At 71.6% G+C, this 55,351-nt stretch carries 51 protein-coding genes and 1 pseudogene (1 of these 52 cut by a window edge); 23 read left to right on the forward strand and 29 right to left on the reverse strand.

The window, feature by feature from the left end; translation table 11 throughout:
- Nucleotides 1-526: 526 nt before the first annotated feature.
- Nucleotides 527-988, reverse strand: a complete 462-nt coding sequence (locus ACFVZW_RS20150) for a nuclear transport factor 2 family protein (RefSeq protein ID WP_384523070.1) — start codon at nt 986-988, stop codon at nt 527-529.
- A 311-nt stretch (nt 989-1,299) separates the two neighbouring features.
- Here ACFVZW_RS20150 and ACFVZW_RS20155 point away from each other — a divergent pair, with 311 nt between their 5' ends.
- Both ACFVZW_RS20155 and ACFVZW_RS20160 read left to right on the forward strand, forming a co-directional pair.
- The gene (locus ACFVZW_RS20155) at nt 1,300-1,815 is read left to right on the forward strand and encodes a GNAT family N-acetyltransferase (protein ID WP_384523072.1); all 516 of its coding nucleotides are present in this window, start codon (nt 1,300-1,302) and stop codon (nt 1,813-1,815) included.
- A 12-nt stretch (nt 1,816-1,827) separates the two neighbouring features.
- Nucleotides 1,828-1,947, forward strand: a pseudogene (locus tag ACFVZW_RS20160) (BBE domain-containing protein); the annotation flags it as partial.
- Nucleotides 1,948-1,990: 43 nt separating this feature from the next.
- Here ACFVZW_RS20160 and ACFVZW_RS20165 read toward each other — a convergent pair.
- Genes ACFVZW_RS20165 through ACFVZW_RS20175 form a run of 3 tightly spaced genes read right to left on the reverse strand, consistent with a single transcriptional unit; the run spans nt 1,991 to nt 5,644 of the window.
- The gene (locus ACFVZW_RS20165; RefSeq protein WP_384523074.1) at nt 1,991-3,037 is read right to left on the reverse strand and encodes an ABC transporter ATP-binding protein; all 1,047 of its coding nucleotides are present in this window, start codon (nt 3,035-3,037) and stop codon (nt 1,991-1,993) included.
- The gene (locus ACFVZW_RS20170; protein ID WP_384523077.1) at nt 3,034-4,641 is read right to left on the reverse strand and encodes an ABC transporter permease; all 1,608 of its coding nucleotides are present in this window, start codon (nt 4,639-4,641) and stop codon (nt 3,034-3,036) included. Before ACFVZW_RS20170 ends, ACFVZW_RS20165 begins: the two co-directional genes overlap by 4 nt.
- Nucleotides 4,625-5,644, reverse strand: coding sequence for an iron ABC transporter substrate-binding protein (locus ACFVZW_RS20175; RefSeq protein ID WP_384523079.1), 1,020 nt, complete (start codon nt 5,642-5,644; stop codon nt 4,625-4,627). The genes ACFVZW_RS20170 and ACFVZW_RS20175 overlap by 17 nt, the downstream gene beginning before the upstream one ends.
- Nucleotides 5,645-5,869: 225 nt before the next feature.
- Between ACFVZW_RS20175 and ACFVZW_RS20180 the strand changes: the two genes are divergently transcribed.
- A complete protein-coding gene (locus tag ACFVZW_RS20180; protein WP_384523081.1) occupies nt 5,870-8,464 on the forward strand; it encodes an AMP-binding protein in 2,595 nt (864 codons plus the stop codon).
- 1,156 nt (nt 8,465-9,620) lie between these two features.
- Here the strand turns inward: ACFVZW_RS20180 and ACFVZW_RS20185 are convergent.
- On the reverse strand, nt 9,621-10,586 hold the full coding sequence (locus ACFVZW_RS20185; protein ID WP_384523083.1) for a pirin family protein: 966 nt from the start codon (nt 10,584-10,586) through the stop codon (nt 9,621-9,623).
- Nucleotides 10,587-10,739: 153 nt separating this feature from the next.
- On the opposite strand from ACFVZW_RS20185, the gene ACFVZW_RS20190 reads away from it, so the two are divergent.
- The 3 genes from ACFVZW_RS20190 (at nt 10,740) to ACFVZW_RS20200 (ending at nt 12,362) form a co-directional block, all read left to right on the forward strand.
- Nucleotides 10,740-11,084 (forward strand): tetratricopeptide repeat protein, encoded by a 345-nt coding sequence (locus ACFVZW_RS20190; protein WP_384523085.1) that lies wholly within the window; start codon nt 10,740-10,742, stop codon nt 11,082-11,084.
- A gap of 96 nt (nt 11,085-11,180) precedes the next feature.
- Nucleotides 11,181-11,591 carry a DUF6153 family protein gene (locus ACFVZW_RS20195; RefSeq protein WP_384523087.1) on the forward strand — a complete coding sequence of 137 codons (411 nt, stop codon included), beginning with the start codon at nt 11,181-11,183 and terminating at the stop codon, nt 11,589-11,591.
- Nucleotides 11,592-11,705: 114 nt separating this feature from the next.
- Nucleotides 11,706-12,362 (forward strand): DUF305 domain-containing protein, encoded by a 657-nt coding sequence (locus tag ACFVZW_RS20200; RefSeq protein WP_384523089.1) that lies wholly within the window; start codon nt 11,706-11,708, stop codon nt 12,360-12,362.
- 45 nt (nt 12,363-12,407) lie between these two features.
- Here ACFVZW_RS20200 and ACFVZW_RS20205 read toward each other — a convergent pair whose 3' ends face one another.
- Entirely contained in the window at nt 12,408-14,072 is a 1,665-nt protein-coding gene (locus ACFVZW_RS20205; RefSeq protein WP_384523091.1) for an amidohydrolase, read from the reverse strand.
- Nucleotides 14,073-14,102: 30 nt separating this feature from the next.
- Nucleotides 14,103-15,497, reverse strand: coding sequence for a purine-cytosine permease family protein (locus ACFVZW_RS20210; protein WP_384523093.1), 1,395 nt, complete (start codon nt 15,495-15,497; stop codon nt 14,103-14,105).
- Between the two features lie 140 nt (nt 15,498-15,637).
- Here ACFVZW_RS20210 and ACFVZW_RS20215 point away from each other — a divergent pair, with 140 nt between their 5' ends.
- Nucleotides 15,638-16,252: a TetR/AcrR family transcriptional regulator gene (locus tag ACFVZW_RS20215; RefSeq protein ID WP_384523095.1), complete on the forward strand. Its 615-nt coding sequence runs from the start codon at nt 15,638-15,640 to the stop codon at nt 16,250-16,252.
- A 121-nt stretch (nt 16,253-16,373) separates the two neighbouring features.
- On the opposite strand, the gene ACFVZW_RS20220 is transcribed toward ACFVZW_RS20215, so the two are convergent.
- On the reverse strand, nt 16,374-17,237 hold the full coding sequence (locus tag ACFVZW_RS20220; RefSeq protein WP_384523097.1) for a 3'-5' exonuclease: 864 nt from the start codon (nt 17,235-17,237) through the stop codon (nt 16,374-16,376).
- A complete protein-coding gene (locus ACFVZW_RS20225; protein ID WP_384523099.1) occupies nt 17,234-18,685 on the reverse strand; it encodes a dihydrolipoyl dehydrogenase family protein in 1,452 nt (483 codons plus the stop codon). The genes ACFVZW_RS20220 and ACFVZW_RS20225 overlap by 4 nt, the downstream gene beginning before the upstream one ends.
- 196 nt (nt 18,686-18,881) lie before the next feature.
- Here ACFVZW_RS20225 and trxA point away from each other — a divergent pair, with 196 nt between their 5' ends.
- Nucleotides 18,882-19,247 carry a thioredoxin gene (gene trxA, locus ACFVZW_RS20230; protein WP_384523101.1) on the forward strand — a complete coding sequence of 122 codons (366 nt, stop codon included), beginning with the start codon at nt 18,882-18,884 and terminating at the stop codon, nt 19,245-19,247.
- Between the two features lie 104 nt (nt 19,248-19,351).
- Here trxA and ACFVZW_RS20235 read toward each other — a convergent pair whose 3' ends face one another.
- The 3 genes from ACFVZW_RS20235 to ACFVZW_RS20245 form a co-directional block, all read right to left on the reverse strand.
- A complete protein-coding gene (locus tag ACFVZW_RS20235) occupies nt 19,352-20,539 on the reverse strand; it encodes a thiolase family protein (RefSeq protein WP_384523103.1) in 1,188 nt (395 codons plus the stop codon).
- A 164-nt stretch (nt 20,540-20,703) separates the two neighbouring features.
- Nucleotides 20,704-20,970 carry a hypothetical protein gene (locus ACFVZW_RS20240; protein ID WP_384523105.1) on the reverse strand — a complete coding sequence of 89 codons (267 nt, stop codon included), beginning with the start codon at nt 20,968-20,970 and terminating at the stop codon, nt 20,704-20,706.
- Nucleotides 20,971-21,081: 111 nt separating this feature from the next.
- Nucleotides 21,082-22,104, reverse strand: coding sequence for a LacI family DNA-binding transcriptional regulator (locus ACFVZW_RS20245; RefSeq protein ID WP_384523108.1), 1,023 nt, complete (start codon nt 22,102-22,104; stop codon nt 21,082-21,084).
- A gap of 280 nt (nt 22,105-22,384) precedes the next feature.
- Between ACFVZW_RS20245 and ACFVZW_RS20250 the strand changes: the two genes are divergently transcribed.
- From ACFVZW_RS20250 to ACFVZW_RS20260, 3 genes are all read left to right on the forward strand, one after another.
- Nucleotides 22,385-23,092 (forward strand): alpha/beta fold hydrolase, encoded by a 708-nt coding sequence (locus ACFVZW_RS20250; RefSeq protein WP_384523110.1) that lies wholly within the window; start codon nt 22,385-22,387, stop codon nt 23,090-23,092.
- A 14-nt stretch (nt 23,093-23,106) separates the two neighbouring features.
- Nucleotides 23,107-23,325 (forward strand): hypothetical protein, encoded by a 219-nt coding sequence (locus ACFVZW_RS20255; RefSeq protein WP_384523112.1) that lies wholly within the window; start codon nt 23,107-23,109, stop codon nt 23,323-23,325.
- Between the two features lie 82 nt (nt 23,326-23,407).
- Nucleotides 23,408-24,826, forward strand: a complete 1,419-nt coding sequence (locus tag ACFVZW_RS20260; RefSeq protein ID WP_384523114.1) for a flotillin family protein — start codon at nt 23,408-23,410, stop codon at nt 24,824-24,826.
- Between the two features lie 131 nt (nt 24,827-24,957).
- On the opposite strand, the gene ACFVZW_RS20265 is transcribed toward ACFVZW_RS20260, so the two are convergent.
- The gene (locus tag ACFVZW_RS20265) at nt 24,958-25,122 is read right to left on the reverse strand and encodes a hypothetical protein (protein WP_384523116.1); all 165 of its coding nucleotides are present in this window, start codon (nt 25,120-25,122) and stop codon (nt 24,958-24,960) included.
- Nucleotides 25,123-25,237: 115 nt separating this feature from the next.
- Here ACFVZW_RS20265 and ACFVZW_RS20270 point away from each other — a divergent pair, with 115 nt between their 5' ends.
- On the forward strand, nt 25,238-25,654 hold the full coding sequence (locus ACFVZW_RS20270) for a type II toxin-antitoxin system PemK/MazF family toxin (RefSeq protein WP_329113164.1): 417 nt from the start codon (nt 25,238-25,240) through the stop codon (nt 25,652-25,654).
- Between the two features lie 4 nt (nt 25,655-25,658).
- Here the strand turns inward: ACFVZW_RS20270 and ACFVZW_RS20275 are convergent, their stop codons facing one another.
- Entirely contained in the window at nt 25,659-26,489 is an 831-nt protein-coding gene (locus ACFVZW_RS20275; protein ID WP_384523119.1) for a TIGR02452 family protein, read from the reverse strand.
- A gap of 132 nt (nt 26,490-26,621) precedes the next feature.
- Between ACFVZW_RS20275 and egtA the strand changes: the two genes are divergently transcribed.
- From egtA to egtD, 4 genes are read left to right on the forward strand one after another with little or no spacing between them, the layout of a single operon-like run.
- Entirely contained in the window at nt 26,622-27,881 is a 1,260-nt protein-coding gene (gene egtA / locus ACFVZW_RS20280) for an ergothioneine biosynthesis glutamate--cysteine ligase EgtA (RefSeq protein ID WP_384523121.1), read from the forward strand.
- Nucleotides 27,878-29,194 (forward strand): ergothioneine biosynthesis protein EgtB, encoded by a 1,317-nt coding sequence (gene egtB, locus ACFVZW_RS20285; RefSeq protein ID WP_384523123.1) that lies wholly within the window; start codon nt 27,878-27,880, stop codon nt 29,192-29,194. The genes egtA and egtB overlap by 4 nt, the downstream gene beginning before the upstream one ends.
- On the forward strand, nt 29,194-29,946 hold the full coding sequence (gene egtC, locus ACFVZW_RS20290) for an ergothioneine biosynthesis protein EgtC (protein WP_384523125.1): 753 nt from the start codon (nt 29,194-29,196) through the stop codon (nt 29,944-29,946). The genes egtB and egtC overlap by 1 nt, the downstream gene beginning before the upstream one ends.
- Nucleotides 29,943-30,908 carry an L-histidine N(alpha)-methyltransferase gene (egtD, locus tag ACFVZW_RS20295; protein WP_384523127.1) on the forward strand — a complete coding sequence of 322 codons (966 nt, stop codon included), beginning with the start codon at nt 29,943-29,945 and terminating at the stop codon, nt 30,906-30,908. The genes egtC and egtD overlap by 4 nt, the downstream gene beginning before the upstream one ends.
- On the opposite strand, the gene ACFVZW_RS20300 is transcribed toward egtD, so the two are convergent.
- The 8 genes from ACFVZW_RS20300 to ACFVZW_RS20335 all read right to left on the reverse strand — a co-directional run bounded on the left by ACFVZW_RS20300 (nt 30,803) and on the right by ACFVZW_RS20335 (nt 40,113).
- Nucleotides 30,803-31,687 carry a lysophospholipid acyltransferase family protein gene (locus ACFVZW_RS20300; RefSeq protein ID WP_384523129.1) on the reverse strand — a complete coding sequence of 295 codons (885 nt, stop codon included), beginning with the start codon at nt 31,685-31,687 and terminating at the stop codon, nt 30,803-30,805. The genes egtD and ACFVZW_RS20300 overlap by 106 nt on opposite strands.
- On the reverse strand, nt 31,684-32,580 hold the full coding sequence (locus ACFVZW_RS20305; RefSeq protein WP_384523131.1) for a GNAT family N-acetyltransferase: 897 nt from the start codon (nt 32,578-32,580) through the stop codon (nt 31,684-31,686). Before ACFVZW_RS20305 ends, ACFVZW_RS20300 begins: the two co-directional genes overlap by 4 nt.
- A 139-nt stretch (nt 32,581-32,719) precedes the next feature.
- Complete coding sequence (locus tag ACFVZW_RS20310; RefSeq protein WP_384523133.1) at nt 32,720-33,970, reverse strand: extracellular solute-binding protein; 1,251 nt, start codon at nt 33,968-33,970, stop codon at nt 32,720-32,722.
- A gap of 203 nt (nt 33,971-34,173) precedes the next feature.
- A complete protein-coding gene (locus tag ACFVZW_RS20315) occupies nt 34,174-35,616 on the reverse strand; it encodes a cellulose binding domain-containing protein (RefSeq protein ID WP_384523135.1) in 1,443 nt (480 codons plus the stop codon).
- Nucleotides 35,613-37,115 (reverse strand): beta-N-acetylhexosaminidase, encoded by a 1,503-nt coding sequence (locus tag ACFVZW_RS20320; protein ID WP_384523137.1) that lies wholly within the window; start codon nt 37,113-37,115, stop codon nt 35,613-35,615. Before ACFVZW_RS20320 ends, ACFVZW_RS20315 begins: the two co-directional genes overlap by 4 nt.
- Before the next feature lie 9 nt (nt 37,116-37,124).
- Nucleotides 37,125-37,958 (reverse strand): carbohydrate ABC transporter permease, encoded by an 834-nt coding sequence (locus ACFVZW_RS20325; RefSeq protein ID WP_384523139.1) that lies wholly within the window; start codon nt 37,956-37,958, stop codon nt 37,125-37,127.
- A complete protein-coding gene (locus tag ACFVZW_RS20330; RefSeq protein ID WP_384523141.1) occupies nt 37,955-38,857 on the reverse strand; it encodes a carbohydrate ABC transporter permease in 903 nt (300 codons plus the stop codon). Before ACFVZW_RS20330 ends, ACFVZW_RS20325 begins: the two co-directional genes overlap by 4 nt.
- Nucleotides 38,854-40,113, reverse strand: a complete 1,260-nt coding sequence (locus ACFVZW_RS20335; RefSeq protein ID WP_384523143.1) for an extracellular solute-binding protein — start codon at nt 40,111-40,113, stop codon at nt 38,854-38,856. Before ACFVZW_RS20335 ends, ACFVZW_RS20330 begins: the two co-directional genes overlap by 4 nt.
- Before the next feature lie 173 nt (nt 40,114-40,286).
- Between ACFVZW_RS20335 and ACFVZW_RS20340 the strand changes: the two genes are divergently transcribed.
- Genes ACFVZW_RS20340 through ACFVZW_RS20350 form a run of 3 tightly spaced genes read left to right on the forward strand, consistent with a single transcriptional unit; the run spans nt 40,287 to nt 42,099 of the window.
- Nucleotides 40,287-41,054: a GntR family transcriptional regulator gene (locus ACFVZW_RS20340; protein ID WP_384523145.1), complete on the forward strand. Its 768-nt coding sequence runs from the start codon at nt 40,287-40,289 to the stop codon at nt 41,052-41,054.
- Nucleotides 41,055-41,085: 31 nt separating this feature from the next.
- Nucleotides 41,086-41,850, forward strand: a complete 765-nt coding sequence (locus ACFVZW_RS20345) for a GntR family transcriptional regulator (RefSeq protein WP_384523147.1) — start codon at nt 41,086-41,088, stop codon at nt 41,848-41,850.
- Nucleotides 41,851-41,883: 33 nt separating this feature from the next.
- The gene (locus ACFVZW_RS20350; protein WP_376435547.1) at nt 41,884-42,099 is read left to right on the forward strand and encodes a dodecin; all 216 of its coding nucleotides are present in this window, start codon (nt 41,884-41,886) and stop codon (nt 42,097-42,099) included.
- A 9-nt stretch (nt 42,100-42,108) separates the two neighbouring features.
- Here the strand turns inward: ACFVZW_RS20350 and ACFVZW_RS20355 are convergent, their stop codons facing one another.
- Nucleotides 42,109-42,597 (reverse strand): hypothetical protein, encoded by a 489-nt coding sequence (locus ACFVZW_RS20355; RefSeq protein WP_384523149.1) that lies wholly within the window; start codon nt 42,595-42,597, stop codon nt 42,109-42,111.
- 181 nt (nt 42,598-42,778) lie between these two features.
- Here ACFVZW_RS20355 and ACFVZW_RS20360 point away from each other — a divergent pair, with 181 nt between their 5' ends.
- Both ACFVZW_RS20360 and ACFVZW_RS20365 read left to right on the forward strand, forming a co-directional pair.
- The gene (locus ACFVZW_RS20360; protein ID WP_384523151.1) at nt 42,779-43,810 is read left to right on the forward strand and encodes an LLM class flavin-dependent oxidoreductase; all 1,032 of its coding nucleotides are present in this window, start codon (nt 42,779-42,781) and stop codon (nt 43,808-43,810) included.
- A 9-nt stretch (nt 43,811-43,819) separates the two neighbouring features.
- Complete coding sequence (locus ACFVZW_RS20365) at nt 43,820-46,174, forward strand: ATP-binding cassette domain-containing protein (RefSeq protein WP_384523153.1); 2,355 nt, start codon at nt 43,820-43,822, stop codon at nt 46,172-46,174.
- Between the two features lie 12 nt (nt 46,175-46,186).
- Here ACFVZW_RS20365 and ACFVZW_RS20370 read toward each other — a convergent pair whose 3' ends face one another.
- Complete coding sequence (locus ACFVZW_RS20370; RefSeq protein ID WP_384523155.1) at nt 46,187-46,735, reverse strand: YceI family protein; 549 nt, start codon at nt 46,733-46,735, stop codon at nt 46,187-46,189.
- 101 nt (nt 46,736-46,836) lie between these two features.
- Here ACFVZW_RS20370 and ACFVZW_RS20375 point away from each other — a divergent pair, with 101 nt between their 5' ends.
- Entirely contained in the window at nt 46,837-47,691 is an 855-nt protein-coding gene (locus ACFVZW_RS20375) for a helix-turn-helix domain-containing protein (protein WP_384523157.1), read from the forward strand.
- A 40-nt stretch (nt 47,692-47,731) separates the two neighbouring features.
- On the opposite strand, the gene ACFVZW_RS20380 is transcribed toward ACFVZW_RS20375, so the two are convergent.
- The 4 genes from ACFVZW_RS20380 to ACFVZW_RS20395 all read right to left on the reverse strand — a co-directional run bounded on the left by ACFVZW_RS20380 (nt 47,732) and on the right by ACFVZW_RS20395 (nt 52,917).
- Entirely contained in the window at nt 47,732-49,432 is a 1,701-nt protein-coding gene (locus ACFVZW_RS20380) for a serine/threonine-protein kinase (protein ID WP_384523159.1), read from the reverse strand.
- Nucleotides 49,433-49,503: 71 nt separating this feature from the next.
- Nucleotides 49,504-50,253, reverse strand: coding sequence for a succinate dehydrogenase/fumarate reductase iron-sulfur subunit (locus tag ACFVZW_RS20385; RefSeq protein ID WP_384523161.1), 750 nt, complete (start codon nt 50,251-50,253; stop codon nt 49,504-49,506).
- Nucleotides 50,250-52,193, reverse strand: coding sequence for a fumarate reductase/succinate dehydrogenase flavoprotein subunit (locus ACFVZW_RS20390; protein WP_384523163.1), 1,944 nt, complete (start codon nt 52,191-52,193; stop codon nt 50,250-50,252). Before ACFVZW_RS20390 ends, ACFVZW_RS20385 begins: the two co-directional genes overlap by 4 nt.
- Nucleotide 52,194: 1 nt before the next feature.
- Nucleotides 52,195-52,917: a succinate dehydrogenase gene (locus ACFVZW_RS20395; protein ID WP_384523165.1), complete on the reverse strand. Its 723-nt coding sequence runs from the start codon at nt 52,915-52,917 to the stop codon at nt 52,195-52,197.
- A gap of 72 nt (nt 52,918-52,989) precedes the next feature.
- Here ACFVZW_RS20395 and ACFVZW_RS20400 point away from each other — a divergent pair, with 72 nt between their 5' ends.
- Nucleotides 52,990-53,868, forward strand: coding sequence for a LysR family transcriptional regulator (locus ACFVZW_RS20400; protein ID WP_384523167.1), 879 nt, complete (start codon nt 52,990-52,992; stop codon nt 53,866-53,868).
- A gap of 272 nt (nt 53,869-54,140) precedes the next feature.
- Here the strand turns inward: ACFVZW_RS20400 and ACFVZW_RS20405 are convergent, their stop codons facing one another.
- Nucleotides 54,141-55,351, reverse strand: partial view of a putative bifunctional diguanylate cyclase/phosphodiesterase gene (locus tag ACFVZW_RS20405; protein ID WP_384523169.1) — the 3' portion only. 952 nt of this gene lie beyond the right edge of the window; 1,211 of the gene's 2,163 nt are visible here — the last part of the coding sequence; the start codon falls outside the window, past its right edge; its stop codon occupies nt 54,141-54,143.

Here is a 55,351-nt window from a genome sequence, read left to right on the forward strand (position 1 = left end):
CCCTTTGGCCCCCCGGAGTAAAATACTCCCCCCACCCATCCCAACCCGATGGGCCCCGGGGCGGCCCCCCGCGCGTCCCCCCCCGCCCCGCCCCCCGGCCGCCCCCGCCCCCGGGGGGCCGCCGGTTTGGTGCCCGTCCCCGGACAGGGACGGGCACCAGGGCCTGCCGGGTTCAGCACATCTTGTAGTCGTGCCTGGTGGAGTTGTAGGAGCAGGTGCCGGGCTTGGTGCCTTGGCCTTCTGCAGGGTGGCGGTGTCCTTAGCTCGTATGGGGCTCGGGCTCCACTGGCACTGGAGTCCTATGCACGATTGCTCGCCCGGCGCGGCCGGAGCGACGAGGCGTTCACTCTGCTGCAGCCGCACATCGACGACTGGTCCCTCGCTGCGGCCCTGGTCGATGTCGCGGAGGGCGCCGGCCGCGACGAGGAAGCCGCCGCACTGCTCGCCGCCCGGATCCCAACCGAGCGCCCACGCGACACTCCTTGTCGCGTGGGAATCAGACACCGAGTGGCTGTAACGAGTGTGGTCACGGACGGCTTCGGGCGGCCTGTGCCGGTCCCATGCAAGCGGCGGCGATCGCCTCGGTGTCCCAGTAGAAGGGGCGGACTTCAGAGATCCGCCCGTCGTTGACCGTGATCGTCTGCAAGATCGGGAACGTGAGCTCGCGGCCGGTGGCGCGGGCACGAGCACGGACCTGGGTGAGCACCACCGCAATACCGCCGGTGGCGAGGTACTCCTGCTCCGCCATGTCGAACGACTCCCACACCTGGCTCATCGCGAGGAAGAACCCTTCCATGCCCTCGTGCCCATGCCAGGTTCCGCCATAGGGCAGAGCATCGGCTTGATACAGCACGACATCAGGAGCGAAGAAGGGAGCAAGCAGGTCGAACGAAGCCTCGCCCGGGCCTCCGGCCGCCAGGTACTCCGCCTCGGCCGCATACATGCCGGTCAGGACCGTTACCGAGTCAGTCTCGGATCGAATCGTCATACCGCAAGCGTGATCAAACGAGACGGACCACGCTGGCGGTAGTCGGACATCGACCTGAGGCCGACGTCAGTACCAGTGCGCCGACAGCGGTAGGGGCGCGCCTCTCCGCGCCCGCATCCGGCACTGGGCCTCCGCCAACTTGAAGTCGCAGTTCGAAGGTCTGGTGTGCCCCGTGTTCAGGGGACTCACCCTGATCGTGGGCGGCAGCCCGCGGAGAAGATCGTCAGTCAGGAGCCGCTCTCATAAGAGGAGGCACCGACGGCGGGGTAAAGCAGTTCGTCCTGAGGTGCCTGTGCCATTACGGTGGCGCGATGGCGTACGTGCGGGAGATGGATGCGGCCGACATCGAGGCCGTTTCGACGATCCGAGTCCGAGGATGGCAGGCGGCGTACGCCGGCGTCGTTCCCCAGACGTACTTGGATGCCATGACGGTGGAAGGTGATGCCAGGCAACGGCGGCAGTGGTTCTCTCAACCCGGACGAGAGTCACGAGATCTTGTGGCACTCGGTGACCGTGGCCCGGTGGGGTGGATCTGCTTCGGGCCGTGTCGAAGTGAGGCGCCCGATCTGGGACGGGTCGGTGAGGTCTACGCCCTGTACGTCTCGCCGGATCTGATCGGCCAGGGCATCGGCCGGATCCTCCTGGACGAGGCTCATGCTCAGATGAAGGGCCAGGGCTTCGAGGCGTCAGCTCTGTGGGTTCTGCGTGACAACCAACGAGCCCGGCGCTTCTACGAACGGGCTGGCTATCAGGCTGACGGTGCGGCTCAGGACGACGTCTACGACGGGATCACACTCACGGAGCTCCGTTACCAGCACGTGCTTTGAGCCGAGCGACGCTTGACGCATCTTTGCCAGGTCGAGGACCGCCATCTCTCGCTCCAGGATCACCCGGAGAAGTACGCCCGTCTCGTCGCCCTGAAGGACCGCTACGACCCCGGGAACGTCTTCGCCCTCAACCGGAACATCCCGCCGCCGGTAGGGGGCGCCTGGTCGGACTCGTCTAGGCCGTGCCGGGGTGCAAGGTGGCCTCGCCGGCGAGGCGGACGCCGACCCTCCGGCCCGGTTCCACCCGCAGCGGAGTGGGGGTGCGGATGTCGACCTGCTCGTCCAGGCCGACGACGGCGACCGTGACCAGGGCGTCGTGGCCGAAGAAGCGGACATCGGTCACGACGCCTTCGGCGTCGGCGCCGTCCGGCTCCGCGAGCCGGAGCTGCTCGGGCCTCAGGAGGACCAGCCCCTCGCGACGGCCCGCCGGAACGGCGGCCAGCGGGATGCGCCCCAGCGCGGTCGTGGCCACGTCCTTGTCGGCGGTGCCGGGCACGAGGACGGCGTCTCCGACGAAGGAGGCCAGCCACGGGTCCAGCGGCCGGTGGTAGAGCTCCTCCGGGGTGGCGCACTGGGCCACGCGCCCCTCGCGCAGGACGGCGACGACATCGGCGGTGGAGAGCGCTTCCTGCCGATCGTGCGTCACGAGCAGTCCGGTCGCGCCGCTCTCCCTGAGCACGGCACGGACCTCAGCCCGTATGGCACCGCGCAGTCCACTGTCGAGTGCGCTGAACGGTTCGTCGAGGAGCACGAGATGAGGCCGAGGGGCGAGCGCGCGGGCGAGAGCCACGCGCTGCTGCTGACCGCCCGAGAGCTCGTGCGGCATGCGGTCGCCGTAGCCGGGCAAACCCACCAGGTCGAGCATCTCCCCCACGCGCACCCGCCCCGCCGAACGGTCGAGGTCGCTCAGTCCGAAGGCGACGTTCCGGGCCACGCTCAGGTGCGGGAAGAGCGCGCCCTCCTGGGGGACGATCCCGATGCGTCGCCGCTCGGGCGGCAGGTGGACGCCGGGGCCTCCGAGGAGCCGGCTGGCGACGGTCACGGTGCCGGCGTCGGCCTTCAGGAAGCCCGCGATCACCCGCAGCAGAGTGGTCTTGCCGCAGCCGGACGGGCCGAGCACGGCGGCAAGGGCGCCCCCGGGGACGGCGAGGTCCAGGCCGTCGAGGACCGGTGCCCCCGGCCCGTACGCCTTGACGACCTGGCGGACCTCGAGCTCGTTCATGTGCGGTGCCTTCCGAGGAGGTACGAGGGAACGGCTGCCAGCAGGATCAGCGCAGCGGCGTAGGGGGCGGCCGCCGCGAAGGACCCGGTGCCGGTCTCGGTCCACAGCCGGGTCGCCAGGGTGTCCATGCCGGTGGGGCGCAGCAGCAGTGTGGCGGGGAGTTCCTTCATGCAGACGACGAAGGTGAGGGCGGCGCCGGCCGCGACGCCGGGTGCGGCGAGCGGCAGCGTGACCTCCCGGAGCACGCCGAACGGGGTACGTCCCAGGGAGCGGGCCACGTCGTCGAGGACGGGCGGCGCCTGGAGGACGGCGGCGCGGGTGGCGGCCACCGCGACGGGCAGGAAGAGCACAGCGTAGGCGCAGATCAGGAGGGGTGTCTCCTGGTAGAGCGGGCGCGCGTAGCGCACGGCGAAGAAGACGAGGGCGAGGGCCACGGTGATGCCGGGCACGGCGTGGCCCGCGTACGCGGCCTGTTCGAGGAGGTGGGCGAGGCGGCCTCGGTGGCGGGCGGCGATGACGCCGACCGGCAGCGCGAGCAGAGCGGTGAGGGCGGCGCCCGCGGCGGCCACACCGAGGGTGGTGAGCGCGGTGGCGGTCAGCGTGGCCGAGTTCCACGTGGCGGAGGTGCCGACGGCGAGCCAGTACCCGAGCGTGGCGAGCGGGAAGCCGACGGCCAGGGCGACAATCGCCCCGCACCAGGCGAGCGCGAGGGGCTTGAGGCGTCCTAGGGCTACCGGGACGGCCCGCCGGGCGGTTCCGGTGCCGGTACGGGAGTAGACGGCGCGGCCCCGGGTGCGGGTCTCGGCGGCGACGAGCAGCACCGTCATGACGACCAGGACGGCGCTGAGCGCTGCTGCCGGGGTGCGGTCGAAGCTGGCGCGATAGGAGGTGTAGATGCCCCGGGTGAAGGTGTCGTACCGCATGAGGGAGACGGCGCCGAAGTCGGAGAGCACGTACAGCGCGACGAGGAGCCCGCCGCCGGCGGCAGCGGGGCGCAGCTGGGGCAGGGTGACGCGCAGGAAGGTGCGCAGCGGGCCGTGGCCGAGGGAGCGCGCCACCTCCTCGTGGCCGGGATCGGTGCCGCGCAGAGTGGCGGCGACCGGCAGGTACACGTAGGGAAAGCTCGCCAGGGTCAGTGCGATCGCCGAGCCGGTGAAGCCGGCGAGGGACGGCGCGGCGGACAGCCACGCGAACGCGGTGACGTAGCTGGGCACCGCCAGTGGCAGCGTGACCAGTACGGACCAGGCGCGGGCGCCGGGCAGCGCGGTACGGACCGTGAGCCAGGCGAGCGAGATGCCGATGAGCAGACAGGCGGCGACGACCACGGTGGTCAGTCCGAGGCTGCGCAGAAGGAGTTCGCCAGTGCGGGAGTCGGCGATGACGTCCCAGGCGAAGGCGGGGCCGTGTTCGAGGGCGCGCACGGCGAGGTAGCCGAGCGGCAGCACGGCGAGGGCGGCCGCGAGCACGGCGGGCACGATCAGGATCAGGGACGGCCGGCCGACGGCACGCCCCCGCCCGGCAGGTGCCTGGGCACCCGCCGGGCGGGGGTCGCGAAGGGCCGGGGCGGAGCGCTCCGGTGCGGTCACGTCAGACCAGTCCGACATCCTGGAGCATGGCCAGCGTCTCCTTGAGGGAGGCAAGCCGGCCGAGGTCGATCTTCGGCGGCTGCAGGGTCTCCAGCGGCGGCACGCCCTCGGCGGTCTTTACTCCGGCGGCCAGCGGGTACTCCTTCGTCTCCTGGGCGAAGTACTCCTGGGCCTCGGCGGAGAGGAGGTAGTCGACGGCCTTCTGCGCGAACCCGGCCTGCTTCTTGTCGGCGCCCTTGAGGATGCCGACGCCGGCGACGTTGACCAGGCCGCCCGGGTCGCCCTTGGGCAGGTAGTGGACCTTGGCCTTGAGCTTGTCGGCGCCCTTCTCGGCGGCCTGCTCGTACCAGTAGTAGTGGTTGATCAGGCCGAGCGAGACCTCGCTCTTGTCGACGGCCTCAAGGACCTTGAGGTTGTTCTCGTACGCCTTGGGCTCATTGGCCTTCAGGCCTTCGAGCCAGGTGCGGGCGGCGTCGTCGCCCTCCAGGACGCGCATGCCGGTGACGAAGGCTTGGAAGGAGGCGTTGGTCGGAACGAAGCCGATCTTGCCCTTCCACTCCGGCTTCACCAGGTCGTGCACGCTCTCCGGGGGCGTGGGCACCTTGTCGGGGTTGTACGCGATGACGCGGACGCGGCCGCTGACACCGGTCCAGTCACCGGCCGAACCACGGTATTCCTGGGCGACCTTGTCCAGCGTGGCCTTGGGAAGCGGGGCCAGGCGGTTCTCCTTGGAGAGCGCTCCGAGGGCTCCGGCGTCCTGGGAGAGGAAGAGCCCGGCCTCGGTCTTGTCACCCTCCTCCAGGAGCTGCGCGGAGAGCTCGGCACTGTCGCCGTAGCGAACCTCGACGTTGGTGCCGAGATGCTTCTCCAGCTTCTCGATGAGCGGCTTCACCAGGTTCTCGTTACGGCCGGAGTAGATGACCAGTCCGGCCGGTTCGTCGCTGCCGCAGCTCACGAGCGCGGGAACGAGCAGGGCTGCCGCGGTGAGCGCGGTCAGCGTGCGAGCCAAGGGGCGGCGCATGTGAGGTGATGCCTTCCTGCCGTGCCGATCGCTGCCCTCGCCCACGGCGATTGGTTCCTGCGACGAGCGACGAAGAGCTACTGGGAGAACCTGTGAATACCGCATTGATAAGGTAAAGCTAACCTAATGGTCAAGTCAGGCTTTGATAACGGACCGGTCGCGAATAGGCATCCAGCGTCACCACCCCCTCTTCTCGATTAGGAAAGCCTTACCTACGATGCGCCCGTGACGCTCCTCCCTGCCCCGCCCGTCGGCGGCCACGCCCTCCCCCTCGCCCACGGCCTCGCGCTGCACGGCGACCGCACCGCTCTGGTCACCGCCGAGGGCGAGGTCTCCTACGGCGAGTTGGCCCGTCGGGTCGCGGACACCGCCCGGCGGCTCGGCTCCGGGCGCCGCCTCGTGCTCCTCCCCGGCGCCAACGCCGTCGGCGCGCTCGTCGTCCACCTGGCCGCGCTCTCGGCGGGGCACCCGGTCCTACTCGTCCCCGGCGATCACCCGGAGGCCGTTGCGGCGCTGACCGCCGCCTACGACCCGGACGTCGTCGTCCATCCGGGCTCCGGCTCCGGCGAGTGGCGGATCGAGGAGCGGCGGACGGGATCTGCTCACGACCTCCACCCCGATCTCGCCCTGCTCCTGAGCACCTCGGGCTCGACCGGCTCCCCCAAGCTCGTCCGGCTCTCGTACGAGAACCTCCAGGCGAACGCCAAGTCGATCGCCACGTACCTCGGGATCCGCGACACCGACCGGGCCGCGACGACCCTGCCGATGCACTACTGCTACGGCCTGTCCGTCATCCACAGCCACCTGCTGCGCGGCGCCGGCCTCGTCCTCACCGAACTCTCGGTCGCCGACGCCTGCTTCTGGGACCTCTTCCGCACCGCCCTCGGCACGGCCCTGGCCGGAGTCCCGTACACCTTCGACCTCCTCGACCGCGTCGGCTTCGCCGAGATGGACCTGCCCCACCTGCGGTACGTCACCCAGGCCGGCGGACGCCTCGCCCCCGAGCGGGTCACCCGGTACGCCGAGTTGGGGCAGCGTCGCGGCTGGGACCTCTTCGTCATGTACGGCCAGACCGAGGCGACCGCCCGCATGGCCTATCTGCCGCCGGAGCTCGCGACCGCGCATCCGGGAGCGATCGGCGTTCCCGTTCCCGGCGGTTCGTTCTCCCTCGAAGCCGTCGACGAGACCTCCGGGTTCGGGGAGGACGTCGGCGAACTCGTCTACTCCGGCCCGAACGTCATGCTCGGCTACGCCCACACCCCCGACGACCTCGCCCTCGGCCGCACCGTCGACACCCTGCGCACCGGTGACCTGGCCCGGCGTACCGACGACGGCCTGTACGAGATCGTCGGCCGCCGCAGCCGGTTCCTGAAGATCCTCGGCCTGCGGATCGACCCCCAGCAGGTCGAGACGACACTCGAAGAGCGCCACAGTCTCAGCGCGCTGTGCGCGGGGGACGACAAGGGTCTCGCCCTCGCCGTCGTGCGCGAGCCGGGATGGGACGAGCGGCGGATCCGAAGACGCGTCGTCGACGAGTTCGGCCTGCCAGCGCGCGCGATACGCGTCCACCTGCTGCCCGAACTCCCCCGCCTGCCCACGGGCAAGCCCGACTACCAGGCCGTCCGCACCCTGAGCCGGCCGGACGACGCCGGAGTCCCTCCCGGCGGCGCGGGCACCGACGACCTGCGCGCTCTCTACGCCCGGATCCTCGACCGCACGGACGTGACACCCGACAGCACCTTCGTGGGGCTCGGCGGCGACTCCCTGTCCTACGTCGAGATGTCACTCCACCTCGAAGAGCGCCTCGGCCATCTCCCCACCAGCTGGCACACGACACCGATCAGCGAACTACGGCTCCCCGAGCGGAAGACTCCCCTGCGGGCCCGGGTCCGGTCCTTGGAGACCAGCGTCGCTCTGCGCGCGGTCGCGATCGTGTGCATCGTCGGCTCGCACGTCCGTCTCTTCGAGATCCGCGGCGGTGCGCATCTGCTGCTCGCGGTGGCCGGCTTCAACTTCGCCCGCTTCCTACTCACCTCCGCCGAGCGACGCGAACGCGTCCGCCGCACGGGCCGGAGCATCGCGCGCATCGCACTTCCGTGCATGGCCTGGACCGCCTTCGCAATCCTGATCGGCGCCGGCTACGACCTGAGCAACCTCCTCCTATTGCACAACGCCCTCTTCCCGCAGGACATGGGGCCGGGTCTGCACCTGTGGTTCGTGGAAGCGCTCACGTACATCCTCCTCGCGACGCTCGCGCTGCTTGCCCTGCCCGCCGTCGACCGGGCCGAACGGCGCTTCCCGTACGGACTCCCACTCGCCCTCGTCGCACTCGGGCTGCTCACCCGCTACGAGCTGGTCGGCCTCCCCGAACGCTCCCAGATCACCGACGCCGTCACCGTCTTCTGGCTGTTCGCCCTCGGCTGGGCGGCCGCGAAGGCCCGCACGACGCCCCATCGGCTGCTCATCACCCTCGCCGCGCTCGCCACAGTCCCCGGCTTCTTCCCCGGCGAACCACGGCGCGAGGCGTTCGTCCTCATCGGCTTCGTCCTGCTGGTGTGGTTCCCCACGCTTCCCAGCCACCACCGGGTCAATCAGGCGGCGGGGCTCCTCGCGGCCAGCTCGCTCTCCATCTACCTGACGCACTGGCAGATCTACCCGATCCTGGACGACATCTCCGAACCCCTGTCCCTGGCCACCGCCCTCCTCTTCGGCATCGCCTACGCCAAGGGTGCGGACCGTCTGACCCGAAGGCTGCCGGCGCTGCCTCGCCTGGCCGCACTGCGCACGGAATGGCTCGGCTCCCGCCGGAAATACTCCTGAATCGTGCGCCTCGTGATGCTCTGGCGGACGGTGGGCCTGCCAGGGGACAAGTCGAGGTCCGCGAGGAACAGGGCCGGTTCTCCTCACCGTTCAGGGCGTGCACAGCGACCAGCGCGATGACGAGGCGGCCGAACGCCGACTTCGCTTCCTCGAACACGAGGGGACCGAGCGGGGCAGGCGTGTCGAGCGGCCGACACCGAGGGTGCGGGCGGGGTCGCGGGAAGATCCGTTCCTGCTTCAGGGTCCGGAACAGGCTGCGCAGAGCGCAGTCGAGTTGGCCGCCCGCAGCACCAGTCAGGCTCCGGGCCGCCTGCGCGACCCCGCCGTCGTTGACTTCGCGCAGGCTGACCACGCCCCTGTCCGAACAACCTACAAGGAGGGCTGGAGCCCGGACATGTACCTGCGGATGCACCGGAATCCGCGCGGCAGGTGCTGCCGTCGCCATTCACCGCGCAGCACCAACACCCAGGTCCCCACCTCGTGGGCCAGCTGGGCCGGCAGGCCGCTGACCGTGCGCTCGACGGTCGACCTTATGGCCGCACTGGAGAGTCCGTGGCCAAGGCCAAGGCGGCCCCACGGCGGGATGGACGACGGCGGGCACGCCAGCGTCCACGAGATGCCGAAAAGAACGCTGCGGCCGAGAAGAAGGCGCCTACGAAGAGGGCGGCGGCCAAGAAGCCCGCGGCGAAGAAAGCGACGCGGCGGAAGTCCGTCTGAAGAAAGGCAGCGCCGTCGCCTGCGAGTGGGGGGCGTACCGCAGGCGACGGCTGGAGCGAGGCCACTCGCTGAGCTCCCTGTGCCCCCGAATCCCTCCGGTACACCCACCGCTTCACGGGAACCGTGTCCTGGTGGGCTCGGCGCAGTCCGCACGCACCCCCAGCCGTGGCCCTACTGTTACGGCGCTCGCTCATCACTGGATCGATGCGGGCATGGCGACGGTCTTGAGGGATGTCGAGACCAGCTGACTAACCGTCAGCAAAGTCGGCATTGAGTCGGCATCCGTCTGACTAGAGCTGACCACAGATGGACGAACCTGGGAGTCGCCGCCAATCCTGATGCAACTGCGAGCGGCAACGGATTCACGTACCGCACCGGCACTAACCGGAAGCCGTTGTCCGCAACCACGTACACCTGATCCACGTCGAGAAACAGCAGATCAACGGACCCTTCCCCGCGCCTTCAGCGGGGTGGCCGGCAGCTCCGGGGCCGGAAGCGGAGCGCCGTCGTAGCCCTTCACCTCGCCGAATCGGGTGCCGTTCGCCCACGCCTCGCGCGCCTCCTCGATGTCCTGCTGCGAGCGGCCGATCCAGTTCCAGAACATGACGATCTCCTCCTCGAACGGCTCGCCGCCCAGGAGCATCAGGCCGGCGTCCGAGATCGCGCGCAGGGGGAGTTCCGTGCGGCCGCAGCCGAGGTAGAGCATCGAGCCGGGGAGGACCGGGACGCCGTCGACGTGGGCCTCGCCCGACATCGACAGGACCGCGTACTCGAAGTCCGGCTCCAGCGGGAGGTTCGTCTCCGTACCCGCCGCGAGGGCGAGGTCGGCGCCGATCAGGGGGCTGTAGGTGGTGCCGGGGGACTCCGCGCCGTCGAGTTCGCCCATGATCACCGTGGCCGTCAGGCCGGGGGCGGTGACCTGCGGGAGGGTCGCGTGGTGCTGGAAGTGAGGCTCGACGTGGCGGTGGGCGTCCGGGAGCGCGACCCACAGCTGTGCGCCGTGGAGGAAGCGGGCGTGGGACTTGGGGCTCTCCTCCGAGTGGGAGATCGCCCGGCCGGAGGTCATCAGGCCCAGCTCGCGCGGGCGGATCGTCTCGAGGCTGCCCGTGCTGTCCCGGTGCAGGACCTCGCCCTCATGGAGCCAGCTGACGGTCTGGAGCCCCATGTGGGGGTGCGGCGGGACCTGCATCCCGGGCTCGTCGGCGATGTCGTCGGGACCGTAATGATCGACGAACGCCCAGGCGCCGACCATGCGGCGGCCGAGATTCGGGAGCAGGCGGCGGACTTCGGTCGACTCGCCGAGCTGGACGTGGCGGGGACTGAGGAGTTCCCTTACCGGCTCGGCGACGACGAAGCCGCGGCCGCCGCAGACGCTGAGGGCGGCCTGACGATCAAGATTGCTCATGACGCTCAACCTATTCCTGTCCGGGGACGACGTGGGCGTGTCTCCACGCGAAAATGCACAGCGGAACGTAGTGGAATCATCAACCACTCTCCGGTGTTGACCGAAGTGCCACCCCACCGGACGGCAGAGTAGGGATCCCACGAGGGAGAGCAAGTGAACGACACGTACTACGAGTTCGGAACAGCCGGCGAGCGCTGGGACCGTGCCCAGCTGTTCTTCGAGGCGAAGGAGTACCTGACGGCCGTCCGCATCCTGCGCGGCCTGGTCGCCGATCACCCCGAGCAGACGGCGCAGCGCCTGCTGCTCGCCCGCGCCTACTACCACTCGGCGCAGCTCTCCCGCGCCGAGGCCGAGCTGCGCGCCGTGCTCGACCGGGACCCGGTGGAGCAGTACGCCCGGCTGATGCTCGGCCGCACCCTTGAGCGGCAGGGGCGGGCCGCCGAGGCCGCGCCGCACCTGCGGCTCGCCGCCGCGATGGCCGGAGAACAGCTCGACTGACCCCCCTGACGCCGGACCGCACCGGCCCGCCGACTCCCGTGCCCTGCGCGAGGAGCCGGGGACGGTTCGGTAGGCTCGCCGTGGGAGGTTCGAGTCGTGCGTACGGGACGAGTGGGACGCGGCAACACGAGAGCGGGCGGCGCCTTGGCGCAGCTGCTGCTCGTCGTGGTGCTCGCCCTCGGCGTCTTCGTGATGCATGCCGTGGGCCACCCGGAGAGCCCGTCGGACGCCGCGGCGGACGGCATGACGCATGTCTCCGCCGCCCCGCACCCGATGGAGGACGAGGCGCCCGCCTCCTCCCACGATCCCGGCATGGATATGGACATGACCACGCTCTGCGTGGCGGTCCTCGGGATCTGGGCGCTGGCGCGGTTCGTCCTCGCCGCGCTCGGACGCCGCCCCGACTGGCTGGTCCGGCTCCTCGGCCGACTCACCCACGCGCCGGGTCCGAACGCCCCGCCGCCCATACCTCCCGACCTCGCCCAGCTGTCCGTACTGCGGATTTAGGCCGAACCGCCACCGCGGGCACTTTGTGCTGCCCGCAGAAGCGTCCGTTCAGCCCTTTCCGCGCGTACGCGTCGCTCGCGTACGCCGTACGACAGCACACGAGGTGTGACACACATGCGTGCCTTCGACAACCCCACCAGCAGGAAGCCGGCGCTCGCCGGCGCCGTGGCCGCCGCGGCGCTCCTGCTCTCCGCCTGCGGCTCCGGCAGTGGCTCCGACAGCGACTCCACGAGCGGGATGGACCACGGCGCGAAGACCGGCGCGTCCGCCACCGCCGCCCCCTCCGCCTCCCCCGGCGCCTTCAACGACGCGGACGTCGCGTTCGCGCAGGCGATGATTCCGCACCACGAGCAGGCCCTCGCGATGGCGAAGCTCGCCGACGGGCGGGCCGAGGACGCCGGCGTCAAGAAGATCGTCGCCGACGTCGAGAGGGCCCAGGATCCGGAGATCCGGAAGATGAAGTCCTGGCTCAAGGGCTGGGGCAGGCCGGAGTCCGCCGGACAGAACGGTCACGGCGGCGCCCACGGCGGTCACGACATGGCCGGGATGATGTCCGAGCAGGACATGAAGGACCTGGAGTCCCTCAAGGGCAAGGCCTTCGACCGGAAGTTCGCCGAGCTGATGATCGCCCACCACGACGGGGCGGTCGAGATGGCCAGGGCCGAGCAGAAGGACGGCCGGAACGAGACGGCGAAGAAGCTCGCCGACGACGTGGTGCGGACGCAGTCCGCCGAGATCACGGAGCTGCGGGAGATCCTCGGCCGCCTCTGACGGTCCCGTACCGGCGGCCCTCCCTTCCGGAGGGCCGCCGGTACCTCAGCGGTCCGTTGCCGTACGGACGACCTCGCCGCCCACCACGACGGTCTCGGCCACCGTTCCCGGAATCCGTTCCGGGTCCAAGCGGAGGATGTCGCGGGAGAGGACCACGAAGTCGGCGAGCTTGCCGACGCTCAGCGAACCCCGCTCCTCTTCGAGGAAGTTGGCGTACGCCGAACCCATCGTGTAGCCCTCGATCGCGGTGGCGACGTCGATCGTCTCCTCCGGGGTCCAGGGCTCCCCGCCGCCGTGGAGCGGGCGGCGGGTGACCGCCGTGTAGATGCCGACCATCGGGTCCATCTCCGCGACGTTCCAGTCGCTGGAGAGGGCGAGGACGGCTCCGGCGGCATGCAGGCTGCGCAGGGGCCATGCCTTGTGCCAGCGGTCGGGGCCGATGTTCTCGGCCCAGTCCTGGCCCGGGCCCGCGATGTCGGGGGCGGCGTGCCGGGGTTGCATGCAGGCGACGACCCCGAGTTCGGCGAAGCGCGGGGTGTCGGCGGGGTCGAGGCACTCGACGTGGACGACCTGATGGCGGGCGTCGCGCGGCCCGTTGGCGGCGCGGGCGCGGGCGACGGCGTCGAGGACCGTACGGATGCCGCGGTCGCCGGTGGCATGCACGAAGCACTGGAAGCCGCGCGCGTCGAGTGCGGTGAGCAGCTCGGCGAACTCCTCCGGCGGGTAGAACGTGTCGCCGCGGTGGTGTCCGCACCCGGCGTACGGCTCCAGGAGGGCGGCCGTACGGGGCTCGACGACATCGTCGATGTACAGCTTGAGGGGGCCGACGCGGAACCGCTCGTCGTCGAACTGCCGTGCCGTGGCGGCGAATTCGTCGAGATCACCCTCGGTGGTGCCGCGCGGGTGGAAGAGGGCGGCGACGATCCGGGAGCGGAGCCGGCCCTCGGCGCGGGCCCGCTCGAAGAGGGCGAGGTCGTCGAGGGAGTTCTGGGGTTCGACGACGGTGGTGATGCCGTAGCCGATGGCGTCGTCGAGGCTCTTGGCCAGCCGGCCGTACTGCCGGTCGGGCGCGGCCCACGGCACGCCCAGATCGCGCAGGGCGCGGTGGCCCGCGCGGGAGAGCCCCTTGACCGCGAAGTCCTTGACGAATCCCGTGGGCTCGCCGGTCTCGGGGTCCGTGACGGCGGTGCCGAACGGCACGTCGACATGGTCCCGGTCGATGCCGAGGCGGTGCAGGGCGGCGGTGTTGAGCCAGGCGGTGTGCACGTCGTAGCTGAGGACGAGTGCGGGGGTGTCGCCGGTGACCGGGTCGAGATCGGCCGCGGTCGGCATCCGGCCGCCGGGGATCGCCGAGTAGTCGAAGGCCTCGGCCTCGATCCACGGGGCGTCGGGGTGGGCGGTGTGCCAGGTGCGGATCCGCTCGTGGATCTCGTCGAGGGTGCGGGCGCCGGCGAGCTGGACGCAGGCGTCGTCGGATCCGAGGCGTACGTGGTTGTGGGCGTCGATGAACCCGGGCAGGACGAGTCGGCCTCCCGCATCCATGATCCGGGTGTCGGGTCCGACCCAGACGGCCGCGTCGGCGTCCGCGCCGAGCCAGACGATCCGTCCGTCGCGCACGGCGAGCGCCTCGGCCTCCGGGAGCGTGGGGTCGACGGTGTGGACCCTGGCCCGGGTGAGGACCAGATCGGCGGGGGTGGTGCTGCTGTTCATTCGGGCGGACTCCAGCTTCTTTCAGGGGTGTTACGGCCGCGCGGGGGTGACGGCGCGGCGGGCGAGGAGGACGTAGACGATCGCGGAGACCGCCGCGCCGAGGAGGGTGAGGTCGGCGCCGCCGAGCGGGGCGACGAGCGGACCGGTCCAGAGCTCGGAGTCACAGGTGAGCGCGGCGAAGAGCATTCCGGCGAGCAGGGCGACCATCCCGGCCGGGTGCCAGCCGGAGCGGTACCAGTAGCCGCCGCCCGGTCCCGCGTGCAGGGCGGCGGAGTCGTAGGAGCAGCGGCGCAGGACCATGTCGGCGAGGAAGACACCGCCCCAGGGGGCGAAGACGATGATCAGGAGGGAGAGGAAGGCGAGGAGCGAGGTGGTGAAGTCGGTGAGGAAGAGCGCGCCGAGCGAGCCGAGGGCGGTGACGGCGGCGCTGATCACGATGGCGCGGGCGCGGCTCCACGGGATGCCGAGGACCTGGAGGTTGAGGCTCGAGGAGTAGAGCGTGATGATCGAGTTGGTGACCGAGCCGCCGAGGATCAGTGCGAGGAAGAGGGGCTGGAACCAGCCGGGGAGCAGCCCTTCGGCACCGGCGACCGCGTCCGTCATGTCGGTCTGGGTCGCGGCGGCGACCCCGGCGACGCCCAGGGCGACGGAGGAGAGGAAGCCGCCGAGCGCGCCGCTCCAGGTGAGGGCCTTGAGCGAGGTGGTGCGCGGCAGGTAGCGGGTGTAGTCGGCCGGCATCGGGAGGTACGAGAAGGGGCCCGCGAGCATGACGACGAAGGCGAGGCTCCAGCCGGCGGCGCCGGGTCCCGCGGCCGGTGCCAGCGTGTCGGCGCCGGGGAGCACGAAGGCCAGCAGGCCGGCGAAGCCGAGCGCGAGCGCGTAGGCCATCCAGCGTTCGGCGAACTGGACGGTCGCGTGGCCCCACAGGGCGACGGCGAAGGTCAGGGCCAGGGTCACGAACAGGGCGAGGGCACGTGAGGTGTGGCCGCCGCTCCAGCCGAGGTCGGCGAAGAGGGCGTCGAGGGCGAGGGTGCCGACGACCGTGTTGACGATGGTGTAGCCGATGCTGACGACCCAGTTGAGCAGCCCGGCGGGCCAGTTGCCGCGGACGCCGAAGGCGGCTCGGGATATGACGAGGGTGGCGGTGCCGGTACGGACGCCGCTCAGTCCGGCGGCGCCGATGACGAAGAAGGAGAGTCCGCCGATGACGACGACCGCGGTGGCCTGCCAGAAGGAGAGGCCGAAGGCGACGGCGAGAGCGCCGTTGATCACATAGGTGAAGGTGAGGTTGGAGCCGAACCAGAGCCAGAAGACGTCCCTGGCGCTGCCGTGGCGTTCCGCGTCGGGGATGGGGTCGATGCCGTGGCCCTCGACCTGGAAGACCTGGTCGCGACCGACGTCCGCCGCTGTCTCCATCTGCACCATGCGCACTCCCAGACTTTGAATGCCGTTCTAGAACTTAGAATGGCATTCAAGATGTGGGAGAGGGGTCCACCGCGTCAAGACCCTCCGGGCCCCCGGTTAAAGTCGTGACCATCGGGTCAGGGGTGACGGAGGCGGAACGGGTGGCAGGGGCAGCGCGGCGGCGCGACGGGCACATCGCCCAGGAACGGATGCTCGAGGAGGCCATGGCGGCCATCGCCGAGGGCGGCCTCGCTTCGCTGACCATGTCGGCGCTGGCCGAACGCCTGGGCACGAGCGGCGGCCACATCCTGTACTACTTCGGCAGCAAGGATCTGCTGCTCCTTGCCGTGCTGCGCTGGAGCGAGGCCGCCCTCGCCGAGGAGCGCCGGGCGCTGCTGGCGCGGCGGCTGACGGCGGAACGCAAGCTCGACCTCTTCCTGCGGCTCTATCTCCCGCACGGCCCGCGCGATCCGCGCTGGACGCTCTGGATCGAGCTCTGGCCCCGCACCCCGGGGAACGAAGCCCTGCGCGAGGCCCAGCGGGAGCTGGACCGCGGCTGGCAGGAGGACCTCGAAACGCTGCTCACCAAGGGTGTGACCCAGGGCCGGTTCGCGCCGATGGACGCGGCCGACGTCACGGCCCGCGCTTCCGAACTCCTCGCACTCCTCGACGGTCTGAGCACCCGCGTGGTCCTCGGCCAGGAATCCGGACCGGACGCGCGCCCCGCGCTCCAGGCGGCCCGGGCGGCGGCGGACCTGCTGATCCCGAGGGCTTGAGGCGGGCGGTTCGACGGATCGTCTCCGTCGTCGGCGGGGCGATGGGGCGGCGATGCGCGAGACCGCGGGGCGGCGAAGCGCGAGGCTGCGGGGCGGCGAGACTGCGGCGCGGACAACTCCGTCAGCCTGCCGGCGGGTCCTCCCACGGCAGCGGCTCGACCGCGGCGAACGGCCACTCCAGGGCGTCGGGATGGCGGCGGTGCTGCTCCGCGTTCCAGCGGATCTGTTGGGTGTGGAGCGCCGGGCGCGAGAGCCGGGCGACCGGCGGGTACGAGGCCGCGAGGGCCTGGGCCAGCCCGAGCGTGGCCTCCGCGTCGGACCCGGCCTCCCCGGGGTGGTCGTGCGGGACGCCGTACCAGGCGGTGACGGCCCGCAGGGAGCGGGAGCCGGGGCGGTACCGGTCGGCGTGGCGGTCCAGGACGAGGGGGTCGCAGACGGGCGCCACACCGTGCGGGAGGCGGTCGGTCAGCGTGGGCACCCCATGGCGGAGCAGTTCGGCGTGGAGCGTGGTGAGGACGTACGGGGCGAACCAGACGACCAGGATCTCGTTCGCCGCCAGATGGCCGGCGAGCAGGGTGGCCACCTCGTCCAAGGCCCGCGCGGCGGGCACGCCCTCCGCCCGGGCGCGCTCCGGGGTGACGCCAGGCGTCTTGTCCGGCGCCGAAGATTGGACATTGGATCCAGGATCCATGATCCAATCTCCGATCGCGCCGTCACTGCCCCGGACCGCCGCGGTGAGAATCCGGTCGACGGCCGTCCGGTTGCCGGTGGTCGCGATGTCCAATGCCAGGAGGTGGCGCCGGTGCCAGCCCGGCAGATCCTGCCGGGGCGGCGGCGCGGGTTCCGGTACGTGCCCGGGGTGGAAGACCTCCCAGCCGCCGGTCGGGCCGTGCCTGAGCACCCCGGCCCCGGCCGGCACGACCGCCCCACAGACGGCGCAGGGCCCGTCGTAGTCGTTGGCGAGGTCCGGGACCCCGGGGGTCATGACGTCCCCGCACCGTCCCGGTACGCCTCCAGGAGCCGCAGCCACGCCTCGCTCAGCGTCGGGTACGCGGGGACGGCATGCCAGAGCCGGTCGATCGGCACCTCTCCCGCGACGGCGACGGTCGCCGAGTGGAGCAGTTCGCCGATGCCCGGGCCCACGAAGGTGACACCGAGGACGGTCTCACGGTCCAGGTCGACGACCATACGGGCGTGGCCGCGGTATCCGTCCGCGTACAGGCCCGCGCCGGCCACGCCCGAGAGGTCGAGGTCGACGGCGCGGACGCGGTGTCCGGCGCGCTCCGCCTCGGCGAGGGAGAGTCCGACCGAGGCGCCCTCGGGGTCGGTGAAGACCACCTGCGGCACGGCGGCGTGGTCGGCGGTGGCCGTGTGCGCGCCCCAGCGCTCGGTCTCCGAAACCTCGGTCCCGGCCGCGCGGGCGACGATCGCGGCCCCGGCGATCCGGGCCTGGTACTTGCCCTGATGCGTCATCAGGACACGGTGGTTGACGTCTCCGACGGCGTACAGCCAGTCGCTGCCGGTGACCCGGAGGGTGTCGTCCACGGGCAGCCAGGAGCCCGGCTCCAGGCCGACGGTCTCCAGGCCGATGTCGTCGGTGCGCGGGCTGCGGCCGGTGGCGAAGAGGACCTCGTCGCCCTCGACCCGGTCGCCGCCCTCCAGGACCACGGTGACCGGCCCCGTACCCCCGTCGCGTACGACGGCGGCGACGTCGACGCCGGTCCGGATGTCCGCGCCGCGCTCGATGAGGGCGTCGGCGATGTGTTCGCCGACGAAGGGCTCCATCCGGGGCAGCAGCCCCTTGCCACGCACGAGGACCGTCACGTGGGAGCCGAGGGACTGCCAGGCGGTCGCCATCTCCGCGGCGACCACTCCCCCGCCGACCACGATCAGCCGGCCGGGTACGTGGTGGGAGCTGGTGGCCTCGCGGCTGGTCCAGGGCCTGGCCCCGGTCAGGCCGGGCAGATCGGGCAGCGCGGCGCGGGTTCCGGTGCAGACGGCGACGGCGTGCCGGGCGTTGAGGAGGTGGTGCTCGCCCTCGGGTCCCTCGACGGTGACCTTGCGGGTGCCGCGCAGCCGGCCGTGGCCGCGAAAGAGGCGGGCGCCGGTGGAGTCCAGCCAGCGGACGGCGCCGTCGTCCTTCCAGTCGGAGACGTAGTAGTCGCGGTGGGCGAGAACCGCCGCCGCGTCCAGGGGCCCCTGGACCAGCTGGCGCAGCCCGGGCACCTGGCGGGCGTCGGAGCGGGCGATGGCCGGGCGCAGCAGCGTCTTGCTGGGCATGCACGCCCAGTACGAGCACTCGCCGCCGACCAGTTCGCTCTCCACGACCGCCACGCTCAGTCCGGCCGCCCGGGCCCGGTCCACCACGTTCTCGCCGACCGGCCCCGCGCCCAGGACCACCACGTCGTACTCGTGCTCCACCTCATGTGTCATGCGCACCAGTCTGGTGGCAGGTGTGCGCCGTGGCCACAGGGGAAGGCGCGGCCGTGCACGCTCGGAACGAGGGCCGTGCCCGTGCTGAACAGCGCGGAACTGCGTGGAATAGCGCGACTCGATACACCGTTGTGCGGGGCGAGTCCCCAGGGGACCGTGAGGGACACCCGCCAGGAGACCCGGAGAGGTAGAAAGCATGAGCACTGTTGAGCTCACCAAGGAAAACTTCGACCAGATCGTGAGTGACAACGACTTCGTTCTGATCGACTTCTGGGCTTCCTGGTGCGGACCGTGCCGGCAGTTCGCACCGGTCTTCGAGGCGGCGTCCCAGCGTCATGAGGACCTGGTGTTCGCCAAGGTCGACACCGAGGCGCAGCAGGAGCTGGCCGCCGCCTTCGAGATCCGCTCGATCCCGACGCTGATGATCGTGCGCGACAACGTGGCCGTGTTCGCGCAGCCCGGTGCTCTGCCGGAGGCCGCCCTGGAGGACGTGATCGGTCAGGCGCGCAAGCTCGACATGGACGAGGTGCGCAAGTCCATCGAGGACGCGAAGCAGCAGTAGGAGAGAGCCGCAGGGGCGGTACGGGAGATCCCGTACCGCCCCTCCGGCGTTCCGTAGGCGTCCTCGGCGGCGCCCGCCGAGCGCCCTGGCTCAGCCGCGCCGGCTCAGCGCTCCAGGACCAGTGCCAGCCCCTGGCCGACGCCGATGCACAGCGCCGCGAGGCCGGTGCCCGAGCCCGCCGCGGCGAGCTGGTGGGCCACCGAGCCGGCGAGCCGCGCGCCGGAGGCGCCCAGCGGGTGACCGATGGCGATGGCGCCGCCGCGCGGATTGACGATCTCAGGGTCGAGTTCCGGCCACTCGGCGAGGCAGCCGAGCGACTGGGCGGCGAAGGCCTCGTTCAGCTCGAACGTCGTCAGGTCGCCGAAGGAGCGTCCCGACTTCTCCAGCGCGCGTCGGACCGCCTCGACCGGTCCGAGCCCGAAGAGCTGCGGCTCGATCCCGGTGACGGCGGAGGCGCGGATGCGTGCCAGCGGCTCGCGGCCGGTCTCCCGCAGCCCCTCCTCGTCGACCAGGAGCAGGGCCGCCGCACCGTCGTTGAGCGGCGAGGCGTTCCCCGCGGTGACCGTTCCTCCCTCGCGCCGGAACGAGGGCTTCAGCTTGGCGAGGGCCTCGATCGAGGTGGTGTCGCGGATGCACTCGTCGCGAGCGAGGTCCACGTCCCCGTACGGCACGACCTCGCCGTCGTAGAGCCCCTTGCCCCACGCGGCTGCGGCCTTCTGGTGGCTGGCCAGGGCGAACGCGTCCTGCTGCTCCCGGGTGATGCCGTGCTTGTCGGCGACGAGCTCCGCGCCCTCGCCGAGCCCGATCGTCCACTCGGCGGGCATGCGCGGGTTCGTCATGCGCCAGCCCAGCGTCGTGGAGTGCAGCTGCTGGTGGCCGGCCGGGAAGGCGCGTTCCGGCTTCTGCAGGACCCAGGGGGCGCGGGACATCGACTCGACGCCGCCGGCGATCGCCACGGAGGCGTCGCCGAGCGCGACGGCGCGGGCGGCCTGGATGACCGCCTCGAGACCCGAGCCGCAGAGGCGGTTGACGGTGACGCCCGGGACGGAGGTGGGGAGCCCGGCGAGCAGGACGGCCATGCGGGCCACGTCGCGGTTGTCCTCGCCCGCGCCGTTGGCGTCTCCGAAGTAGACGTCGTCGATCCGGGCCGGGTCGAGGTCGGGCGTACGGTCCACGAGCGCCTTGACCACGTGTGCGGCGAGGTCGTCGGGGCGTACGGAGGAGAGCGCGCCCCCGAACTTGCCGATCGGCGTACGGACGGCGTCGACGATGTAGACGTCGCGGATGCTCATCGGTTCTCTCCCACGTGACCTGCGGTACAACGTTCGCAACGTTCGCCTGGTGAATTTTCCTTCATGGCCGTGCGCGCCGAGTCTCCGTCGGGCGGCGCCTCATGTCAACGGTCCCGCAGCTCGATGCGTGGTGGATGAACCGATACCACCGCACCCACGGGTCGCTACCCCGTCGCATGCCGGATCAGCGCCGTCAGACCGTAGTCCAGCTCGCGGCCGTCGACCAGCAGCGCCTCGACCGTGCGGGTCTCGGGGTCGATGTCCGCGGCCAGGCCGTGGCCCTCGTAGCGCGGATACCCCGTGGCCCCGGTCCGGCCCGTGGCCTCGACGACCGCCGACCGGACCGCGCTGTCCTCGACGGACGCTCCGCCCCGGTCCTCCACGTGCTCGGGAACGAGGAGGATCTCGAAACGCCTCGGAAAGGTGCTCATGCCTCGACGCTAAGCCGCAGCGGCGCCGAGCGCTCAGCCGAGTGCCGAGGCCGAGCGCTCGGCGGGACCTCCAGGGGTGAGCGTCGAGCCCGGCTCCCCGGAGTCGAGCGCTCAGCTGGATTCCCTGGGCACGACCTGCGAGGCCATCAGGTCCCGCGCCTCCGGGGTGCCCTCCGGATCGCGGACCGCGCTGTCGACGAGCTCCGCGAGGCGCCGGCCGATCACCATGTCGATCCGGACCGTGGTCAGCCGGGGCCGCAGCAGCCGTCCGAGCAGCAGATCGTCGGAGCCGACGACCGCCGTCTCCTCCGGGACGGAGATCCCGGCATCCTGCAGGGCACGCATCAGGAGCATCGCGTACTCGTCGTTGTACGCGAAGACGGCGTCGAGCCCGAGCTCGCGCCATCGCCCGGCGAGCTCGTTCGCCGAGTCCTCCTCGTACCGCAGCGGCAGGGGTACGACGATGGCGTCGGTCCCCGCCACCGCCTGCCGGGCGCCGTCCAGCCGAGGGCCCGAGAACATCTCAAGACCCGGCTCCTCGGGAACCACCACGCCGATCCGGCGCCTGCCGCGCTCGAGCAGATGCCCGGCGGCGACGCGGCCGACCCTCGCCTGGTCCATGACCAGGGCGTGCGTTCCCGCGACCCGCTGCGGGCCGACGGTGATCACGGCCTTCGCGCCGGAGCGCTTGAGGATCTCCACTCCGTTCGGGGTCAGCTCGACCTCGCCGAAGGAGACCACCGCGACCGGACGGAGCTCCGCCCAGGCGCGGGCGGCCTCGTCCCCGTCCAGGCCGAGACTGCCGTACTGCACCACGGTGTAGTCGAGCCGGCGAAGCGCCCACTGGAGTTCGTTGAAGAACGTGCTGTAGAGCGGACCGATCGGCACCTGCGCGGTCGGCAGCAGGACCATCCGGCTGTGGCCGGCGCGCAGGCTGCGGGCCGCGGCGTGGGGCACGTAGCCGAGTTCCTCCGCCGCCTCGCGCACCCGTTGGCGCGTCGGCTCGCTGATCCGCACGGCCGCGGTGTTGTTCAGCACGTACGACACGGTCGCTCTGGACACGCCCGCGAGGCGCGCGACATCGGCACTGGTCGGGACGGCACGGTCGGCGGACTGTCTGGGTGACTGGCTCATCGCTCCGGCATCTTTCCAGACCGATCCGGCCGGGGGTCCGGCGGATGGCCGGAATCGAGTACCACATGGTGCTGACACGTGTCGACCGCCCTGAACGTACCCAACGCCGGGCCGCAGACCGTCGCGCCGTTCGTCGCCTCGCGCGTCGTCTGCTCGGCGGCGGATACACCGCACTGTTCCTGTCCTCGCCGCCGTACTGTCGGTGCTCGGGGCGCTCGCCGTGCGCCCGATCCGTACCGTGCGCTGAAGACGAGAAGACGACACCCCGAGAGGCATCGACGTGCGACTGAACACCACGACGTGGGGATCCGGTGACCGGATCGCGCTGCTGGTCCACGGCATCATGGCCGACCACCGCACCTGGCGGCAGGTCGGACCGGCCCTGGCCGAGCGCGGCTACCGGGTGATCGCCGTGGACCTGCGCGGCCATGGCGCGAGCCCGCGCGCCGATGGCCCCGAGGGCTACCGCCCGTCGGACTACGCCGACGACCTCGTCGAGAACCTTCCCGTGGGAGCCGAGTTGGCCCTGGGCCACTCGCTCGGCGCCCTGGCCCTCGCGGCCGCCGTGGAGCGGCTCGCGCCGCGCCGCGCGGTCTACTCCGACCCGGCCTGGCATCTGCCGGCCGGGGAGGAGGGCTATCGCCCGGAGATGTTCACCCAGGGCAAGTCCCTCACCCGCGAGCACATCAGGATCCTCAACCGCCGCTGGGCGGAGGTGGATCTCGACATCGAGGTCGAGACGGTGAGGCTCTGGGACGAGCGGACCGCCCACGGCCTGGTGGGCGTGGTGGGCCGGGACATGTGGCCCGTGCGGCCGTTCGTCCCCTCATTGATCACGCTGGCCGACCCGAGCTTCCTCGTCCCCGCCGAGAGGGCGCAGATGCTCAAGGAGCGCGGTTTCGAACTCCGTACGGTCGTCGGCGCGGGTCATACGATCCACCGGGACGACTTCGACGGGTTCATGACCGCCCTGGAGGGCTGGATCTGACGTACCTTTTGGTCATGGACGACGTCTCGATGGTGGGAATGCTCGGCCGGGTCACCGGCACCGTCGGACCCGGCCTCGTCGGCGAGGTGATCGTCCGGATCCGGGGCGGCGCGGAGCACTTCCTCGCCCATGCCGCCAATCCCAAGGAGCGGATCGAGACCGGGACGGTCGTGATGGTCTTGGAACATCTCCCTCCACGCACCGTCTATGTCACAGCCGCGTACGACAGTTGACCGATCCATTGAGCGCCGGCCATGAGCAGGCGCACACTCCCTTCACCGGATCCGCACGGCTCCGGTGAAGGGGGAGCTGCCCATGGGCATCGGCATCCTGGCGGGCGGCGTGATCGGCGCCGTCCTCGTTCTCATCGCACTGTTCAAACTGATGTGGCGCGTCGCGGAACCCAACGAAGCGCTCATCATCTCCGGTTCCAACCACAAGATGGAGGGGCTCGGCGAGGGGATGGGCTTCCGGATCGTCACCGGCCGCGGCACGCTCGTGCTGCCGGGGGTCCAGGCGGTACGGAAGCTGTCGCTCGACCTCAACGAGACCCAGCTGCAGGTGGAGTGCGTCACCCACCAGGGCATTCCGCTCAAGGTCCGGGGTGTGGTGATCTTCAAGGTGGGCGACGACTTCGTGTCGATCGCCAACGCGGCCCGCCGTTTCCTCGACCAGCAGAAGCTGATGTCGGAGCGGGTGCACATCGTCTTCGCCGGTCATCTGCGCGCCATCGTCGGCGGGTTGACGGTCGAGGACATGATCCGTGACCGGGAGAAGCTGACCGGACAGGCCCGTTCGGCCTGTGGCACGGAGATGGAGAAGCTCGGTCTGATCGTCGACTCGCTGCAGATCCACGAGATCGAGGACCCGACCGGGTACATCAAGAACCTGGCCGCGCCGCATGCCGCGGCGGTCCAGCGTGACGCCCGGATCGCGCAGGCGGAGGCCAACCGGCGGGCGACCGAGGCGGAACAGCAGGCCGCGGCGCGGATGTCGGAGGCGACCCGCGACAGCGAGATCCTCCAGGCCGGCTATCAGGCCGAGCGGGACCAGGCGTCCGCGAAGGCCCGACAGGCCGGTCCGCTGGCCGAGGCGGGAGCGCGCCAGGAGGTCGTCGTCCAGGAGACCCGGGTCGCCGAGCTGGAGGCGCACCGCAAGGAGCAGCAGCTCCAGGCGGACGTCCGCAAGCCCGCGGACGCCGAGGCGTACAAGACCCGGACGCGGGCCGAGGCCGAGCGCGACGCCCGGATCTCGGCGGCGCAGGCGGAGGCCAAGGAGACCGAGCTGGCCAGTGCCGCCCAGGCGACGGCGACCCGGCTGACCGGTGAGGCGGAGGCGGCGGCCCAGCAGGCGAAGGGGCTGGCGATCGCCGAGTCGACCCGGGCCAAGGGTCTTGCCGAGGCCGAGTCGATCAAGGCGAGGGCGGCGGCGCTCGCCGAGAACCAGGAGGCGGTGGTCGCGCAGCAGCTGGCCGAGAAGTGGCCGGAGATCGTCGAGGCGGGCGCTTCCGCCTTCGGCAATGTGGACCAGATGGTCCTGCTGAACGGCGCCGACGGCATGGCGGAGATGTTCGCCAAGGCGCTGACCATGGGCGGGACGGGTCTCGGCCTGGCCCGTCAGCTGCTCGCGACGATGGGTCCGGACGCCAGGACCGCGGTGGCGCCCTCGGTCAACGGCGCGTCGCCGCCCGCTCCCCGGGCGGAGGCGATCCCGGTCGGCGACGACCAGGAGTAGCCGCTCGGGTGCACGACCACAGGCCGGGCCCGGCGCCGTACTGGCGTCGGGCCCCGGTCGTGCGTCTGCGTCTACGTCTGCGTCAAGATCAGGCGGATGATCAGGCGCGTGGAAGATCGGTCGTGCGGAAGTCAGTTGTGGCCGAACTTCCGCTCCTTCTTGTGGGAGACCTGCTCGATGATCGGCCGCGGGGTCTCACGTACGGACGGCGTCTGTTCCTTCGTCGTCGCCTCGGTCCTGTGCTCGTGACCGCCCGTACGGGCACCGCGGTTCACCCGGGTCTGTTTCTTGCCCACGATCGTGCCTCCTGACGGCGAAAATCGGACGCTGGGTCCGTTTTCAGCCTCGCACGCGGGTACGAACACCGCATGTCAGGGACGGCATGCCCGGCCAGGGCTCTACGGTGGATCCGTGACGACCTTCCAGCACTCCACGACCGAGGCCGACCCGCACGCGATCGGCCCCGTCCGCACGTCCTACGCCCCCGACCGCGACGGCGCCCCGGATCCCGGGGAGATCGTGTGGACCTGGGTGCCCTTCGAGGAGAACGACGGACGGGGCAAGGACCGTCCGGTTCTGGTGGTGGCGCGGGAGGAGGCCGGGACGCTCCTCGCCGTACAGCTGTCCAGCAAGCGCCATGACAGTGATCGCGAGTGGGTGGCCATCGGGGTGGGCGACTGGGACAGCGCGCGTCGCGAGTCCTGGGTGGATCTCGACCGGGTGCTGCGGGTCCACGAGGCGGGGATGCGCCGGGAGGCGTGCGCCCTGGACCGGCCGCGTTTCGACCGTGTCGTCGAGCGCCTGATCGAGCGCTACGGCTGGTCGTAGCCGGTCACGCGCCCGCGAGCACCCGCTGGAACGCGCCGAGCGTGGTCCGGTCCTTGGTGCGGTCGAGGATCCCGAAGACGATCTCGTCGAAGTGGCCGGCGAAGCGGCCTCCGTCCGTCAGCAGCGCCCGGAAGGCGGCCGCGACCTCGGCGGGGTCGTTCTGGAAGACGCCGCAGCCCCAGGCGCCGAGGACGAGCCGGCGGTAGCCGCCCGCCACGGCGGTCTCCAGCACGCGCTCGGCGCGGGCCGCGAGAACGGCCGGGACGCGGTCGGCGAGCTCGGGGGTCTGCCGGCGGATCACGCCCGCGTTGGGGGCGGGCGAGGTCAGGAAACCGACCGTGAACGGCTCGCTCAGAAGCTCGCCGCGGTCGTCGCGGAAGACGGGGACGCCGGGTGACAGGATCACCCGGTCCGTATAGAAGGCGTCTCTCTCGGCCCGGTGGTGCGCGTAGTACTCGGGGGCGCGCAGGAGCGTGGTGTAGAGGGCGGAGGCCCGGCAGACGGCCTCTTCCTGGGCCTGGGCGCCGTTCAGATAGCCACCGCCGGGGTTGCGCGCAGAGGCGAAGTTCAGGACGGCCACGGGGGCTGCATCGTCCCTGGTCATGCGCCGTGCGGCGACGAGGCTGCTCTCGTCGGTGACCGTGATGGCGGTGGTGCGGTGGGAGTCCGGGGCGAGGGGGACGGGGACGGGCTCGGGGCCGTAGAGCCGGGTTCCGGCCACGGCCGCGCTCAGCTCCGCCTCGATCGAGACAATCCGCCCTCCGGGGGCCCGGTAGCGGCCCGCCTCGACGATCTCCTCGGTCTGCTTCGCGATCCCCCGCAGTCGTGCACTCATGCGCGCAAGCTTGATCGAATCGGCTCCTCCGGGGCAACGGGATATTCACCGCGCTGCCGAAGGGGCGCTCTTGCACGCCGGTCGGACGTGGCTTTAGGTGGAATCAGCGCCTTCCGAGACAGGAGGAACGACATGTCGTCGAGCGGCATACCGCAGAGCGGTTCCGCCCTCACCGAAGACGAGGCCGAGGACCTGCTGCGATGTATCTGCTTCAAGACGGGCCCACCCCGTGCGCTCGGGGTGGAGGTGGAATGGCTCGTCCACGAGCTGCGTGACCCGCGGCTTCCCGTCCCACCCCAGCGGCTGGCCTCGGCCGTCGACACCGTACGGTCCCTGCCGCTGGCCTCGGCGATCACCCTCGAACCCGGCGGACAGCTGGAGCTCAGCTCGCCGCCCGCCACCTCTCTCATGGGGTGCGTCGACACTCTCTCGGCCGATCTCCGCGCGGTACGTGACGCGCTCACCCCCCTCGGGCTCTCGCTCGGCGGTTACGGGGTCGATCCCTGGAACGCGCCGCGGGACCGACTGCTGCGCGAGCCCCGGTACGACGCGATGGAGGCCGCTCTCGATCGCACGGGGCCGTCCGGCCGGGCCATGATGTGCGACTCGGCGTCGGTGCAGATCTGTCTGGACGCCGGTCACGAGGAGCCCGGACCGCTCGGCTACCACCGCCGGTGGCAGCTGGCCCATCTGCTGGGCGCGGTCCTGGTGGCCGCGTTCGCCAACTCGCCCGTCCACGGCGGGCGACGGACCGGCTGGCGGTCGACCCGGCAGTCGCTGTGGACCGATCTCGACCCTGCCCGCGCGCTCGCCCCCGCTCCGGACGGGGAGCCCCGGGCGGCCTGGGCCACCCATGTGCTGGACACCCCGGTGATGTGCGTGCGGGGCGAGGAGGCACCGTGGGTGGTCCCGGAGGGTCTCACCTTCCGGGAGTGGCTGCGCACTGGCCGCCCCCGCCCGGCCGACGAGGACGATCTGCGCTACCACCTGACGACGCTGTTCCCGCCGGTGCGGCCACGCGGGCATCTGGAGCTGCGGATGGTCGACGCCCAGCGCGGTGCGGACGGCTGGATCGTGCCGGTGGCCGTGACCGCCGCGCTGTTCGACGATCCGGAGGCCGCCGAGAGCGTCTACCGGGCGGTCAAGCCGCTGGCCGAGCGGGCCGGCCCGGAGGCGGCCCCGCGCAATCCGCTCTGGCTGGCCGCGGCCAGGGACGGGCTCACCGACCCCGATCTGCATGCCGTCGCGCTCGAGGCGTTCCCCGCCGCGCTGGAGGCGCTCCCCCGGATCGGGGCGAGCGAGGCCGTGCAGCGGGCGGTGGCCGCCTTCCATGAACGGTACGTACTCCCCGGCAGCTGTCCCGCCGACGACATCCAGGAGGTGGCGTCATGACCGTGACGACGGATCCCTCGGCCCTGCGGCAGCGTGCTCTCGACGCGCTCACCACCGCGCGGGAGCGCACCGCGCTGCTGACCTCCTGCGTCGAGGACGACGAACTCATCGCACAGCACTCCCCGTTGATGTCCCCGCTCGTGTGGGACCTGGCGCACATCGGGAACCAGGAGGAGCAGTGGCTGTGGCGGGCCGTCGCGGGGCGTGACGCGCTGCGCCCGGAGATCGACTCGATCTACGACGCCTTCGAACACCCGCGCGCCAGCCGCCCGTCCCTGCCCCTGCTGCCGCCGGCCGAGGCCCGGGCCTACGCCTCCGATGTACGGGGCCGGGTCCTGGACGTCCTGGCGGCCACCCCGCTGGAGGGGCGGCCGCTCGTCGAGGCGGCTTTCGCCTTCGGCATGATCGCCCAGCACGAACAGCAGCACGACGAGACCATGCTGATCACCCATCAGCTGAGAAAGGGTCCACAGGCACTGACCGCTCCCCCGCCGCCGGCCACCGGCACCGGCGGGCTGCCGGTCGAAATCCTGGTCCCCGGGGGGCCGTTCACGATGGGCACCTCGGACGAGCCGTGGGCGCTGGACAACGAACGCCCGGCGCACGCCCGGACGGTCCCGGCGTTCTTCATCGACACCGTCCCGGTCACCAACGGCGCCTACATGGCCTTCGTCGCGGACGGCGGCTACACGGACGAGCGCTGGTGGCAGGCGGAGGGCTGGGAGCAGATCCGCAAGCACGACATCGCCGCGCCGCTGTTCTGGCGGCGCGACGGCGGGCAGTGGATGCGGCGCCGGTTCGGGGCGACGGAGCCGGTGCCCGAGGACGAGCCGGTGGTGCATGTCAGCTGGTACGAGGCGGATGCCTACGCCCGCTGGGCCGGACGCAGGCTCCCCACCGAGGCCGAGTGGGAGAAGGCGGCCCGGCACGATCCGGCGAGCGGGCGTTCGCGCCGCTATCCGTGGGGTGACGCCGACCCCGCGCCCGAGCATGCCAATCTCGGCCAGCGCCATCTGCGGCCCGCCCCCGCCGGAAGCTATCCGGAGGGCGCTTCGCCGCTCGGGGTACGGCAGTTGATCGGGGACGTATGGGAGTGGACGTCCAGCGGCTTCCTGCCGTACCCGGGATTCACCGCCTTCCCGTACAAGGAGTACTCGGAGGTCTTCTTCGGTCCGGCGCACAAGGTGCTGCGCGGCGGGTCCTTCGCGGTCGACGAGGTGGCCTGCCGGGGTACGTTCCGGAACTGGGACCTGCCGGTGCGCAGGCAGATCTTCTCCGGATTCCGGACCGCACGGGACGCGGAGCTCGTCTGATGTGCCGTCATCTCGCCTTCCTCGGCGAGCCGGTACCGCTCGGAGAGCTGCTGCTGCGGCCGCCGCACTCACTGGAGCGGCAGGCGTGGCAGCCGCGCACCCAGGACAGCGGAGTGGTGAACGCGGACGGCTTCGGCGTCGGCTGGTACGCCGACGGCGACCCGGTGCCGGCCCGTTACCGCCGGGCCGCTCCCATCTGGGGCGATCTCTCCCTGGCCGATCTCGCACGGGTGGTACGCACCGGGGCGCTGCTCGCGGCGGTCCGGGGCGCCACCCGGCCGGGCGCGGACGGGGAGGCCGCGGCGGCCCCGTTCGCGGCGGGGTCGTGGCTGTTCAGCCACAACGGAGCGGTGGCGGGCTGGCCCGACTCGCTGACATCCCTGGCCGCGTCCCTGACCGCCGGGGAGCTGCTCGCCCTGGAGGCCCGCACGGACTCGGCGCTGGTGTGGGGTCTCGTACTGCACCGGCTGCGGGCCGGCGACTCGCCGGGGCGGGCGCTCGCCGACACCGTACGGGAGGTCGCCGAGGCCGACCCGGATTCCCGCCTCAATCTCCTTCTCACCGACGGCACCGAGATCGCCGCGACCGCCTGGGGGAACTCCCTCTGGTACCTGCGGCGCCCCGATCGCACGGTCGTGGCCTCGGAGCCGTACGACGACGATCCGCTCTGGCGCGAGGTGCCGGACCGCACCTTGCTGACCGCCACCCGCGCCGATGTCACCCTCACCTCGCTCAAGGAGCCCTCCTCGTGAGCCCGTTCCAGCTGACCCGCACCCTTCCCGAGGACGCCACGGACGCCGACCTGCGCGCCGACGTCCTGCACGGTCTGACCCGTCTGCCCAAGGAGCTGCCGCCGAAGTGGTTCTACGACGCGCGCGGCAGTGAACTGTTCGAGCAGATCACCAAGCTCCCCGAGTACTACCCGACCCGCGCGGAGCGGGAGATCCTGATCGCCCGGGCCCACGACATCGCCGCGGCGACGGGGGCGCGGACGCTGGTGGAGCTGGGGTCCGGCTCCTCCGAGAAGACCCGGTTCCTGATCGACGCGCTGCTGCCCGAGCTGGACAGCTACGTCCCGGTGGACGTGAGCGAGTCGGCGCTGAGGGGTGCGGCGGAGGCGCTGCTCGCGGAGCGGCCCGGGCTCCACATCCACGCCCTGGTCGCCGACTTCACGCGGGGGCTGGCCCTGCCCGGCACACCCGGGCCGCGCCTGGTGGCGTTCCTCGGGGGCACGATCGGCAATCTGCTGCCCCACGAGCGCGAGGTCTTCCTGCGTTCGGTCCGGGCGATGCTGACGCCCGGCGACGCCCTGCTGCTCGGCACGGACCTGGTGAAGGACGAGGCGACGCTGGTCGCCGCGTACGACGACGCCGCCGGGGTGACGGCGGAGTTCAACAAGAACGTGCTGGCGGTGATCGCCCGCGAGCTGGACGCGGACGTGCAACCGGACGACTTCGACCATGTGGCGCTCTGGGACCACGAGCGGGAGTGGATCGAGATGCGGCTGCGGGCGCGTCACGCGCTCACGGTGAAGATTCCCGAGCTGGATCTGGTGGTGCCGTTCGAGGCGGGTGAGGAGGTACGGACGGAGGTGTCGGCGAAGTTCCGTCAGGCGGGCGTGCGCGCGGAGCTGGCGGAGGCGGGGCTCGAGATGACCCGCTGGTGGACGGACAAGGAGGGGCGGTTCGCGCTGTCGCTGGCGACGGCTCGCTGAGCCGCACGGGCCAGGGAGCGGCGGTCCGGATATTGGACGTTGGATATCGGATCCAATATCCGGATCTCCGCGGTGAGGCCGCGGGCCACCGCGATCCGCCAGAGCGAGGCGGCGAGCGGATCGTCCCCGACGAACGCGGCGGGCCCTGTCGGCCGGTACTCCAGCCGTACTGGCTGGACGGGGACGGCGGCATCGAGGGCGGCCTGGAAGGCGGCCGGCCGGAAGGCTCCCCCGCCCCGGCCGCACCAGGTGGATCCCTCCGGGAAGACGATCACCCGTCCCCCGCCCGCCAGCGCCCGCTCCATCGAGCGGACGGTGGCGGGCAGGGCCCGTAGCCGGTCACGGTCGAGGAAGAGGGTGCCGCCCCGGGCCGCGAGCGGCCCGAGCACCGGCCAGGCCCGGATCTCCTTCTTGGCGAGCATCCGGCCGGGCAGGACGGCGGCCACGAGGGGGATGTCCAGCCAGGAGATGTGGTTGGCGACGATCAGCAGCGGCCCCTCGGCGGGCGCGGGGACGCCGCTGACCTTCAGGCGGACGCCGAAGGCCCGGAGCACCAGTCGGCACCACCGGCGGACGAGCGCCCGGCGGACGGCGGACGGCAGCGGCACCGCCAGGGGTGCGAGCAGCACCCCGAGCAGGACTGCGGCGACGCCCACGACGAGCCGGGCCGTGGCCCGTACGGGCCCGGAGGCCGGTCCCGTCTGCCGCGCGCAGGGATCGGGTGCGCACGGCGACGTCGGCAGCCAGGGCGAGGCGGAGGCGGAGCCGGCGGCGGTCACTGCGCCGGTGCGAGGGAGAGGAAGTGACGCAGGTAGCGGGGGTTGGTGTTGCGCAGTGACAGCAGGACGTAGAGGTCGGCCACGCCGAAGTCGACGTCGTGGGCGGGCGCGCCGCAGACCCATGCGCCGAGTCGCAGATAGCCGCGGAGCAGCGGCGGGAGTTCGACGCGGCCCTCGGGGCGGGTGATGCCGTCGGGGGTCCAGAGCTTGTGCGGGGTGACCCAGTACTCCTCGGGGGCGAGGTGCTTGGCCTTGACGGTGTCCCAGGTGGCGGCGGCGAGGGTGCCGCCGTCGGCGAGCGGGATCGAGCAGCAGCCGGCCAGCCAGTTGTGCCCGGTGCGGGTCATGTAGCGGGCGAGCCCGGCCCAGATCAGGGCGATGACCGCGCCGTTGCGGTGGGCGGGGTGGACGCAGGAGCGGCCGACCTCGACGAGGTCGTCGCGGACGGGGGCGAGCCTGCCGAGGTCGAACTCGCTCTCGGAGTAGAGACGTCCGGCGATCCGGGCGCGATCGGGCGGCAGGACGCGGTACGTGCCGACGACCTCGCCGGTGGCCTCCTCGCGTACCAGCAGGTGGTCGCAGTAGGCGTCGAAGGCATCGGTGTCGAGGCCCGGCTCGGGTCCGTCGAGACGGGCGCCCATCTCACCCGCGAAGACCTGGTGACGCAGACGCTGGGCGGCGCGGACGTCCTCCTGGGTGCGGGCGAGACAGACGACGTAGCGGGGCTCCGGGTCGGCGGCCGGGGCCGCGGAACGGGGCTGCGGCTGGGCCGGGACACCGGCGTACGGGACGGCCGGCGCGGTGACGCCCGACGGGACACCCGCGGGAACGGGGAGACCGGCGGGGACGGGGACGGCGGGGGCCGCAGCGGCTGCGGGCGACGGTGCGGGCATGTCGGGCTCCTCCGGCGTACGGAAGGGGGACGGTGAGGGCCGGACCGCGTGAGCGGTGGTCCGGCTCCTTACTTCTTCCGTGACCGACTGGATTCGACATGACCGTTCGGGGGATCGCGGGTGTGCGGTCGCTGAAATGCTATTCGGCGAGGGTGTGCGTGATCTGCTCCGAGGCCGCCTTTGCGGCCTTCTTCGGGTCGTCGCCGCGCAGGACCGCGGTCATGTAGGGCTTGATCGGGTTGGACGCCTCGACGTCGGCCCACTGCGGGGAGTTGGGGGTGGCCTTGCCGCGTGCCGCGCCGACGGCCATGGCGGCGGTGGCCTCCTGGCCCTCGACGACGGAGGCGAGGGAGGTCTTGTTGGGGACGTAGTTCATGGCTCGGGCGAGTTCGGACTGCCACTTCTCGCCGGCCAGCGCCTTGACGACGTCGATGGCCGCGTTCCGCTCGGGCGCGTTCTCCGGGATGATCAGGTCGGAACCACCGGTGAAGACGGCGCACGGCTGTCCGGCCTTCTTGCCGGGTATGGGGAAGAAGCCCAGCTTGTCCTTGAGCGCCGGGTTCGCCTTGGTGATGGCGGCGACGGCGCTGGGGGTGGCGATGATCTGGGCGACGTCGCCCTTGGCGAAGACCTCGGCCTGGGGCGGGGTCTGCTCGTCGGCGTTCTTGGGCCCGGAGCCGAGCGACTGCAGGTCCTTGTAGAAGTCCATGCCGCGCAGCGCGGCCGGACTGTCGAGGGCGCCGACCCAGTCGCCGCCCTTGTCCTCGGCGAGTTCGCCGCCCTCGTCCCAGATGAACCCCGCGAGGGTGTACCAGTCCTGTCCCGCGAGGTAGATGCCCTGGGAGCCGGTGCGGTTGAGCTTCTCGGTGTCGTCGAGCCACTGGGCCCGGGTCGCGGGCGGCTTGGTGACACCGGCCTCCTGGAAGAGGTCCTTGTGGTAGATCACGACGCGGTTGGCGGCATACCAGGGGATGCCGTACTGGGCTCCGCTGATGCGGCCGGGCTCGGCGAGACCGGGCAGCCAGTCCTCGCTGCCGAGGTCGCGCACGGACTCCAGGGTGAGGTCGTAGAGCTTGTCGGTGTCCGCGTACTGGGCGACCTGGGTGTTGCCGACCTCGATGACGTCGGGGCCGCCCCTGCCGCCGATCGCCTCGGTGACCTTCTTGCCGATCCCCGTCCACTCCTGGAAGGTGAACTCCAGTTCGATGCCCTGGTGCTCGGCCTCGTACGCCTCGGTGAAGCGGGTGAGGAAGTCTTCGCTGACGCTGTCGCGCATGAGCCAGACGTTGACCGTGCGGTTGCCTTCGGCGGCTCCGGGAAGGAGTCCGCAGCCCGCGAGGGCGAGGGCGGTGGCAGCTGCGAGCGGACAGGCGAGATGGCGGTTCTTCACGTAGGTCACCTTCTGCGTTCCATGAAATGGAGTACGGCATGGGGAGCTGACCCGTCATGGGGGGACCGAACGGCGTGTTCGCGCGGGTATGTGGCCTGGATTCTGGTCTGGACCAACCAAGTGGTCAAGTCCCGGACGATCCTGTGCGGGGCGGGCGCGCCGGGCACGCCCGCCCGTTATGCCCGGAACGGGCGGGACAGGTGTTACGGGACGGCCGGTACGGAGTCCTCGAAGGCCGTGCCCGCCGTGCGGTAAGCGGCGACCTTGGCGGCCACCTGGGCCGGGGTCAGGACCTGGTCCTTCACGTGCAGGACGTAGTCGACCTTCTGGTCGTAGGACCGCGCCGTGGTGGAGGTCTGGCCCGCGAGGTCGATGAGCCACTGATTGAAGTTGATGGACATCGGGCGCTCGGGCAGATAGCGCGCGTCGTGGCGGCCGAACTCCTGGCCGTCCACGTAGTACACGATCGTGCCGTCGTCGATGGTCAGGACGAGGTCGTGCCAGCCGGCGTAGCTCGCCCGGACCTCGGAGTGCTGGTTGACGGCCTCCCAGGGGTCGGGCCGGTAGGTCTCCCACGAGGTGGTGTAGAGGATGTTGGCGGGCTCGCCCCAGCCGCCGTTGGGCAGGTACTCGAAGTCGTACTCGGCGTAGTCGTCCGCCATCGGCGCCTTGAGGTCGTTGATGGTGAAGAAGGTCTGGACGAGACGGTCCCCGTCCGGCCCGGAGAGCGGCGCGTCGGAGAAGCGGACACGGGCGGCATAGGTGCCGTTCTTGAACTTCATGGCCCGGGTGAGGATCTCGGTCTGCTTGGTGGACTCGGCGGTCCCGGCGGTCGAGGTCCTCAGGTTCATGATCGAGTTCGTGCCCTCCTGGGCGAAGGTCACGTTCTCGGGCGCCCAGCCGGCGCCGGGCACGCCCGGTCCGCCGGAGTTGGAGCGCACGCTCCAGCCGTGGGCGGCGATCGCCGGGTCGGTGTGGCCGGTGTAGTCGAAGTCGTCGAAGAGGGCGGGACCACCGGTGGGCGGCGGCGTGGTCGGGTCCGTCGGCGTCGGGGTGGGTTCGTTCCCGGCCGGGGCGGTGCCCCAGACCGTGACGCCGCCGACGGTGGCGGTGACCTTGCTCCAGTTCGCGTACGTGGTCTGGGAGGGGCCGAAGGAGTAGTCGTCGCTCTGGTTCAGCGGCTGCCAGTTGGAGCGGTGGAAGCGCAGCTGCATGTCGCCCGTGTCGGCGCCGGGGGCGAGGCTGCCCGCGCCGGCGGTGAAGCCGACCTCCAGATAGCGGTCGGCGGTGGCGGTGGGATTCGCGAGCGTGCCGAAGGTGCCGGTCAAGTTGGCGCAGCCCTTCACCGCCCAGGAGCAGGCGTAGGTGTACGAGGCTCCCGGGTCGGCCTTGAAGTAGTAGCGCACCTTGACCTGGCTCAACGGCATGCTCGACGAACCGGTGTTGACCACCTTGAACCAGGGCTCCACCTGGTCGCTCCCGGTGGCGCTCTGCCGGTACTGGACGGTGACGGTCTCGCCGGCCGCGACGGCCGGGAGGGCGGTCAGCGCGGTGGCGCCGAGGCCGGTGACGGCGGCGACGGCGAGTGCGGCGCGCATCCGCAGGCCGGCGCCGATCGGTCGGGGGCTCATCGGTCGGTTGCTCATCGGGGTTCCTCTCCTTGGACGGAGGTGGGGGAAAGGCGGCGCGGCACCCGGAGGGTGTCGAGCCGGGTCCGGTGGTGGCGCAGCCGGGTCTGGAAGCCCGTCCAGTCCCGGCGCCCGGTCCAGGCGGTCTCGGCCAGGGCGCAGATCCGGGGGAAGGTCAGGTACTCGGCGTGCGCGGCGGTGGGGACGAACTCGGTCCACAGCTGCGCCTGGGTGCCGAGGACCCGCGCGGCCTCCTCCGGGCTCCAGTGGGCCGGGGCGGGATCGGTGTCGTGGACGGCGCGCAGGTCGACGACGGCTCCCGGCTGACCGGGCGGTTCGTCGAACCTCGCCGACTGGGGGTAGTCGAGATAGGTGGATCGGTGGGGCGCCATGACGACCTGGTGGCCGCGGCGGGCGGCCGTGCGCCCGTGGGCGGTGTCCCGCCAGGGCATGACGGTGAAGTACGGGGGGAGGTCGGCGCCGGTCTCGGTCCAGCCGAGCGGCCGGCGGCCGGCGTCGAGGAGATGGCGCCCGACCTGCTCCATGAACCAGCCGTGCAGGGCGTCCGGGCCGTCGAGTCCCTGCTCCGCGACGCGTCGGCGGGCTTCGGGCGAGGCATGCCATTCGGTGGTCGGGCACTCCTCCCCTCCGATGTGGACGTGGGGCGAGGGGAAGACGTCGAGCACCTCGTCGAGGACTTCGCGGCAGAAGTCGAGGACACCGTCGTGGACACCGAGGACGGTGTCGCACACACCCCAGCGGTCCCAGACGCCGAGGGTGCGGTCCGGCCGGTTGCCGAGTTCGGGGTAGGCGGCCAGGGCTGCCCGGGCGTGGCCGGGCATCTCGATCTCGGGCACGACGGTGACACCCCGCTCGGCCGCATGCCGTACCAGTCCGGCGAGTTCGGAGCGGGTGTAGGCACCGCCGTGCGGAAGGCCGCCGATCTCGGTGAGCCGGGGGCGGCCGGCGACCGGCATGCGCCAGCCCTGGTCGTCGGTGAGGTGGAGGTGGAGGACGTTGAGCTTGTGGAGGGCGAGGAGGTCGACGTATCTCCTGAGGAAGGAGACGGGCCGGAAGTGGCGGGCGACGTCGAGCATGGCTCCGCGCCAGGAGAACCGGGGCACGTCGGTGATCTGTACGCAGGGCACGGACCATTCGACGCCGATGACGGGTTCGTCGAGCAGTGCCTGGACGGGCAGGAGTTGACGGAGTGTCTGGACTCCGGCCAGCAGACCCCGGAGGCGGGCGGCGCGCAGCAGGACGCCCTCGGGGCCGACGGTGAGTCCGTACCCCTCGTCGCCGAGACCGGTGAGGGCCGGGTCGAGGGCGAGGACGACGGGGCCGTCCGGGCGCTCCGGCAGCCGGAGTCCGGTGGCCGGCCCCAGGAGGGTGCGCAGCAGCTCCGCGGCGTCCCCTGCTCCGGGGGCGATCTTGAGTGCGGTGGCGGCGTCGAAGGTGAATGTGCCCGGCAGCAAGTGGAGTTGGGCGGGATGGGGGACGAGGTGGGGCACGGGCATGGCGGCGCGCTATCCCTTCACGGCTCCGCCGGTCATCCCGGCGGCGACCCGGCCCTGCAGGACCAGGAAGAGGACGAGGACGGGCAGGGCGAAGAGGGTGGACGCGGCCATGGTGGCGCCCCAGTCGGTGCCGAAGACGTTGGAGAACGAGGAGAGCCAGACGGGCAGCGTCCGGTCGTCCTGGTTCTTGATGATGAGCATGTTGGCGAAGGCGAACTCGTTCCAGGCCGTGATGAATCCGAAGAGCGAGGTGGCCAGCAGGCCGGGGGCCAGCAGGGGAAGGGTCACGCGGCGGAAGGCCTCGGCGCGGGTGCAGCCGTCGACCTGGGCGGCCTCTTCGAGCTCGGCGGGGACGGCGGCGAGGAAGGACCGCAGGGTGACGACGGTGAACGGCAGGGTGATCATGAAGTAGATCAGGGTCAGGGTTCCCAGCCGGTCGAGCAGGTCGGCGTCCCGGGCGATGACGTACATCGGGATCAACAGCGCTTCCCAGGGCGCGACTTGAGCGATGAAGACCATGAGGACGAAGGCGCGCCGGCCGCGCCAGCGCATCCGGGCCACGGCGAAGGCGGCGCCGAGCGCCACGACGAGCGCGAGCAGGACGCAACCGGCGGTGACGATCAGGCTGTTGCGCCAGAAGAGCCAGAATCCGTCCGCCTCCACGGCGCGCGCGAAGTGCTCAAGGGTGAGGGAGGCCGGCAGCAGGACGGGGGTCTCGGCCTGGATGTCGGGCGTGGGTTTGAAGGCCGTGGAGACCATCCAGTACACCGGGAAGACGGCGAGGACGAAGACGGTGGCGGCGGCGGTGTTCAGGGGGAGTCGGCGCAGGGCACGGGCGTTCACCGGTCGGCCTCCTGCCGGAGCATCTGACGGAAGTAGGCGATCAGCACGGCGACGAGGATGAGCACCGTCAGGGTGGAGACGGCCGCTCCGAGGTCGTAGCGGTGCAGCGACTGGGCGACCCGGTACGCGTAGACCGGCAGGGTGGTCGTCGCCTCGCCGGGGCCGCCCCGGGTGACGGCCCAGATCTGGGCGAAGCAGCGGAAGACCCAGATGACTTCGAGGCACAGGACCAGACCGAAGATCGGCCGCAGCAGCGGCAGGGTGATCGAGTGGAAGATCCGGAAGGCCCCGGCTCCGTCCAGACGGGCGGACTCGTACAGCTCCTCGGGGACGGTCAGCAGCGCGGCGTGCAGGGTGATCGCGGCGAAGGGGACCGACTGCCACACCACGAGCAGGACGAGGACGGTGAAGGCTGCGGTGCCGTCGGCGAGCCAGGAGTACCCCTCGAAGGACGTGAACCCGAGCCGTACGAGCACCCAGTTGACGATGCCGAGGCGGGAGGCGAAGAGCCACTGGAAGACGGTGGTGGTGGCGATGACCGGGCTGGCCCAGGCGAGGACCAGCCCGCTCGTCACCAGGATCCGCATCCGCCGGCCGAGTCGTCGCATCATCAGCGCGACGAGCGTGCCGATGACCATGATCAGGACGACGTTGACGAGGGTCCACCAGAAGGTGCGCCGGACGACCTCCCAGAACTCCGGGTCGGCCAGGACCGTCCGGTAGTTCCGGAAGCCGACGAACCCGGCGCCGCCCCGGATCAGTTCGCCCATTCCGTACCGCTGGAAGGAGATCAGCAGGTTGCGGACGAGGGGGTAGCCGAGGAGCAGGGCGCCGCCGAGGACCGTCGGGGCGACGAGGACGTAGGGCCAGAGGGCGGCCCCGCGACGCGGCCGGCTCACGAGCCGAGGGTCTTGGTGATGCTCTCCGACGCGTCCTTGGCGGCCCGCGCCGGGTCGGTGCCGGTGAGTACGGCGGTCATGTACTGCTTGATCGGGTTGGTGGCCTCCACGGCCGCCCACTGCGGGGAGTTGGGCGTCGCGCGGCCCTGGGCGGCGCCCGCGGCCATGGCGGCGGTGCCCTCGTCGTCCTGGATCACATGGGCGAGCGAGGTGCGGTTGGGCACGTAGCTCATCGTTCTGGCCATCTCCGTCTGCCACTTCTCACCGGCGAGCGCCTTGACGACCTCGTAGGCGGCGTCGGGGTGGGCGGATGCCTCGGGGACGATGAGGTCGGAGCCGCCGGTGAAGACCGCGCCGGGCTTGTCCGCCGTCTTCCCGGGGATCGGGAAGAAGCCGAGCTTGCCCGTGAGCGCCGGATTGGCCTCTTCGACGATCTTCGCTCCGCCGGGTACGGCGATGATCTGGGCGACGTCGCCCTTGGCGAAGACATCGGCCTGCGGCGGCTTGGCCTCGTCGGAGTCCTTGGGGCCCTTGCCGAGGGCCTGGAGCTGCCGGTAGAAGTCCATGCCCGCGAGGGCCTGCGGGGTGTCGAGCGCGCCCTTCCACTGCGTGCCGTTCCGCACGGCGAGGTCGCCGCCGTCCTCCCAGATGAAGCCCGACAGGGTGTACCAGTTCTGTCCGGGGAGGTAAATGCCCTGTGTGGAGCCCTCGTCGAGCTTGGCGGTGACGGTGAGCCACTCGGCGCGGGTCTTCGGCGGGGCGGTGATGCCGGCCTTGGCGAAGAGCTCCTTGTGGTAGATGACGACACGGTTGGCGGCGTACCAGGGGATGCCGAACTGCTTGCCGTCGACCTTGCCGGGCTCGGCGAGGCCGGGCAGCCAGTCGGCCCCGTTCAGCTCGGCGACCTTGGCGCTGAGGTCGCGGACTCCGCCGCTCGCCGCGTACTGGGCGACCTGGGTGTTGCCGACCTCGATGACGTCGGGGGCGTCCTTGCTCGCCAGGGCCGCGGTGACCTTCTCGCCGATGCCGTCCCACTCCTGGATCTGGATGTCGAGGGTGGTGCCCTTGTGCGTCGCCTCGAAGTCGGTGCGGAAGCGGGTGAGGAAGTCGTCGGTGACGCTGTCCTTCATGATCCAGACGGTGACCTTCGCGGCCCCGTCGGCGTTCGCGGGGTCGTCGGTGGAACCGCAGGCGGTGACACAGAGAGCCAGGGTCGCCATGAGGGCGACGGGGCCGGCGAGGGGGCGGATGTTCACGGGCACCTCGATGAATGGTTAACCAATTGGTCAAGTGGTCAGATGCGTGACCAGAAGGTGGCATGGACCAATGTGGCCGTCAACCCCTTGAAAAATATGCGCTGTTCACCCATTCGACGGCGAGGAGGTCTGGTTAGGATGAGGCTTACCAGTTGACCAGTCAGGGAGAGCGCATGAAGGACGGCCCCTCGGGCGGGGTGCTGAAGAGGGAGCGCGTACGGGAGCATCTGCTGGGCCTGATCGAGGCAGGCCGCCCCGGCGAACCGATCCCCTCGGAGCGCACCCTGTGCGCCACGCTCGGCGTCTCACGCCCCACCCTGCGCGCCGCCGTCGACGAACTCGTCGCGACGGGTGCGCTGGTACGGGAGCACGGGCGCGGCATGTTCGTCGCACCGGCCAAGATCACCCAGCAACTCGCCCCGGACGACGCGGCCTTCACCGTTCCGCGCGCCTCCGGAAGCTGGTCGAGCACGGTGCTCGAGTCCGCCAGGCTCCGGGCCGGCGCGCGCATCGGCCGCAAGCTCCGCCTCTCCCCCGCAGCCGAGCTGCTCTACATCGCCCGGCTCCGTCTGGTCGACGGCTCCCCCATGGCGATCGAGCACCTCCACATCCCGGCGGATCTGGTCCCCGCCGCGCTCACCGCGCAGGAGTTGGAGGCCGGCGATCTGTACGACCATCTCAGGGACCACCACCGCGTCCATGTCCGGGAGGCGACGCAGTCGATCGAGCCCACCGTCGTCAGCGAGGCGGAGGCGGCCCTCCTGGACGTCCCCGTCCTCTCCCCCGCGCTGCTGATCGAGCGCCTCACCCTCGACACCTCGGGCCGGCCGGTGGAGTACGTCCACTCGGTGTACCGGGGCGACCGCTACCGGATCGTCTCCCGGCTCGACTTCACCCGCGACGGCGTCGTGACCTCCTCGACGGCCGGGGATGCATACTGACCGCCGGACGACAGGCCGGGGAGGGCGTGCGATGGAGCTCAAGCGGGAGCGGGTACGGGAGCATCTGCTGGCCATGATCGACGGGCGCCGCCCCGGCGACGCCATCCCCTCCGAGCGCACCCTGTGCGCCACGCTCGGCGTCTCACGCCCCACCCTGCGCGCCGCCGTCGACGAACTCGTCGCGACGGGCGTGCTGGTACGGGAGCACGGGCGCGGCATGTTCGTCGCACCGGCCAAGATCACCCAGGAGCTCGTCGCCGAGGACCACGCGGCGGGCGCGCCCCGGAGCCGCGGCAGCTGGACGAGCACGGTGCTGGAGTTCCGTACCGTACGGGCGGGCGCGCGGATCGGACGGAAGCTGACGGTCTCCCCGGCGGCTGAGCTGGTGTACGTGGCCCGGCTGCGGCACGTCGACGGGGCTCCGATCGCCCTGGAGCATCTGCACGTCCCGGCGGATCTGGTGCCGGGCCTGACCCCCGCGGACATGGAGAGCGGCTTCTACGCCCATCTGCGGGAGAAGTGCCGCATCCGGACGGCGCACGCCGTCCAGTCGATCGAGCCGACCGTCCTGAGCGAGGAGGAGGCCGAGCTGCTCGGCGTCCCCGTCCTCTCCCCCGCCCTGCTCTTCGACCGGATCACCTCGGACACGGGCGGGCGGCCGGTGGAGTACGTCCGCTCGCTGTACCGGGGCGACCGCTACCGGATCGTCTCCCGGCTCGCCCTCTCCGACGGGGCCGCCGACCACCCGGCGCCCGACGTGTCGCGGACCGGGGCGTGGTGGGGCACGGTGGAGTGACCCCCAAGGTCCAAGGAGAGGAGTTCGGCCCTCATGTCGAACCACACCTACCGCGTCACCGAGATCGTCGGCACCTCCACGGAGAGCGTGGACCAGGCCATTCGCAACGGCATCGACCGGGCCTCGCAGAAGCTCCGCGGCCTCGACTGGTTCGAGGTGACACAGGTGCGCGGTCACCTCGTCGACGGGGCGATCGCGCACTACCAGGTCGGGCTGAAGGTCGGCTTCCGGCTGGAGGACGGCGACTGACCCGGTCGGTCAGGTCCGGCCCTCCTTCTCCTGGGCGTCCTTCAGAGCCTCCGACGCCGCGGCCCAGCGGGCGCGGACGACCCGGAAGCCCGCCTGTGCGGCCGCGTCGCAGACCAGCTCGTCGTCGTCGACCAGCATCCGGATCTCGCGGTCGCGGCCGAGCCGGCGCAGGATCTCCAGCTTGGTGTGGCGCGCGGGACGGAAGTCGTTGTTGCGGCGCATATGGATCCGCCCCTCGGGCAGTCCCTGCGCGGCGAGCCAGGCGACGGTGTCCTCACGGCAGCGCTCGGGGCGCCCGGTGAGATAGACGATCTCGCACTCCTCGGCGGCCTCCAGGCACAGGGCGACGCCCCGCGCGAGCGGCGGATCCTGGGGCGCGGCGGCGAAGAAGCCCTTCCAGTCGCGGGGCCGGCCCTCCAGGAAGTGCTGGCGGTGGGCGGTGCCGGCGAGAGTGTTGTCGAGATCGAAGACGGCCACGGGCCTGCTGTTTCGCGTCACACGGACAGCGTAGGCAGTACAGGGTCGGACATCGGCGACCGGCCCGCCCCGGCACGGGACCGGACGCGGGCGGGAGCGACACCGACGGCAAACGCCGCCCGGCACTGACGCGGCCCCGTCGCACCGCACCGGTGATCAGGCACCGCGGGAATCCTCGCCGCGCGGTGACGTTGAACCCTTCGTGACCCTTTCTCTCGACGGCATCCGTCTCTCCGTCCTCGACCGCTCCCGGACCCGGGAGGGCGAGGACGGCTCCGTCGCCCTGCGCACCACCGTGGATCTCGCCCGGGAGGCGGAGGCGCTCGGATATCACCGGTTCTGGGTGTCGGAGCACCACAGCGTGCCCGGCGTGGCCGGATCCGCCCCCGCCGTCCTGGCCGCCGCCGTCGCCGGTGCGACGTCCTCCATCAGGGTCGGCACGGGCGGAGTGATGCTCCCCAACCACCAGCCGATGGTCGTCGCCGAGCAGTTCGGCGTCCTGGAGTCGCTGTTCCCCGGACGGATCGACATGGGGCTCGGCCGCTCGGTCGGCTTCACGGACGGGATCCGGCGGGCGCTCGGCCGGGACAAGGACGACGCGGAGCGGTTCGCGGAGCAGCTGACCGAGCTGCTCGGCTGGTTCACCGGCACACAGACCGCCCATCCGCAGGTGCACGCCCGGCCGGCCGAGGGCCTGCGCGTGCCGCCGTACGTCCTCGCGACCGGCGAGGGCGCGACGATCGCCGCCGAGGCCGGCCTTCCCATGGTCATCGGGGATCTGCGGGGCCGGGAGCGGATGCTGCGCGCGATCGACGCCTACCGCTCCGCCTTCCGCCCCTCCCCCTGGTCCGAGGAGCCGTACGTCGTCGTCGCGGGCACGGTCGCCGTGGCCGGGACCGAGGAGGAGGCCAGGCGCCTGCTGATCCCGGAGGCGTGGTCGCTCGCTTACTCGCGCACCCAGGGCGTGTTCCCGCCGCTCCTGCCCGTCGAGCAGATCGAGGAGCTCTCGATGACGGAGAAGCAGCGCGAGTTCTTCGAGTCGGGCCTGGAGGGGCATGTGTACGGCACGGAGGAGCAGGTCGCCGACGCGCTGGAGCGGGTGGTGAAGGAGAGCGGGGCACAGGAGGTGCTGGTGACGACCAGTACCCACGACCGCGGGGCGCTCCGCGACTCCTACCGCCGGCTCGCCCGTGTCGCGGGCCTGCGTACGGGCCTGACCAGCGCAAACGCCTAGTATCAAGGAATGCCCGACAGCTCCGACGACCAGCGTCACGACCCGTACGTCCGCGTCCGCGGCGCCCGCGAGCACAATCTCGCGGGCGTCGATGTCGACATTCCGCGTGACGCGATCGCCGTCTTCACCGGGGTGTCCGGCTCCGGCAAGTCCTCGCTCGCCTTCGGCACGATCTACGCGGAGGCCCAGCGTCGCTACTTCGAGTCGGTCGCGCCCTACGCGCGGCGGCTGATCCATCAGGTGGGCGCGCCGAAGGTCGGGGAGATCACCGGTCTGCCGCCCGCTGTCTCGCTCGAACAGCGCCGCTCGTCGCCGAACACCCGCTCGTCGGTCGGCACGGTCACGACCTTGTCCAACTCGCTGCGGATGCTGTTCTCCCGCGCCGGCTCGTACCCGGCCGGGGCCGGGAGGCTCGACTCCGACGCGTTCTCGCCGAACACCGCCGCCGGGGCCTGCCCCGCATGCCACGGTCTCGGCCGGGTGCACGAGACCAGCGAGGAACTGCTGGTCCCTGACCCGGAGTTGTCGATCCGGGAGGGGGCGATCGCCGCCTGGCCGGGTGCCTGGCAGGGCAAGAACCTTCGCGACGTCCTGGACGCCCTCGGCCATGACGTCGACCGGCCGTGGCGGGAGCTGGACGCGAAGGACCGGGAGTGGATCCTCTTCACGGACGAGCAGCCGGTCGTCACGGTCCATCCGGTACGGGAGGCGGGGCGCATCCAACGCCCGTACCAGGGCACGTACATGAGCGCTCGTCGCTATGTGATGCACACCTTCTCCGACTCCAAGAGCGCGACCCTGCGCGCCAAGGCGGAGCGCTTTCTGACCAGCGCGCCCTGCCCGGTGTGCGGCGGGAGCCGACTGCGTCCGGAGGCTCTCGCCGTCACCTTCGCGGGCCGGACGATCGCCGAGCTGGCGGCACTGCCGCTGACGGCGCTGGCGGGGGTGCTCGGGAAGCACGACGGCTCGGAGACCGCGCGGGTGCTCACCGAGGACCTGCTCGCGCGGATCGGCACGGTGACCGAGCTCGGTCTCGGCTATCTGAGCCTGGACCGCACCACCCCGTCCCTGTCCAACGGCGAACTGCAACGACTGCGGCTCGCCACCCAGTTGCGCTCCGGACTGTTCGGCGTCGTGTACGTGCTCGACGAACCCTCCGCGGGACTTCACCCGGCCGACACCGAGGCGCTCCTGGTGGTCCTCGACCGGCTGAAGGCGGCCGGCAACTCGGTGTTCGTGGTCGAGCACCACCTCGACGTGGTGCGCCATGCCGACTGGATCGTGGACGTCGGCCCCCTGGCGGGGGTGCACGGCGGCCGGGTGCTGCACAGCGGCCCGCCGCACGAGCTGGCGGGTGTCGAGGAGTCCGCGACCCGCCGGTTCCTCTTCGACCGCGCCGCGGTGGCCGAGCGGCCGGTGCGCGAACCCGTCGGCTGGCTGCGGACGGGCCCGGTCACCCGCCACAACCTCAAGGCCCTGGACGCGGCCTTCCCCCTCGGGGTCCTGACGGCGGTGACCGGCGTCTCCGGATCGGGCAAGTCGACGCTGGTGGGCGAGCTGTCGGAGGAACTGGCGGGCGTGGAGCGTCTGGTGACGGTCGATCAGAAGCCGATCGGACGGACTCCCCGCTCCAACCTCGCCACGTACACGGGCCTCTTCGATGTCGTGCGGAAGCTCTTCACGGCCACCGAGGAGGCTCGTGCCCGTGGCTACAAGGCCGGTCGGTTCTCCTTCAACGTGCCCGGCGGACGCTGCGAGACCTGCCAGGGCGAGGGCTTCGTCTCGGTCGAGCTGCTCTTCCTGCCGAGCACGTACGCGCCCTGTCCGGACTGTCACGGGGCCCGCTACAACCCGGAGACCCTGGAGGTCCGGCTGCGCGGGCTCACCATCGCCGAGGTGCTCGACCTGACGGTCGAGGCCGCGGCCGGCTTCTTCGCCGACACCCCGGCCGCGGCACGCAGCCTGCGCACCCTGCTCGACGTCGGCCTCGGCTATCTGCGGCTCGGCCAGCCCGCGACCGAGCTCTCCGGCGGCGAGGCCCAGCGCATCAAACTCGCCTCCGAGCTCCAGCGGCTGCGCCGCGGCCACACCCTCTACGTCCTGGACGAGCCGACGACCGGCCTTCACCCGGCCGATGTCGAGGTGCTGATGCGCCAGCTGCACGGGCTCGTCGACGCCGGACATTCGGTGATCGTCGTCGAGCACGACATGGACGTGGTCGCCACGGCGGACTGGGTGCTCGACCTCGGGCCGGGCGGTGGTGAGGAGGGCGGCCGGATCGTCGCCGAGGGGCCGCCAGCCGCGGTGGCGGGCGCGACGTCGAGCCGGACCGCGCCGTATCTGGCGGCCCGACTCGACGCATGAGGCCGTCCGCGCCTACCTGGGCTCGACGAACTGGACCTCCAGGCTCACCTTGATCACGTCGCCGAGGAAGCCGGGGGCGAAGTCGAGGCCGAAGTCACTGCGTCGGAACTCTCCGGTGGCGTCGAAGCCGGCATGCCTGCTGCCGTCCATCGGGACGTCGACGACGCCGCCGAACTCGACGTCGAAGGTGGTGGGCCGGGTCACGTCGCCGATGGTGAGGTCGCCCTCCAGGGTCCAGTCCTCGCCCGCTCCGGCGATGCGGGTGGAGCGGAAGCTCATCGTCGGCCGCTTCTCCACGTCGAGGAGGTCCGCGGCGCGCACATGGGCGTCGCGGTCCGCGTTGCCGGTGTCGATGGAGGCGAGGGCGACGGTCGCGGTGATGGAGGAGGCGTCGAGGGTGTCGCCGACGAGGAGTTCGGCCGTGAGCTCGTTGAAGCGGCCGCGCACCTTGGAGATCCCGAGGTGACGGATGGTGAAGCCGACGGAGGAGTGCAGCGGGTCGAAGACCCAGTCGCCGGGGGCGAGCGGAAGGGCGGTGGTGCTGTGCGATTCGGTGGTCATGGGCTTCACGCTGCCGCCTGGCCGGGATGTGAGGAAGGCCGTGCCGAGGCTGGTAGTGACAGGGCCACCCTCCGCTCGGCCCGCGCTCGTACGATCGGTGGATGAGCGACAACGAACTGGGGGCGTTCCTGCGCGCCCGACGCGAGGCGATGACTCCCGCGGAGGCCGGGCTTCCGGCGGGCCCGCGGCGGCGGACGCCGGGCCTGCGCCGGACGGAGCTGGCGATGCTGGCCGGGATCAGCGTCGAGTACCTGGCCCGGCTGGAGCAGGGCCGGGACCGCAACCCGTCCCCGCAGGTCCTGGGCGCGCTCAGCGAGGCGCTGCGACTGCCCCTGGACGCCCGGGTGCATCTGCGCAACCTGATGAAGTCGGGCATGCAGCGGCACATGTGCGCGGTGACGCCCGGTCCGGCCCGCGAGGTGCGGGCGACGGTGCGGGCGCTGCTGGACCGGCTGGGTCCGACGCCGGCCGCGGTGATGAACATGCTGGGCGAGACCGTGGCGTACACCGACGGCTACGCACGGCTGGCCGGTCCCGTGGGACTGCTGGACGGGGATCCGCCGAACCGGCTGCGGTTCGTGTTCACCGATCCGCGGGCCCGTGAGGTGTTCCCCGACTGGGACCGGGTGGCCGATCAGCAGGTGGGGGCGCTGTCCTTCGCGGTGACCGGTTCGGATTCGCACATGGCCGAGCTGGCCCAGGAGCTGACGGTGACGGCGGGCCGGGCGTTCTCCGACCGGCTGCGGTCACCGGGGCTGCTGCGGGCCCGCTCCGGCGTCGACCGGTTCGTCCATCCGGAGGCGGGGGAGCTGCGGCTCGCGTACGAGGTGCTGGAGCTGCCCGAGACGGACGGCCAGCACGTGGTGGTGCACCTGCCGGCCGACGAGGCGACGTCGGTGGCGCTCGACGGCCTGATGGGCCGCCGCCCGGGGACCCTGCGGGCGGTCGGCGGCTGAGCGGGACGCCACGCCGGCCGGGCCCGGCGGGTGGCGGCCGTCAGAGGGCCAGGGTGCGCCAGCCCCGGGTGATCTCCTCGCGGACGTCCACCTGCGTCGGCTCGTGCTGCGGACCCCCCTGTGAGGTGAGCAGGTCCACCAGGCCGGCACCGTCCGCCGGACGCCCCGCCGGGTCGACGGTCAGCGCCCGTTCCACCGCGGCCGCGAGCTCCGGGTCCAGGGCCCGCACCGCCGCCAGCGCGGCCGGCTCGGGGCCGGTGTCCACGATCCGGCGGATCACCGCGCCCGTACTGGTCGCCGCGAACGGGCTGGTGCCGTGCGCCGCGCAGACCACGCAACAGGCCCACGCCCACACGTCGGCGGCCGGACCGACGCGCTCCTCACCGAACTGCTCCGGCGCCATGTACGTCAGGGTGCCCGGTCCGGCGCCGGTGCGGGTGAGCCTGGTGCCGTCGACCAGGTCCGCGATGCCGAAGTCGAGCAGCCGCGGTCCGGCCGTGGTCAGCATGATGTTGGCGGGCTTGAGGTCGCGGTGGACCAGACCGAGGCGGTGGACGCCGGACAGCGCCACGGCAAGCGCCAGCGCCAGCGCCCGCAGCGCCTCGGGGGTACGGATCGGCCCCTGCTCCCCCAGATGGACGTCGAGGGGGCGTCCGTCCAGCAACTCCATGGCAAGGTACGGCCGTCCGCCGTCGACGCCGGAGTCGAGGACGCGGGCGGTGTACGCGCCGGAGACCATGGACAGCACCTCGGACTCGCGCTGGAACCGGCGCAACAGCTCGGCGTTGTCCAGGAGTTCGGGATTGATGGTCTTCAGCGCGACCTGGGTCGCCGCACCCTCGCGCCGGGCGAGGTAGACCGTGCCCATCCCGCCCGCTCCGATGCGGCCGAGCAGCTGGTAGCCGCCGATCATGCGCGGCTCGCCGGGGAGGAGCGGCCGGTGCGGGAAGTGCGGCAGGGCGTCGGCGACCGGGGCGGGCTGCGTCGGCACGTACGCGGCGGGCCGGGCGGGCGCGGCGGCCTGGGCGGGCGCGGCGGGCCCCGGCCCCGCTGTCGGCGCGTCGCTGAAGGCCCGTACGACGGGGTCCTGGCCGACCGGGGTCCGGGCGACCGGCGCATGGCCGACCGGGGCCGGAGCGCCGACGCCGGGGACCTCGGCTCCGTGCCGGTACCTGCGGCTCACCCCGTAGGCGACGGCCTGACACGCGAAGGCCGCCAGGGCGAGACCGACCGGGAGAAGGAGTCCCAGCGCGATGCGGAGGGCCACCAGGCCGCCCACTCGCCGGCGCCCCGCCGGGGTCGCGGTCCACGAATCCCCGGGTACTCCCGTGGTCACGAGGGTGTGATGGGTCCGGGACCACAGCACCGGCCAGATCACCGACGCCAGGACGACGAAGAGGATGTACAGGATCCACGCCATCGCCAGGGAGTATCCGTAGTCGGCCGACAACCACCCCCCGGTATGGAGGACGACCGGGCGCCCCAGGACGTGGAACTCGTCGAGGACCCCGGAGGGCATCACGAACCACAGGCCGACACCGCCGGCCACTCCCAGGGCCAGCTCCCCCACCACCGCACCCGGAACCGTCCGGGGCGGCGTGGCCGGGTCCGCCAACGCCTGGCGCCGTACGGCCTGCTGGGCCCTGATCAGCAGGGGCAGTGTCACGGCTCTCAGCACCAGTGCCGGTCCCACCACCGTCAACACGTCCAGAGCCAGCGACGTCTCCACAGCCTCCGCCATGCTTCCCCCGTCTCTCCCTGCCATACCAACCGGTGGAGCACACGGAGTATAGAGCGGCGGTCGCAACCTCCCTATCGACGGCCGGACTTGCGCGTCGCCCGCAGCCACTCCTTGTTCATGGCGGCGATCGACGGCAGCGGGATCCCCTTCGGACAGGCCGTCGCGCACTCCCCGGTGAGCGTGCAGCCGCCGAACCCTTCGGCATCCATCTGGCCCACCATGTCCAGGACGCGCGTCTCGCGCTCCGGGGATCCCTGGGGCAGGACGTTCAGATGGTTGACCTTGGCCGACGTGAAGAGCATCGCCGAGCCGTTCGGGCAGGCCGCGACGCATGCGCCGCAGCCGATGCACTCGGCATGCTCGAAGGCGAAGTCGGCGTCGGCCTTGGGGACCGGGGTCGCATGGGCCTCGGGGGCCGCGCCGGTCGGGGCGCTGATGTAGCCGCCGGCCTGGATGATGCGGTCGAAGGCGGAACGGTCGACAACCAGGTCCTTGACGACCGGGAAGGCGGAGGCGCGCCACGGCTCGATGTCGATCGTGTCGCCGTCCTGGAAGGACCGCATGTGGAGCTGGCAGGTGGTCGTGCGCTCCGGGCCGTGGGCGTCGCCGTTGATGACCAGGCTGCATGCGCCGCAGATGCCCTCGCGGCAGTCGTGGTCGAAGGCGACGGGGTCCTCGCCCCGCAGGATGAGCTCCTCGTTGAGCGTGTCGAGCATCTCCAGGAAGGACATGTCGGAGGAGATGCCGTCCACGTCGTACGTGGACATGGCGCCGGGGGCGTCGGCGTTCTTCTGGCGCCAGACGCGCAGGGTGAGCTTCATGCGTAGCTCCGCTGGGTGGGGTGGACGTACTCGAAGACGAGGTCTTCCTTGTGCAGGACGGGGGCGGCGCCCTCGTTGAACTCCCAGGCCGCCGCGTACGAGAACTTCTCGTCGCGCCGCGCGGCCTCGCCGTCCGGCGTCTGGGACTCCTCGCGGAAGTGGCCGCCGCAGGACTCGGCCCGGTTCAGCGCGTCGAGGCACATCAGCTCGGCGAGCTCCAGGTAGTCGACGATCCGGTTGGCCTTCTCCAGGGACTGGTTGAACTCCTCGCCGGTGCCGGGAACCTTGATCCGGCGCCAGAACTCCTCGCGGATCTGGGGGATGCGGTCGAGCGCCTTGCGCAGGCCCTCGTCCGTACGGGCCATGCCGCAGAACTCCCACATCAGTTCGCCCAGTTCGCGGTGGAAGGAGTCGGGCGTCCGGTCGCCGTCCACCGAGAGCAGCAGGTTCAGCCGGTCCTCCGTCTCGGCGAGCGCGTCGCGCACCGCCGGATGGTCGTCGGTGACCGGCTCGGCGTGCGGGTGGCGCGCCAGGTAGTCGTTGATGGTCGAGGGCAGGACGAAGTAGCCGTCGGCGAGGCCCTGCATCAGCGCGGAGGCGCCGAGGCGGTTGGCGCCGTGGTCGGAGAAGTTGGCCTCGCCGATGGCGAACAGGCCCGGGACGGTGGTCTGGAGGTCGTAGTCGACCCAGAGTCCGCCCATCGTGTAGTGCACGGCGGGGTAGATCCGCATCGGGACCTCGTACGGATTCTCGGCGGTGATCCGCTCGTACATGTCGAAGAGGTTGCCGTACTTCTCCTCGACCGCCTTGCGGCCCATCCGCCGGATCGCGTCGGCGAAGTCGAGGTACACGCCCTGGCCGCCGGGTCCGACGCCCCGGCCTTCGTCGCAGACGTTCTTGGCGGCGCGGGAGGCGATGTCGCGCGGGACGAGGTTGCCGAAGGAGGGGTAGATGCGCTCCAGGTAGTAGTCGCGCTCGTCCTCGGGGATCTCGGCGGCGGGGCGGTCGTCGCCCTTCGCCTTGGGGACCCAGATGCGCCCGTCGTTGCGCAGCGACTCGCTCATCAGGGTCAGCTTGGACTGGTGGTCGCCGGTGCGGGGGATGCAGGTGGGGTGGATCTGGGTGAAGCAGGGGTTGGCGAAGTACGCGCCGCGCCGGTGGGCCCGCCAGACGGCGGTGGCGTTGGAGTTCATGGCGTTCGTCGACAGATAGAAGACGTTGCCGTAGCCACCGCTGGCGAGGACCACCGCGTCCGCGTAGTGGGTGGAGATCTCGCCGGTGATCAGGTCGCGGGCGACGATGCCGCGCGCCCGGCCGTCGACGACGAGCAGGTCGAGCATCTCGGTGCGGGCATGCATCTCGACGTTGCCCGCGGCGATCTGCCGGGAGAGTGCCTGGTACGCGCCGAGGAGCAGCTGCTGGCCCGTCTGGCCGCGGGCGTAGAAGGTGCGGGAGACCTGGACGCCGCCGAAGGAGCGGGTGTCGAGCAGTCCGCCGTACTCACGGGCGAAGGGGACGCCCTGGGCGACGCACTGGTCGATGATCTCGACCGAGATCTGCGCGAGGCGGTGGACGTTGGACTCGCGGGCGCGGAAGTCGCCGCCCTTGACGGTGTCGTAGAAGAGGCGGTGGATGGAGTCGCCGTCGTTGCGGTAGTTCTTGGCCGCGTTGATGCCGCCCTGGGCGGCGATGGAGTGGGCGCGGCGCGGGGAGTCCTGATAGCAGAACTGGACGACGTGGTAGCCCTGTTCGGCGAGGGTGGCGCCGGCGGAGCCGCCGGCGAGGCCGGTGCCGACGACGATGACGGTGTGCTTGCGGCGGTTGGCGGGGTTGACCAGCTTGGCCTGGAAGCGGCGGGTGTCCCAGCGTTCGGCGATGGGGCCGGCGGGGGCCTTGTGGTCGACGACCGGCTCTCCGGTCGTGAAGTCGAGGTAGCTCATGTCAGCTCACCACTCCGGTCATGACGGCTACGGGTACGGAGACGAAGCCCACGGTCAGGGCGAGCGCGAGGCCGTTCGCGAGCGCCTTGAGCAGCCGCTCGCGGCGGGCGCTGCCGACGCCGAGGGTCTGGGCGGCGCTCCAGAAGCCGTGGCGGATGTGCAGGCCGACGGCGAGCATGGCGACGATGTAGATCACGTTGCCGTACCAGGTGGAGAAGGTGTCCACGACGTTCTGGTACGGGTGGCCCTCCTGGAAGCCGCCGGGGTGGAGGGTGCCGGTGGTCAGGTCCAGGATGTGCCAGACGATGAACAGGGCGACGATGATCCCGCCCCAGCGCATGGTGCGGGTCGCGTACGAGGACCGCTTGCGGCGGTGGACGTAGGCGGTGGGGCGGGCCTTGATGTCGCGCCGGCCGAGCTGGTACGCGGAGACGGCGTGGGCGACGACCGCGGCGAGCAGCACGATCCGGACGAGCCAGAGGGCCCAGGAGTAGTGCAGGACGGGGTCGCCCATGGTGCGCAGCCAGTGACCGTACGCGTTGAACTCCTCGGGGCCGAAGAAGACCTTGAGGTTGCCCGCGACGTGGGCCACGAGGTAGCCGAGCATGATCAGGCCGCTGACAGCCATGACCGTCTTCTTGCCGATCGTGGATGCCCAGAAGCCGTGTGCGCGCGTGGGCGACGGTGGTCGTTCCGTCGGTGCCGTCTTCGTTGCCAGAGCCATGCAACCGACGGTAGGGCCGAAGGGCCCGAGAGGTCCAAGACATGGTCCGGCTCATCTCGATAGGCTGAGCCTATGCAGTTCCAGCAGCTTCTGTACTTCGTGGCCGTGGCCGAGACCCGGCACTTCACCCGCGCCGCCGAGCGGGTCCATGTCTCCCAGCCCTCGCTCTCTCAGCAGATCAGGGCCCTGGAGCAGGAGCTGGGGGCGGAGCTGTTCAGCCGGGCGCGGGGGAACATCGCGCTGACGGACGCGGGCGAGGCGCTGCTGCCGCTGGCGCGGCGGATCCTCGCGGACACGGACACGGCGCGGCACGAGGTCCAGGAGCTGGTGCAGCTGAGGCGCGGACGGGTGCGGCTCGGCGCGACGCCGAGCCTGTGCACGGGTCTGCTGCCGGACGTGCTGCGCGCCTTCCATGATCTGCACCCGGGGATCCAGCTCCTCATCGAGGAGGGCGGCTCGCACGACCTCGTACGGGAGCTGGCGCGCGGCGCGCTGGATCTGGCGCTGGTGGTGCTGCCTCTGCCGACGCCGTCCCCGGCGCTGACGACGGTGGAGCTGCTGCGCGAGGACCTGGTGGTGGTGTCGAGCGCGGCGGCGCCGGCGCCGGGGCGCCCGGTGCGGATCGCGGACCTGCGGGACCAGCCGCTGGTGATGTTCCGGCACGGCTACGACCTGCGGGAGCTGACCGTGGCGGCGTGCCGGGCGGAGGGGTTCGAGCCGTCGTTCACGGTGGAGGGCGGCGAGATGGACGCGGTGCTGGGGTTCGTGCGGGCGGGTCTGGGGGTGGCGGTGGTCCCGGCGATGGTCGCGGCGCGCGCGGGCCGCGACCTCCGTGTCACGTCCCTGGCCCGCCCGGGCCTGCGCCGCACGATCGCCCTGGCCCACCGCAGCGACGTGGCACCACCCCGGGCGGCGCGGGAGCTTCAGCGCATGCTCCTCCACTCGACGTGACCCTCGCGCCCGGGACGCGGGCGGCCGTTCCGAACCGCACGCGGGTTGTGGGCGGTCGTCCCGCTGGGCTGGGGGTCCCCCCGGGACGGAGTCTGGGGGACCCCCAGCCCTGCGGAACAGTTGCCCACAACGAGGGTGACGAGGGAGCGTGGGTGGGCACCGCCCAGCGGGACGATTGCCCACACGGGGGGTGACGAGGGAGCGTGGGCCCGGCCCGGGCAGAAGGGCGGGACGGGCCGCCCCCGCGGGGCGCCACCCACAGCCGGGGCGAACTACACCGCGTCCGCCAGGATCAAGGCGTGGATTCGGTCCGGCGCGCCCGGGCGGGCGTAGTACCAGCCCTGTGCCGTGTCGCATCCCAGTTCTCGCAGTTGCTGCGCCTGCGCCCCCGTCTCCACCCCCTCGACCGTCACCGCCAGCTTCAGGCTGTGCGCCAGTGCGACGATGCCCTCCACGATCTTGACGTCGACCGGGTCCGCCGGATGCTGCTGCATCCCCTGCGTGAAGGAACGGTCCAGCTTGAGGACGCTCACCGGCAGGCGCCGCAGGTTCGCCAGGTTCGAGTAGCCCGTGCCGAAGTCGTCCAGCGCGATGTCCACGCCCATCTCGGCGAGTTGCCGCAGCGGCTTCAGCAGGTCGTCGTCCGCGCCGATCAGCGCCGACTCGGTGACCTCCAGGCACAGGGCCCCGGGTTCCAGGCCCGAGCGCTCCAGGACGTCGACCGTGTCGGCGACCAGCCGCGGGTGGTGCAGCTGCGTCGGCGAGAGGTTGACGTTGATCCGCAGCGGGCCGCCGTCGGAGTGCCGGGTCTGCCAGAAGCGGGCCTGGCGGACCGCCTCCTGGAGGACCCAGCGGCCCAGCGGCACGATCAGGCCGGTGTTCTCGGCGAGCGGGATGAAGCGGTCGGGCCCGAGCACACCGTGCTGCGGGTGGCACCACCGCACGAGCGCCTCCGCGCCGTGCACGCTGCCGTCGCCGAGGTGCACCAGCGGCTGGTACTCGATGAAGAACTCGCCGCGCTCAAGCGCCGCCGGCAGCGCGGTGGTCAGCCCGTGCCGGGTGATGGCGCGCGCGTCGGCCTCCGCGTCGGCGAACTCGAAGCGGTTGCCGCCCGCCGACTTGGCGCGGTACATCGTGATGTCGGCGCTGCGCAGCACCTCGGCCGGGGTCCGCTCCCCCGCCGGCCCTTCGACGACACCGACGCTGCCCCGCACGGTCAGTTCACGGCCGTCGATCCGCACGGGCGAGGCGAGCGCGGCGAGGATACGGTTCGCCAGCTCGACGACCTCGCGCTCGGTGCCGGGCCCGGTCGTCAGGGCGACGAACTCGTCGCCGCCGAGCCGGGCCACCATCTCGCCCGGTGCCGTGGCGCAGCTCTGCAGCCGGTCGGCGACCTCGACGAGGAGCCGGTCCCCGGCCGAGTGCCCCAGGCTGTCGTTGATGGCCTTGAAGCCGTCGAGGTCGAGGTAGCAGAGCCCGAAGC

Source organism: Streptomyces sp. NPDC059567 (assembly GCF_042735655.1).
Taxonomy (GTDB): domain Bacteria; phylum Actinomycetota; class Actinomycetes; order Streptomycetales; family Streptomycetaceae; genus Streptomyces.

What these genes read in the sequence shown, in the direction of transcription:
- ACFVZW_RS20150 (WP_384523070.1), bottom strand. Translation starts at nt 988, where the DNA reads ATGACGATTCGATCCGAGACTGACTCGGTAACGGTCCTGACCGGCATG.
- ACFVZW_RS20315 (WP_384523135.1), bottom strand. Translation starts at nt 35,616, where the DNA reads ATGAGCAACCGACCGATGAGCCCCCGACCGATCGGCGCCGGCCTGCGG.
- ACFVZW_RS20175 (WP_384523079.1), bottom strand. Translation starts at nt 5,644, where the DNA reads ATGCGCCGCCCCTTGGCTCGCACGCTGACCGCGCTCACCGCGGCAGCC.
- egtB (WP_384523123.1), top strand. Translation starts at nt 27,878, where the DNA reads ATGACCGTGACGACGGATCCCTCGGCCCTGCGGCAGCGTGCTCTCGAC.
- ACFVZW_RS20235 (WP_384523103.1), bottom strand. Translation starts at nt 20,539, where the DNA reads ATGAGCATCCGCGACGTCTACATCGTCGACGCCGTCCGTACGCCGATC.
- ACFVZW_RS20200 (WP_384523089.1), top strand. Translation starts at nt 11,706, where the DNA reads ATGCGTGCCTTCGACAACCCCACCAGCAGGAAGCCGGCGCTCGCCGGC.
- ACFVZW_RS20225 (WP_384523099.1), bottom strand. Translation starts at nt 18,685, where the DNA reads ATGACACATGAGGTGGAGCACGAGTACGACGTGGTGGTCCTGGGCGCG.
- ACFVZW_RS20365 (WP_384523153.1), top strand. Translation starts at nt 43,820, where the DNA reads ATGCCCGACAGCTCCGACGACCAGCGTCACGACCCGTACGTCCGCGTC.
- ACFVZW_RS20395 (WP_384523165.1), bottom strand. Translation starts at nt 52,917, where the DNA reads ATGGCTCTGGCAACGAAGACGGCACCGACGGAACGACCACCGTCGCCC.
- ACFVZW_RS20210 (WP_384523093.1), bottom strand. Translation starts at nt 15,497, where the DNA reads ATGGTGCAGATGGAGACAGCGGCGGACGTCGGTCGCGACCAGGTCTTC.
- ACFVZW_RS20185 (WP_384523083.1), bottom strand. Translation starts at nt 10,586, where the DNA reads ATGAGCAATCTTGATCGTCAGGCCGCCCTCAGCGTCTGCGGCGGCCGC.
- ACFVZW_RS20400 (WP_384523167.1), top strand. Translation starts at nt 52,990, where the DNA reads ATGCAGTTCCAGCAGCTTCTGTACTTCGTGGCCGTGGCCGAGACCCGG.
- ACFVZW_RS20305 (WP_384523131.1), bottom strand. Translation starts at nt 32,580, where the DNA reads ATGCCCGCACCGTCGCCCGCAGCCGCTGCGGCCCCCGCCGTCCCCGTC.
- ACFVZW_RS20245 (WP_384523108.1), bottom strand. Translation starts at nt 22,104, where the DNA reads ATGAGCCAGTCACCCAGACAGTCCGCCGACCGTGCCGTCCCGACCAGT.
- ACFVZW_RS20155 (WP_384523072.1), top strand. Translation starts at nt 1,300, where the DNA reads ATGGCGTACGTGCGGGAGATGGATGCGGCCGACATCGAGGCCGTTTCG.
- ACFVZW_RS20375 (WP_384523157.1), top strand. Translation starts at nt 46,837, where the DNA reads ATGAGCGACAACGAACTGGGGGCGTTCCTGCGCGCCCGACGCGAGGCG.
- ACFVZW_RS20170 (WP_384523077.1), bottom strand. Translation starts at nt 4,641, where the DNA reads ATGTCGGACTGGTCTGACGTGACCGCACCGGAGCGCTCCGCCCCGGCC.
- ACFVZW_RS20255 (WP_384523112.1), top strand. Translation starts at nt 23,107, where the DNA reads ATGGACGACGTCTCGATGGTGGGAATGCTCGGCCGGGTCACCGGCACC.
- egtA (WP_384523121.1), top strand. Translation starts at nt 26,622, where the DNA reads ATGTCGTCGAGCGGCATACCGCAGAGCGGTTCCGCCCTCACCGAAGAC.
- ACFVZW_RS20380 (WP_384523159.1), bottom strand. Translation starts at nt 49,432, where the DNA reads ATGGCGGAGGCTGTGGAGACGTCGCTGGCTCTGGACGTGTTGACGGTG.
- ACFVZW_RS20345 (WP_384523147.1), top strand. Translation starts at nt 41,086, where the DNA reads ATGGAGCTCAAGCGGGAGCGGGTACGGGAGCATCTGCTGGCCATGATC.
- ACFVZW_RS20205 (WP_384523091.1), bottom strand. Translation starts at nt 14,072, where the DNA reads ATGAACAGCAGCACCACCCCCGCCGATCTGGTCCTCACCCGGGCCAGG.
- ACFVZW_RS20370 (WP_384523155.1), bottom strand. Translation starts at nt 46,735, where the DNA reads ATGACCACCGAATCGCACAGCACCACCGCCCTTCCGCTCGCCCCCGGC.
- ACFVZW_RS20240 (WP_384523105.1), bottom strand. Translation starts at nt 20,970, where the DNA reads ATGAGCACCTTTCCGAGGCGTTTCGAGATCCTCCTCGTTCCCGAGCAC.
- trxA (WP_384523101.1), top strand. Translation starts at nt 18,882, where the DNA reads ATGAGCACTGTTGAGCTCACCAAGGAAAACTTCGACCAGATCGTGAGT.
- ACFVZW_RS20340 (WP_384523145.1), top strand. Translation starts at nt 40,287, where the DNA reads ATGAAGGACGGCCCCTCGGGCGGGGTGCTGAAGAGGGAGCGCGTACGG.
- ACFVZW_RS20385 (WP_384523161.1), bottom strand. Translation starts at nt 50,253, where the DNA reads ATGAAGCTCACCCTGCGCGTCTGGCGCCAGAAGAACGCCGACGCCCCC.
- egtC (WP_384523125.1), top strand. Translation starts at nt 29,194, where the DNA reads ATGTGCCGTCATCTCGCCTTCCTCGGCGAGCCGGTACCGCTCGGAGAG.
- ACFVZW_RS20275 (WP_384523119.1), bottom strand. Translation starts at nt 26,489, where the DNA reads ATGAGTGCACGACTGCGGGGGATCGCGAAGCAGACCGAGGAGATCGTC.
- ACFVZW_RS20220 (WP_384523097.1), bottom strand. Translation starts at nt 17,237, where the DNA reads ATGACCCCCGGGGTCCCGGACCTCGCCAACGACTACGACGGGCCCTGC.
- ACFVZW_RS20165 (WP_384523074.1), bottom strand. Translation starts at nt 3,037, where the DNA reads ATGAACGAGCTCGAGGTCCGCCAGGTCGTCAAGGCGTACGGGCCGGGG.
- ACFVZW_RS20320 (WP_384523137.1), bottom strand. Translation starts at nt 37,115, where the DNA reads ATGCCCGTGCCCCACCTCGTCCCCCATCCCGCCCAACTCCACTTGCTG.
- ACFVZW_RS20390 (WP_384523163.1), bottom strand. Translation starts at nt 52,193, where the DNA reads ATGAGCTACCTCGACTTCACGACCGGAGAGCCGGTCGTCGACCACAAG.
- ACFVZW_RS20350 (WP_376435547.1), top strand. Translation starts at nt 41,884, where the DNA reads ATGTCGAACCACACCTACCGCGTCACCGAGATCGTCGGCACCTCCACG.
- ACFVZW_RS20260 (WP_384523114.1), top strand. Translation starts at nt 23,408, where the DNA reads ATGGGCATCGGCATCCTGGCGGGCGGCGTGATCGGCGCCGTCCTCGTT.